Origin of the sequence: Hymenobacter frigidus (assembly GCF_014640435.1) — a bacterium.
Taxonomy (GTDB): Bacteria; Bacteroidota; Bacteroidia; order Cytophagales; family Hymenobacteraceae; genus Hymenobacter; species Hymenobacter frigidus.
The window spans coordinates 113,898-170,159 of the sequence record NZ_BMGY01000006.1 but is presented as its reverse complement, the minus strand read 5'-3'; the positions used below and the strand labels follow the sequence as shown (position 1 = coordinate 170,159).

General features: G+C 60.0%; 55 protein-coding genes, 1 tRNA gene and 1 other RNA gene (2 of these 57 running past the window's edge). 29 read left to right on the top strand and 28 right to left on the bottom strand.

The window, feature by feature from the left end; genetic code table 11:
• From IEW17_RS05175 to IEW17_RS05160, 4 genes are all read left to right on the top strand, one after another.
• Positions 1-434, top strand: partial view of a hypothetical protein gene (locus IEW17_RS05175; RefSeq protein WP_188560956.1) — the 3' portion only. 73 nt of this gene lie to the left of the window's left edge; 434 of the gene's 507 nt are visible here — the last part of the coding sequence; its start codon lies beyond the left edge, outside the window; the stop codon is at positions 432-434.
• 217 nt (positions 435-651) lie between these two features.
• Positions 652-1,107, top strand: an RNA gene (rnpB, locus tag IEW17_RS05170) — RNase P RNA component class A.
• A gap of 369 nt (positions 1,108-1,476) precedes the next feature.
• Complete coding sequence (locus IEW17_RS05165) at positions 1,477-4,104, top strand: T9SS type A sorting domain-containing protein (protein WP_188560955.1); 2,628 nt, start codon at positions 1,477-1,479, stop codon at positions 4,102-4,104.
• Positions 4,105-4,428: 324 nt separating this feature from the next.
• The gene (locus tag IEW17_RS05160) at positions 4,429-5,592 is read left to right on the top strand and encodes a sigma-54-dependent transcriptional regulator (protein WP_188560954.1); all 1,164 of its coding nucleotides are present in this window, start codon (positions 4,429-4,431) and stop codon (positions 5,590-5,592) included.
• Positions 5,593-5,796: 204 nt separating this feature from the next.
• Here the strand turns inward: IEW17_RS05160 and IEW17_RS05155 are convergent, their stop codons facing one another.
• A complete protein-coding gene (locus IEW17_RS05155) occupies positions 5,797-6,798 on the bottom strand; it encodes an acyl transferase (protein ID WP_188560953.1) in 1,002 nt (333 codons plus the stop codon).
• 118 nt (positions 6,799-6,916) lie between these two features.
• On the opposite strand from IEW17_RS05155, the gene IEW17_RS05150 reads away from it, so the two are divergent.
• Positions 6,917-7,456 (top strand): hypothetical protein, encoded by a 540-nt coding sequence (locus IEW17_RS05150; protein WP_188560952.1) that lies wholly within the window; start codon positions 6,917-6,919, stop codon positions 7,454-7,456.
• Between the two features lie 6 nt (positions 7,457-7,462).
• On the opposite strand, the gene IEW17_RS05145 is transcribed toward IEW17_RS05150, so the two are convergent.
• The gene (locus tag IEW17_RS05145) at positions 7,463-9,883 is read right to left on the bottom strand and encodes an alpha-ketoacid dehydrogenase subunit alpha/beta (RefSeq protein WP_188560951.1); all 2,421 of its coding nucleotides are present in this window, start codon (positions 9,881-9,883) and stop codon (positions 7,463-7,465) included.
• Between the two features lie 242 nt (positions 9,884-10,125).
• On the opposite strand from IEW17_RS05145, the gene IEW17_RS05140 reads away from it, so the two are divergent.
• From IEW17_RS05140 to IEW17_RS05125, 4 genes are all read left to right on the top strand, one after another.
• Entirely contained in the window at positions 10,126-10,896 is a 771-nt protein-coding gene (locus IEW17_RS05140; RefSeq protein WP_188560950.1) for a DUF1573 domain-containing protein, read from the top strand.
• A 153-nt stretch (positions 10,897-11,049) separates the two neighbouring features.
• Entirely contained in the window at positions 11,050-11,574 is a 525-nt protein-coding gene (locus tag IEW17_RS05135; RefSeq protein ID WP_229748820.1) for a VOC family protein, read from the top strand.
• A gap of 108 nt (positions 11,575-11,682) precedes the next feature.
• On the top strand, positions 11,683-12,810 hold the full coding sequence (gene ald, locus IEW17_RS05130) for an alanine dehydrogenase (RefSeq protein ID WP_188560949.1): 1,128 nt from the start codon (positions 11,683-11,685) through the stop codon (positions 12,808-12,810).
• A gap of 110 nt (positions 12,811-12,920) precedes the next feature.
• Positions 12,921-14,828 (top strand): LTA synthase family protein, encoded by a 1,908-nt coding sequence (locus IEW17_RS05125; RefSeq protein WP_188560948.1) that lies wholly within the window; start codon positions 12,921-12,923, stop codon positions 14,826-14,828.
• A gap of 76 nt (positions 14,829-14,904) precedes the next feature.
• Here IEW17_RS05125 and IEW17_RS05120 read toward each other — a convergent pair whose 3' ends face one another.
• Together IEW17_RS05120 and IEW17_RS05115 are read right to left on the bottom strand one after the other, a co-directional pair.
• On the bottom strand, positions 14,905-15,150 hold the full coding sequence (locus IEW17_RS05120; RefSeq protein WP_188560947.1) for a hypothetical protein: 246 nt from the start codon (positions 15,148-15,150) through the stop codon (positions 14,905-14,907).
• A 205-nt stretch (positions 15,151-15,355) separates the two neighbouring features.
• The gene (locus IEW17_RS05115) at positions 15,356-15,817 is read right to left on the bottom strand and encodes a type I restriction enzyme HsdR N-terminal domain-containing protein (RefSeq protein ID WP_188560968.1); all 462 of its coding nucleotides are present in this window, start codon (positions 15,815-15,817) and stop codon (positions 15,356-15,358) included.
• Between the two features lie 118 nt (positions 15,818-15,935).
• Here IEW17_RS05115 and IEW17_RS05110 point away from each other — a divergent pair, with 118 nt between their 5' ends.
• Together IEW17_RS05110 and IEW17_RS05105 are read left to right on the top strand one after the other, a co-directional pair.
• Entirely contained in the window at positions 15,936-16,706 is a 771-nt protein-coding gene (locus tag IEW17_RS05110; protein WP_188560946.1) for an AMP nucleosidase, read from the top strand.
• Positions 16,707-16,944: 238 nt separating this feature from the next.
• Positions 16,945-18,612: an amidohydrolase gene (locus IEW17_RS05105; RefSeq protein WP_188560945.1), complete on the top strand. Its 1,668-nt coding sequence runs from the start codon at positions 16,945-16,947 to the stop codon at positions 18,610-18,612.
• Positions 18,613-18,827: 215 nt separating this feature from the next.
• On the opposite strand, the gene IEW17_RS05100 is transcribed toward IEW17_RS05105, so the two are convergent.
• Together IEW17_RS05100 and IEW17_RS05095 are read right to left on the bottom strand one after the other, a co-directional pair.
• Positions 18,828-19,346 carry a DinB family protein gene (locus IEW17_RS05100; RefSeq protein WP_188560944.1) on the bottom strand — a complete coding sequence of 173 codons (519 nt, stop codon included), beginning with the start codon at positions 19,344-19,346 and terminating at the stop codon, positions 18,828-18,830.
• Between the two features lie 75 nt (positions 19,347-19,421).
• A complete protein-coding gene (locus IEW17_RS05095; RefSeq protein WP_188560943.1) occupies positions 19,422-20,858 on the bottom strand; it encodes an MFS transporter in 1,437 nt (478 codons plus the stop codon).
• Between the two features lie 136 nt (positions 20,859-20,994).
• Here IEW17_RS05095 and IEW17_RS05090 point away from each other — a divergent pair, with 136 nt between their 5' ends.
• The 3 genes from IEW17_RS05090 (at position 20,995) to IEW17_RS05080 (ending at position 23,426) form a co-directional block, all read left to right on the top strand.
• Positions 20,995-22,356 (top strand): AAA family ATPase, encoded by a 1,362-nt coding sequence (locus tag IEW17_RS05090; RefSeq protein ID WP_188560942.1) that lies wholly within the window; start codon positions 20,995-20,997, stop codon positions 22,354-22,356.
• Between the two features lie 3 nt (positions 22,357-22,359).
• Positions 22,360-22,854, top strand: coding sequence for a PIN domain-containing protein (locus tag IEW17_RS05085; protein WP_188560941.1), 495 nt, complete (start codon positions 22,360-22,362; stop codon positions 22,852-22,854).
• Between the two features lie 137 nt (positions 22,855-22,991).
• Positions 22,992-23,426: a hypothetical protein gene (locus IEW17_RS05080; RefSeq protein ID WP_188560940.1), complete on the top strand. Its 435-nt coding sequence runs from the start codon at positions 22,992-22,994 to the stop codon at positions 23,424-23,426.
• A 63-nt stretch (positions 23,427-23,489) separates the two neighbouring features.
• Here the strand turns inward: IEW17_RS05080 and IEW17_RS05075 are convergent.
• Together IEW17_RS05075 and IEW17_RS05070 are read right to left on the bottom strand one after the other, a co-directional pair.
• Positions 23,490-23,577, bottom strand: a tRNA-Ser gene (locus IEW17_RS05075).
• 127 nt (positions 23,578-23,704) lie between these two features.
• Positions 23,705-24,790, bottom strand: coding sequence for an asparaginase (locus IEW17_RS05070; RefSeq protein ID WP_188560939.1), 1,086 nt, complete (start codon positions 24,788-24,790; stop codon positions 23,705-23,707).
• A 131-nt stretch (positions 24,791-24,921) separates the two neighbouring features.
• Here IEW17_RS05070 and IEW17_RS05065 point away from each other — a divergent pair, with 131 nt between their 5' ends.
• The 4 genes from IEW17_RS05065 to IEW17_RS05050 all read left to right on the top strand — a co-directional run bounded on the left by IEW17_RS05065 (position 24,922) and on the right by IEW17_RS05050 (position 28,566).
• On the top strand, positions 24,922-26,427 hold the full coding sequence (locus IEW17_RS05065; RefSeq protein ID WP_188560938.1) for a malate:quinone oxidoreductase: 1,506 nt from the start codon (positions 24,922-24,924) through the stop codon (positions 26,425-26,427).
• A gap of 168 nt (positions 26,428-26,595) precedes the next feature.
• Positions 26,596-27,027, top strand: a complete 432-nt coding sequence (locus IEW17_RS05060) for an organic hydroperoxide resistance protein (RefSeq protein ID WP_188560937.1) — start codon at positions 26,596-26,598, stop codon at positions 27,025-27,027.
• A 180-nt stretch (positions 27,028-27,207) separates the two neighbouring features.
• Complete coding sequence (locus IEW17_RS05055; protein ID WP_188560936.1) at positions 27,208-27,759, top strand: GNAT family N-acetyltransferase; 552 nt, start codon at positions 27,208-27,210, stop codon at positions 27,757-27,759.
• A gap of 57 nt (positions 27,760-27,816) precedes the next feature.
• On the top strand, positions 27,817-28,566 hold the full coding sequence (locus tag IEW17_RS05050; RefSeq protein WP_188560935.1) for a hypothetical protein: 750 nt from the start codon (positions 27,817-27,819) through the stop codon (positions 28,564-28,566).
• A gap of 32 nt (positions 28,567-28,598) precedes the next feature.
• On the opposite strand, the gene IEW17_RS05045 is transcribed toward IEW17_RS05050, so the two are convergent.
• Complete coding sequence (locus IEW17_RS05045) at positions 28,599-29,468, bottom strand: SDR family oxidoreductase (RefSeq protein ID WP_188560934.1); 870 nt, start codon at positions 29,466-29,468, stop codon at positions 28,599-28,601.
• Between the two features lie 256 nt (positions 29,469-29,724).
• Here IEW17_RS05045 and pncA point away from each other — a divergent pair, with 256 nt between their 5' ends.
• A complete protein-coding gene (gene pncA / locus IEW17_RS05040) occupies positions 29,725-30,351 on the top strand; it encodes a bifunctional nicotinamidase/pyrazinamidase (protein WP_188560933.1) in 627 nt (208 codons plus the stop codon).
• On the opposite strand, the gene IEW17_RS05035 is transcribed toward pncA, so the two are convergent.
• The 3 genes from IEW17_RS05035 to IEW17_RS05025 all read right to left on the bottom strand — a co-directional run bounded on the left by IEW17_RS05035 (position 30,352) and on the right by IEW17_RS05025 (position 32,345).
• Positions 30,352-30,963, bottom strand: coding sequence for a peroxiredoxin-like family protein (locus tag IEW17_RS05035; protein ID WP_188560932.1), 612 nt, complete (start codon positions 30,961-30,963; stop codon positions 30,352-30,354).
• A 227-nt stretch (positions 30,964-31,190) separates the two neighbouring features.
• Positions 31,191-32,021, bottom strand: a complete 831-nt coding sequence (locus IEW17_RS05030; RefSeq protein ID WP_188560931.1) for a phosphatase PAP2 family protein — start codon at positions 32,019-32,021, stop codon at positions 31,191-31,193.
• Positions 32,022-32,108: 87 nt separating this feature from the next.
• The gene (locus tag IEW17_RS05025; RefSeq protein WP_188560930.1) at positions 32,109-32,345 is read right to left on the bottom strand and encodes a hypothetical protein; all 237 of its coding nucleotides are present in this window, start codon (positions 32,343-32,345) and stop codon (positions 32,109-32,111) included.
• 374 nt (positions 32,346-32,719) lie between these two features.
• Here IEW17_RS05025 and IEW17_RS05020 point away from each other — a divergent pair, with 374 nt between their 5' ends.
• Entirely contained in the window at positions 32,720-34,279 is a 1,560-nt protein-coding gene (locus IEW17_RS05020) for a flavin-containing monooxygenase (RefSeq protein WP_188560929.1), read from the top strand.
• Between the two features lie 499 nt (positions 34,280-34,778).
• Here IEW17_RS05020 and IEW17_RS05015 read toward each other — a convergent pair whose 3' ends face one another.
• The 7 genes from IEW17_RS05015 to IEW17_RS04990 all read right to left on the bottom strand — a co-directional run bounded on the left by IEW17_RS05015 (position 34,779) and on the right by IEW17_RS04990 (position 39,596).
• Positions 34,779-35,213, bottom strand: a complete 435-nt coding sequence (locus tag IEW17_RS05015) for a hypothetical protein (protein ID WP_188560928.1) — start codon at positions 35,211-35,213, stop codon at positions 34,779-34,781.
• A gap of 43 nt (positions 35,214-35,256) precedes the next feature.
• Entirely contained in the window at positions 35,257-36,198 is a 942-nt protein-coding gene (locus IEW17_RS05010) for a phosphatase PAP2 family protein (RefSeq protein WP_188560927.1), read from the bottom strand.
• A 485-nt stretch (positions 36,199-36,683) separates the two neighbouring features.
• The gene (locus IEW17_RS05005) at positions 36,684-37,502 is read right to left on the bottom strand and encodes an NADPH-dependent F420 reductase (RefSeq protein ID WP_505668788.1); all 819 of its coding nucleotides are present in this window, start codon (positions 37,500-37,502) and stop codon (positions 36,684-36,686) included.
• A gap of 214 nt (positions 37,503-37,716) precedes the next feature.
• Positions 37,717-38,193 carry a hypothetical protein gene (locus tag IEW17_RS05000; protein WP_188560925.1) on the bottom strand — a complete coding sequence of 159 codons (477 nt, stop codon included), beginning with the start codon at positions 38,191-38,193 and terminating at the stop codon, positions 37,717-37,719.
• Positions 38,194-38,341: 148 nt separating this feature from the next.
• The gene (locus IEW17_RS04995) at positions 38,342-38,614 is read right to left on the bottom strand and encodes a hypothetical protein (protein ID WP_188560924.1); all 273 of its coding nucleotides are present in this window, start codon (positions 38,612-38,614) and stop codon (positions 38,342-38,344) included.
• A gap of 6 nt (positions 38,615-38,620) precedes the next feature.
• Positions 38,621-38,755 carry a hypothetical protein gene (locus IEW17_RS21225; RefSeq protein ID WP_262891822.1) on the bottom strand — a complete coding sequence of 45 codons (135 nt, stop codon included), beginning with the start codon at positions 38,753-38,755 and terminating at the stop codon, positions 38,621-38,623.
• Positions 38,756-38,804: 49 nt separating this feature from the next.
• Positions 38,805-39,596 (bottom strand): DUF2490 domain-containing protein, encoded by a 792-nt coding sequence (locus tag IEW17_RS04990; RefSeq protein ID WP_188560923.1) that lies wholly within the window; start codon positions 39,594-39,596, stop codon positions 38,805-38,807.
• Between the two features lie 125 nt (positions 39,597-39,721).
• On the opposite strand from IEW17_RS04990, the gene IEW17_RS04985 reads away from it, so the two are divergent.
• The 4 genes from IEW17_RS04985 (at position 39,722) to IEW17_RS04970 (ending at position 41,957) form a co-directional block, all read left to right on the top strand.
• Positions 39,722-39,994 (top strand): hypothetical protein, encoded by a 273-nt coding sequence (locus IEW17_RS04985; RefSeq protein WP_188560922.1) that lies wholly within the window; start codon positions 39,722-39,724, stop codon positions 39,992-39,994.
• 384 nt (positions 39,995-40,378) lie between these two features.
• Positions 40,379-40,801, top strand: coding sequence for a globin family protein (locus IEW17_RS04980; protein ID WP_188560921.1), 423 nt, complete (start codon positions 40,379-40,381; stop codon positions 40,799-40,801).
• Positions 40,802-40,869: 68 nt separating this feature from the next.
• On the top strand, positions 40,870-41,091 hold the full coding sequence (locus IEW17_RS04975; RefSeq protein ID WP_188560920.1) for a hypothetical protein: 222 nt from the start codon (positions 40,870-40,872) through the stop codon (positions 41,089-41,091).
• A 44-nt stretch (positions 41,092-41,135) separates the two neighbouring features.
• Positions 41,136-41,957, top strand: coding sequence for a universal stress protein (locus IEW17_RS04970; protein WP_188560919.1), 822 nt, complete (start codon positions 41,136-41,138; stop codon positions 41,955-41,957).
• Positions 41,958-41,985: 28 nt separating this feature from the next.
• Here the strand turns inward: IEW17_RS04970 and IEW17_RS04965 are convergent, their stop codons facing one another.
• Genes IEW17_RS04965 through IEW17_RS04950 form a run of 4 tightly spaced genes read right to left on the bottom strand, consistent with a single transcriptional unit; the run spans position 41,986 to position 46,111 of the window.
• Complete coding sequence (locus tag IEW17_RS04965) at positions 41,986-42,984, bottom strand: MlaD family protein (protein WP_188560918.1); 999 nt, start codon at positions 42,982-42,984, stop codon at positions 41,986-41,988.
• Positions 42,985-43,035: 51 nt separating this feature from the next.
• Positions 43,036-43,824 carry an ABC transporter ATP-binding protein gene (locus tag IEW17_RS04960; RefSeq protein ID WP_188560917.1) on the bottom strand — a complete coding sequence of 263 codons (789 nt, stop codon included), beginning with the start codon at positions 43,822-43,824 and terminating at the stop codon, positions 43,036-43,038.
• Positions 43,825-43,835: 11 nt separating this feature from the next.
• Entirely contained in the window at positions 43,836-44,594 is a 759-nt protein-coding gene (locus IEW17_RS04955) for an MlaE family ABC transporter permease (protein WP_188560916.1), read from the bottom strand.
• 47 nt (positions 44,595-44,641) lie between these two features.
• Complete coding sequence (locus IEW17_RS04950; protein ID WP_188560915.1) at positions 44,642-46,111, bottom strand: BON domain-containing protein; 1,470 nt, start codon at positions 46,109-46,111, stop codon at positions 44,642-44,644.
• Positions 46,112-46,510: 399 nt separating this feature from the next.
• Between IEW17_RS04950 and IEW17_RS04945 the strand changes: the two genes are divergently transcribed.
• Entirely contained in the window at positions 46,511-47,485 is a 975-nt protein-coding gene (locus IEW17_RS04945; RefSeq protein ID WP_188560914.1) for an MBL fold metallo-hydrolase, read from the top strand.
• A gap of 97 nt (positions 47,486-47,582) precedes the next feature.
• Here IEW17_RS04945 and IEW17_RS04940 read toward each other — a convergent pair whose 3' ends face one another.
• On the bottom strand, positions 47,583-47,897 hold the full coding sequence (locus tag IEW17_RS04940) for an arginase family protein (protein WP_188560913.1): 315 nt from the start codon (positions 47,895-47,897) through the stop codon (positions 47,583-47,585).
• A gap of 177 nt (positions 47,898-48,074) precedes the next feature.
• Between IEW17_RS04940 and IEW17_RS04935 the strand changes: the two genes are divergently transcribed.
• From IEW17_RS04935 to IEW17_RS04920, 4 genes are all read left to right on the top strand, one after another.
• The gene (locus IEW17_RS04935) at positions 48,075-48,566 is read left to right on the top strand and encodes a hypothetical protein (RefSeq protein ID WP_188560912.1); all 492 of its coding nucleotides are present in this window, start codon (positions 48,075-48,077) and stop codon (positions 48,564-48,566) included.
• Positions 48,567-48,692: 126 nt separating this feature from the next.
• Positions 48,693-49,427, top strand: a complete 735-nt coding sequence (locus tag IEW17_RS04930; RefSeq protein WP_188560911.1) for a YebC/PmpR family DNA-binding transcriptional regulator — start codon at positions 48,693-48,695, stop codon at positions 49,425-49,427.
• A 186-nt stretch (positions 49,428-49,613) separates the two neighbouring features.
• Positions 49,614-50,690: an acyltransferase family protein gene (locus IEW17_RS04925; RefSeq protein WP_188560910.1), complete on the top strand. Its 1,077-nt coding sequence runs from the start codon at positions 49,614-49,616 to the stop codon at positions 50,688-50,690.
• Positions 50,691-50,856: 166 nt separating this feature from the next.
• Positions 50,857-51,489 carry a hypothetical protein gene (locus IEW17_RS04920; RefSeq protein WP_188560909.1) on the top strand — a complete coding sequence of 211 codons (633 nt, stop codon included), beginning with the start codon at positions 50,857-50,859 and terminating at the stop codon, positions 51,487-51,489.
• Between the two features lie 279 nt (positions 51,490-51,768).
• On the opposite strand, the gene ftsZ is transcribed toward IEW17_RS04920, so the two are convergent.
• The 4 genes from ftsZ to murC form a co-directional block, all read right to left on the bottom strand.
• The gene (gene ftsZ, locus IEW17_RS04915) at positions 51,769-53,256 is read right to left on the bottom strand and encodes a cell division protein FtsZ (RefSeq protein WP_188560908.1); all 1,488 of its coding nucleotides are present in this window, start codon (positions 53,254-53,256) and stop codon (positions 51,769-51,771) included.
• 104 nt (positions 53,257-53,360) lie between these two features.
• Positions 53,361-54,767, bottom strand: coding sequence for a cell division protein FtsA (gene ftsA, locus IEW17_RS04910; protein ID WP_188560907.1), 1,407 nt, complete (start codon positions 54,765-54,767; stop codon positions 53,361-53,363).
• 84 nt (positions 54,768-54,851) lie between these two features.
• Positions 54,852-55,610 carry a cell division protein FtsQ/DivIB gene (locus IEW17_RS04905; RefSeq protein ID WP_188560906.1) on the bottom strand — a complete coding sequence of 253 codons (759 nt, stop codon included), beginning with the start codon at positions 55,608-55,610 and terminating at the stop codon, positions 54,852-54,854.
• 242 nt (positions 55,611-55,852) lie between these two features.
• Positions 55,853-56,262 carry the end of a UDP-N-acetylmuramate--L-alanine ligase gene (gene murC / locus IEW17_RS04900; RefSeq protein WP_188560905.1) on the bottom strand. It continues 988 nt past the right edge of the window, so the window shows 410 of its 1,398 coding nt (coding positions 989-1,398); its start codon lies beyond the right edge, outside the window; its stop codon occupies positions 55,853-55,855.

Below are 56,262 nucleotides of genomic sequence, written 5' to 3'. Positions count from 1 at the left end.
AGAATGTAGCGCCTGCGCCCGCCTTGACCGCAAACTCTGCGGATGCAGTTACCCCTACCTACTTGCAGGAAGGCGCCATTATAACTACGTTTGGTTATGGCGACGGCATGTTCGGGTTCTTCCCCACGACAGACCCCTCCACGTTAATTATGCGGGTCACTAATGTAATTCCCGCTGGCGCCAAAAAGGTTATCTATCAGCTCCGTAGTGTGGCCCCGCTTACCGCCTCTAACTTTGTCCTCCCCATTTTAGATGCCAATGGCGGGTTTATTTCGCAATATGGCGGCGGTGCACCGTCATGGCCTTACCGCTTTGAAAATGCCTCAACCACCTTCGGCTCTGTGCCCGAACTTGTTGGCTACAACATTGAATCGGATTTCAAAGTGGACATTGACGGAAACGCCTTCCTGAAAATCACCGCCACTAAGATTTAGTAATACACTGGATAATGTAATTACAGTTCAGCTGTTTGCATTGCCCACGCAGTATTGAGTTGGTTGTTTCCGGATAAATCCGGTAGCTGCTAGCTTGTAGTTAAAAAGCCCCTTGTTATGTACAAGGGGCTTTTTTATGCCTTGAATGAAGGCAGAAATGGGCGACATGGCTTAGAAGAGGGTGCGCTTTGAACAACTCCTTTTACCTTTGCCCGCAGTGATGGGTCGCCCCACCGCGGCGCTTTCGGGCGACGAGGAAAGTCCGGGCAACGCAGAGCACCTTGCTTCCTAACGGGAAGGACTGGCGCGCATAACGCAACCCAGGACAGCAAGTGCCACAGAAAATTACCGCCAGACGGTGACTGAGCGAAAGAGTAACTGAGTGAACAGAATCACTCCGGCACTCAGCCACTCAGTCGCAGTAGGTAAGGGTGAAAAGGTGCGGTAAGAGCGCACCAGCGGGCGGGTGACCGTTCCGGCTGGGTAAACCTCAGGGGTTGAAAGACCAAATAAGCTGGTACGCCGGCGCTTCTTCGGAAGCATCGGCTCCGGGCGGCTCGTCCGGCGCCAGCGGGTAGGTTGATGGAGCCTTTCGGCAACGACTGGCCTAGATAAATGGTGGGGCAGCTGCCTCGGCAGCGGACAAAACCCGGCTTACAGACCCATCACCCAATATAAAGAGGCCGCCCTGGCAACAGGGCGGCCTCTTTTTGTGGTTGAATTCGCCGGAAAAGTTGCGCAGGCAATAAAGCCCTGCCAACTGCCCGCGCCAGGGCTGGCCCCAATGGCTGCACTACCGCAATTAGGGGAGGTTTTTTGAAGAAAGCTGGGGCAGGAAGGAAATAATTTTGTGTTTCCATTTGTACGACCGGCATTCTTTCAATTGATGGAATTGGTCACCACCTGGTTAGAAACTTCTCTCCCGAAGCCCTTCGATTGCCATTCAGTAGAAAGTTTCAGGAGCGGCAAAAACCACAATTCTACGGTTCTACAACCACTACATTCCACCAGCTTATAAGCCAACCACTTATATATCAAAATCATGAATAAAATCTACTTATTCGCGCGTTCCCGCCCGTTTCCGGGCGTGTATCTGCTCATGCTGCTGCTAAGTGTACTGGCGCCGGCGGCGTTGCGGGCCCAGTCCATCACGCTGCAGCCAGCACCCAACAACACCTTGCCATTGAAGGATTTCGGCACGGTGCCCGTGGGCCGTACGTCAGCTCTGCAAACCTTCCTGGTGAGCGGGACCGGCTTGAGCGGCAACATCACGGTGACAGCCCCTGCGGGTTTTGAAATCCGAACGGGGACCGCTGCGTTCTCCACTCAGGCCGTTGACCTGCCTTCGAGCGCGGTCAATGTTGGCCCCGTAGCGGTTGATGTTCGGTTTGCCCCCGTGGCAAACACCGGCTCGTACGCCGACGATGTGCAGGTTTCGAACCCGGGCGCAACTACGCAAAGGGCGGCCGTGACCGGCACCGCCCCCGCCGGACCATATGTATTTGTTGACCCTACCACCCTACCGTTCGGAGCCGTTTCGCAAACCGGCTCGGGCCAGACGAAAACCTTCGTGGTGGGCGGCGATAATCTAGTCACCCTCCTCACGCTGACCACGGCGCTCACGGGCGGCACGGCGTCGGGGGCCATTCAGGTGCGCAATCCGGCGGTGTCCAACAGTGCATTTGCGACTTCACTCACCATTGCACCAGTCAACGGCAAAGTCCCCGCAACCACCATCGAGGCCCGTATCGTGGGCCCGATTCCCAGCCAAAGCAATTTCACGGGCACCATCACCGCAACCAGCGGCACAGCCATAGCAGCCCCCGATAACGTGGTGCAAGTGACCGGCAACAACCCCTTCACCGGTACCAATACCTCTTCCACTTTCACTGTGAGCACCAGCGGCGGCCAGCCCCTGATGCCCTTCAGCACAGTGCCGGAAAAAGCCTCTGCCAACCAGACCTTAATTGTGAGCGGCAGCTTTCTCGTGAATGGCATCACGGTGCGCGCGCCCAATAATTTTCAGGTTTCGCTGGATGCGGCCTTCGGCGGCCTGGGCAACGGCACGCCCGGTAGCACTACCGGCAACACCATTACGATTCCGGCCATGGACGGCACCGTAAACAACACGACGGTGTACGTGCGCTACGTACCCCTGGTGGCCGGCACCGAAAGCGGAACCGGCGTGACCTTCGACAGCGAGCCCGCCACGTCGAGGGCCGCTATCGTGCAGGCCAATAGCATTGGCAGCATCGAGTCGCGCACCATTTATACCAAGCCCGCTCCGCTCGTTATCGGGTCAAGTGTGCAGTCCACTTCGCAGCTGATTCGCATTCATGCCGAGCTGGTGCGCAACCCCGTCCGCATCTCGGTTTCGGGCGAGTCGATGGGCGCGCTGGGCAACCCCGACGGCTACGCCCAGTTTCGAATTTCGACCGATGGCGTGACGTACACCGACCCGGCGGTGCCGGGCTCCAGCTACATCGAGCTCAACCCGGACCCCATGACTAACATTATCGACCGGGATATTTACGTGATTTACGCGCCCAACCGGGTGGGAGCCGCCCAGGCGGTGCTGCAGTACCTCACGCCCGACGTGACGGCCGCCCCGGCCAATACGGTGACGCCCATCGTGAGCATGTTCTCAAGCACGGACGCCAACAAGCTGCGCGGCACGGCCATCGACGTGGAGCCGACCCGCGACACACCCTTCACCTCCACCCGCAGCAAGGGCGACGCTTCGGCTTCCATCGCCTTCACGCCCGACGCCGCGCTTTCGGGCTACGGCGAGTTTCACCTCGTGCTCATCAGCACCAGCGCCACGCTCAGCGTGCCCGATGTAATGCCGAGCGACGGCACCGACTACAACTCCAGCGGCGGCACTTTCCAAGGCAGCGGGCAGAGCACGCTGCAGGACAGCCAGGGCCGCGTTTACTACGTGGTATTCACGGGCGGTGCCCCTGCGGCAACCGTTACCGGCCTGAATTCCAACACCAACTACTACGCCTACGTTTTTGATTACAACAGCACCAACCCAGGCGCATCGACCTTTATCAACAACGCGGAGAACTATAAAGGCCCGGCGCAATCACTTGTAATTGGGGCCTTGCTCGAAGGCAACGCCCCGCTGCCCGTGCAGCTGCACGAGTTCACGGCCCGCGCCGAAGGCCCGGCCGCCGTGCGCCTGGCCTGGGCTACGGCTACGGAGCTTAATAACGCCGGCTTCACGCTGGAGCGGAGCACCGACGGCCGCGGCTTCGCGAATGTGGGCACCGTGGACGGCGCGGGCACCAGCAACACCGCCCACTCGTACACCTTCCTCGACGGCAAGCTGCCGGCCGGCGCCAACCTGCTCTACTACCGCCTGCGCCAGACCGACACCAACGGCACGGCCGCCTACTCGCCGGTGCGGACCGTGGCGCTAAACGGGGCGGCTAATGCGGCGCAGCTGCAGGTGTACCCCAACCCCGCGCATGGCACGGTGTGGGCGCGGGTGCTCGGGCCGGCCCCCACGGCCCCGCTTCAACTTTTTGATTCCGTTGGCCGGCTGGTTCGCACCCAGTCTGCCTCGGCTACCGATAATGAAACCCTTGTGTCGCTCACAGGCCTCCCGGCCGGGCTCTATGTGCTGCGCTGCGGCCCGCTGAGCCAGCGACTGAAGGTAGACTAAGAACCGGCGCATGGCTGTGTTCCAGTTGAAAGGGGTTGGCCATTGGTCAGCCCTTTTTTGTGGCTACCAGTGGCCGCTGGAAACGCGGCCAGCTCAAAAGTCGGCCAGTGGAAACGACTATTTTCGTAACCAGATAGCCATTTTTTATATTTATGAGCGTAGGTGCGGTGCTAAGTCTACGAAGTATTTTCTCCATGACGCACGATAATTTCTGCTCCTGTACGAGGCTTCGCAAATACCGCATGGCAGCAGCACCCGCAACCCGCTGTGATAGTCCGCCGGGCCTTTCGTTACTTTGACCCCCTACTCACCCGATTCATTTCCATGCCCCGCATTCTCATCATCGACGACGAAAAAGCCATCCGCAACACGCTGAAGGAGATTCTGGAATTTGAAAACTATAAGGTTGACCAGGCCGAGGACGGCCCGGCCGGCCTCGACATGCTCATTCAACAGAAGTACGACGTGGTGCTCTGCGACATCAAAATGCCCAAGATGGACGGTCTCGAAGTCCTGACCCGTGCCCAGGCCATGGGCACCGACGCCGCCTTCATCATGGTATCGGCCCACGGCAGCATCGACACGGCCGTGGAAGCCACCAAGAAAGGCGCGTACGACTTCCTGTCCAAGCCCCCCGACCTCAACCGCCTCCTCGTCACCGTCCGTAATGCCCTGGACCGCACCAAGCTGGTGAGCGAAACCAAGACGCTGAAAAAGAAGCTTTCCGTCTCGAAAGGCTCGGAAATGGTGGGGTCTTCGGCCGCCCTTGGGGCTGTGCGCAAAGCCATTGAAAAAGTAGCCCCCACCGATGCCCGCGTCCTGATTACCGGCCCCAACGGGGCCGGCAAGGAAATGGTGGCCCGCCAGCTGCACGAGCTCAGCCAACGCGCCCAAGGCCCCATGGTGGAAGTAAACTGCGCCGCCATCCCGTCGGAGTTGATTGAAAGCGAGCTATTCGGCCACGAGAAAGGCTCCTTCACCTCGGCTATAAAGCAGCGCATCGGCAAGTTTGAGCAGGCCGATGGCGGCACGCTTTTCCTGGACGAAATCGGCGATATGAGCCTGTCGGCCCAGGCCAAGGTGCTGCGGGCGTTGCAGGAAAGCAAAATCACCCGTGTAGGTGGCGAAAAGGAAATTTCGGTGAACGTGCGCGTCCTCGCCGCCACCAATAAAAACCTGATGCAGGAAATCGCCGACCGCAATTTTCGCGAAGACCTGTACCACCGCCTCTCAGTCATTCTAATCCAAGTACCGGCTCTGAACGACCGGCGCGATGATATTCCGGAGTTGATTCAGAAGTTCCTCAACGACATCGCGGCCGACTACGGCAACAAACCCAAGAAAATCGACGCCGCCGCGCTCGAATACCTCAAGGGACTGGACTGGCGCGGCAATATCCGCGAGCTGCGCAATGTGGTGGAACGGCTCGTGATTATGAGCGACGACACGATTTCAGAAGGCGACGCGCAGGCATTTGCCGGGAAGTAGGTTCCACGCCCTGTTATTACGAGCGGAACGAAGTGGAGCGCGGCAATCCATCCTGTAAAAATCAGACGCTTTTTACAAACAAAAAGTCCCGACACTGCACAGTGCCGGGACTTTTTGTTGAAGCGGAGAAAAGGTTTGTCACATCAGCAAGTGACTGGCACTGTCAGGACGGATTGCTTCGGCTCCGCCTCGCTATGACAGGCATTACACCAGCTGATTACACCCGCGTACGTCCGAATTATCCATTCTTCCCAGCACTTCAAACGACCCATCCGGATGCATTCGCGCCAGGTCTTTGGTCTCAATAAAGCCGCAGGAATCCACGTTGGCCAAGTCAATCACATTGATGGCGCCATCCGGCCGGAACTCGGCCACCGAAAATGGGTCCGAAGGCTCACGCAGCAGCACCCGCAGCGGCGCTGGGCAATGGAAACGGCCGTTGCCCAGCGAGTAGGCCTGGCTGAGCAATTCCGTCATGCCGTACTCGGAGTGAATGCCCGCTGGCCCGAAGACCTGCTGCAGTTCCTGGTGCAGCTCCTCGCGAATCATCTCGCGGCGGCGGCCCTTCATGCCCCCGGTTTCGAGCACGGTGAGCCCTTGCAGCTCGGGCGCGGGGCCGGCTTCGGCGACAAAATCGAGCAGGGCGTAGCTCACGCCGAGGAGCATGACGCGGCGACCGGGCTCTTGTTTGGCCTGGGCCAGTGCGGCGCGTAGGGCCGCGTGGTCGCGCAGGAAAAACGCAGGCTGCGCCTGACGCGATTGCTGAGCAAAATAGTCGACCATTGCCACCAGCGACGACTGACCCTGCTCCAGATACGACGGCAGCAGCGCCAGAAACGTCCAGCCGGGGAGCGGGCCGTAGTATTGTTCAAAGATGCGGGCCGCGTTTTCGCGGTACAGCGCCGGCTCGCGCACCTGGTGGCGGCTACGCTGCTGCAGCGTAGTGCCGCTGCTTAGGAACTCCTCCTGGGGCGTCCATTCGGCGGGCGCGGTACGCACGTCATGGGTCTTAAAAAACTCGATGGGCAGAAACGGAATATCCGTTAACCGGCTGATTGTATCAGGCTTACGTTGTAGCTGAGCCAGGTACTCGGTATAGGGCGGACAATGCGCGGCCTGGTACCGGAACAAGGCCAGCGCAGCCGCTTCAAACGTGGCCGCCGTGACCTGGGGCAGGTGCCGCAAAAAATCAGAACGAAAACTCATGACCTGAACCAACGGTTAACCGGGGAGCACGAACCAACGTGCCGCCTCATTCGTTGAGAAAAACGTACTTTGGAGCCACTTCGGCCGTTGTATTCCTGACTCTTCACTTTCTGTACTTATGAACTTGTTTCGTACCCTGCGCGGCATCGCCTTGTTTAGCCTGGCGGCAGTAAGCATCAGCAGCTGCATCAATCCACCCAATTTTCCCGACAAGCCGAAAATTGAATTAGAGGGCGTGACGGTAATCCGGCTGGGCGGCAACTTCGGCCTGCGCGACTCCATCGAAATTGCCCTGAAATTTCAGGACGGCGACGGCAACCTCGGCCTCGATAATACGGACAACACCGGCCCGTTCGCCTACAACAACAAACAGAACCGCTACTACGAGAACTATTTCCTGCAGTCTTTCTATAAAAACCGGCGGGGCATCTTTGTGCCGTTGACTCCGCTGGGCAAAGACAACGGGCGTTTCATCCGACTGACCAAACCCGATGCCAAAGCCGGCCCCCTGGAAGGAATCCTCCGGCGCAGCCTCGTGTTTCCGCTCGATACGGCTTTTGCCTACCGCCCCGGCACTGAGTACAAGTTCGAGGTAAATATCGCCGACCGCTCGCTCAACGAAAGCAACGTGGTGACGACCAACACGGTGCGGCTGTAAGCTGACCTAGTAGATTTCCGGAAACCGCTCCGGCACCACTTCGCTCATCAATTCATACACGGTGTCGAACACGTCTTCGGCGTTGGGCTTGCTGAAGTAGTCGCCATCGGAGCTGTAGGCCGGGCGATGGGGCTGCGCGGCCAGGCAGCGCGGCTGCGAATCGAGGAAGCGGTAGGCCTGCTGCTCATCCAGCACGTGCTGCAGCATGAAGGCGGTGCCGCCGCCGGGCACGTCCTCGTCGGCGAATATCACGCGGTTGGTTTTTTGCAGGCTGTCGGCAATCAGGTGGTCGGTATCGAAGGGCAGTAAGGTCTGCACGTCGATTACTTCCACCGAAATGCCCACGTCGGCCAGCTGCTTGGCGGCTTCCATCACGATGCGGCACATCGAGCCGTAGGTCACCACCGTTACGTCGGTGCCGGCCAGCAGCACCTCGGGGCGGCCCAGCGGCAGCGTAAACTCGCCGATGTTGCTCGGCGTGGTTTCCTTCAAACGGTAGCCGTTCAGGCACTCAATCACCAAGGCGGGCTCGTCGCTGCGCAGCAGCGTGTTGTAGAACCCAGCGGCCTGCACCATGTTGCGCGGCACGCACACGTGGATGCCCCGGATGCTGCCCAGAATCATTTGCATGGGCGAGCCGGAGTGCCACACGCCTTCCAGCCGGTGCCCGCGGGTCCGCACGATGAGCGGTGCCTTCTGGCCGCCCTTGGTACGGTACTGCAGGCAAGCCAGGTCGTCGCTCAGAATCTGGATGGCGTAGAGCAAATAGTCGAGGTACTGAATTTCGGTGATGGGCCGCAGACCGCGCAGCGCCGCGCCAATCCCTTGCCCGATAATCGTGCACTCGCGGATACCCGTATCGGTCACGCGCAGCTCACCAAACTTGTCCTGCAAACCGGCAAAGGCCTGGTTCACGTCACCGATTTTGCCCACGTCCTCGCCGATGGCGAAAATTTTAGGGTCGCGCAGAAAATTGGCGTTGAAACAAGCCTGCAGCACTTCGCGGCCATCTACCTGCGGCGCGTTGGGCGCGTAGGTGGCGGGTACTTCTTCGATGTTACCCACGGCCAGCTCGCTCTGGCTGAATAGGTTGGAGTTGTAGCGGTCGGCGTTTTCGGCCAGCAGCTGTTCCAGGTGGCGCTGCACGCTGCGGCGGCCGAAGCTCTTCTTCTCGTTGCGCACCTGGCGCAGGGCGCGGCGCAGCGTCCGCACAATATCGGCCCGGATGGGCGTGGGGTTCACTTTCAGCTGCTCCACCAGCTCGTGCATGGTGTTTTCAGTGCCGGTGTCGGCCACCAGCTTGTCCAACAAAGCCACGGCCTCGTCGCGCTCCGCCTTGATGGGGTCGAAGAACGCGGCCCAAGCCGCCGTGCGGGCCGCTTTAATGGTAGCGGCGGCGCTTTTCTCAATTTCGTCGAGCTCCATCTCGGTGGCGTGGCCCTCGGCCAGGAGCCACTCGCGCAGCTTGTGCAGGCAGTCGTGGGCTTCTTCCCAGCCCAGGCGGTCCTTGCTCTTGTAGCGCTCGTGCGAGCCGCTGGTGCTGTGGCCCTGCGGCTGCGTGAGCTCCGTGACGTGGATGAGCACGGGCACGTGCTGCTCGCGGCACACGGCGGCGGCGCGCTGGTACGTATCCACCAAACCGGCGTAATCCCAGCCGCGCACCACGTAAATCTCAAAGCCCGACTGGCCTTCGCCATCGCGCTGCAGACCCATCATGATATCGGAAATGCTCTGCTTGGTGGTCTGGTACTCGGCGGGCACCGAGATGCCATAATGGTCGTCCCACACGCTCACCAGCATGGGCACCTGCAGCACGCCGGCCGCGTTCAGGGCCTCAAAAAACATGCCCTCCGAGGTACTGGCGTTGCCAATCGTGCCGAAGGCTACTTCGTTGCCGTTGGTCGAAAGCGTATCGAACTGGTGCAGCTCGGGGTTTTGCCGAAACAGCTTGGAGGCGTAGGCCATGCCCAGCAAGCGCGGCATCTGACTGGCAGTGGGCGAGATATCGGCCGAGGAATTTTTGGTGTGGGCGAGGTCGGTCAGGTTGCCGTCCTCATCCAGCATGCGGGTGGCGAAGTGGCCATTCATGGCGCGGCCGGCCGTGGCGGGCTCGGCTTCCACATCGGGGTTGGCGTAGAGCTGGGCGAAGTACTGCTCCCAGGTGAGCTGGCCGATGGCGGCCATAAAGGTCTGGTCGCGGTAGTAGCCGGCGCGGAAGTCGCCGTTTTGGAAGGCGCGGGCCATGGCCAGCTGCGGCACTTCCTTGCCATCGCCGAAGATACCAAACTTGGCTTTGCCCATAAACACTTCCTTGCGGCCGGCCAGCGAGGCGTGGCGGCTTTCCCAAGCCAGGCGATAATCGGTCAGGAAGTCGGCCTTGGTGAGGGAGGTGGTTAGCGCGGGAAGAACGATTTCGGCGGTGGACATAAAGAACTAGTCGGAGGGGTGGGAATACAATTGGGAGGACGAAACGGCCGGAGCCGTGCCGCAAAAATACGGTATAGCGGCCGGGTAGGTGGCACCCGCGCCAAAGCCGTATATTTGAGCTGCAAACGGCAAACCCGGCTTTGTGTTTAAACCGAACCAGCGTGGTCGTCATTCGTTCTCGTCATCATTTAACTGAGCTGCGCGGCACCGGCGTGTAGCTTAAGGATTTAGTTTTTTTCGACATGAAACAGCTTCTTACCCTTTGCCTGCTGGCTTTTGCCTTCACGGCCCGCGCCCAGGCCGTGATGCAGTTCGAAACCGACAGCCACGATTTCGGCAACGTGGCCGAAGGCACCATGGCATCGTATTCCTTCAAATTCAAGAACACCGGGAACCAGCCCGTGGTCATTGCCAACGTGCAGGCCAGCTGCGGCTGCACCACGCCCGACTGGACCAAAACCCCGGTGCTGCCCGGCAAAACCGGCATCATCAAGGCCATGTACAGCAGCGCCGGCCGCCCCGGCGTATTCAACAAAACTGTGACCGTGACCAGCAACGCCACTGAGGCCAGCAAAGTCCTCAGCATTAAGGGCGCGGTGCTCACCAAAGATGAAATCAAGCCGACGCTGACGGCGGCGCAGCTGGCTAAGTCGCCGCATTTGGTGCTCGATAAAACCAGCCACGACTTCGGCAAGATGGAAGCCGGCCAGCAGCCCACGGCGCGCTTCGTGGTGAAGAACACCGGCAAAACGGAGCTGGTACTCGGCGCCCTCACTGCCGGTTGCTACTGCGTAGGCTACAAAACGTCCCCCGCACCTATTGCCCCCGGCCAGAGCTCAATAGTGGAGCTGATTTACAGCCAGCGCCAGCTCGGCCAGGTAAGCGACGCCGTAACCATTACCTCGAATGATGTGAGCGGCGACGCCAAAATCACGCTCCGCGCCACCATCGTGCGCGACCTCAGCGGCAACAGCATGGTGAAGGAAAGCGGCACGGCGGTACCGTTCAAGTAAAGACCACGGATTACGCAGATTTGATGATTTAGCAAGATTGGAATTGCGGCGGCTATTACTTGAGGAGCCCTACCAGTTTGGCAGGGCTTCTTTTTTGAATTGATTTTAGATTAATGTTGGTACATTAATATTTTCTTGAACATCAGTTCAATTATGGAAAACGCAACTGTTGGTGCCATTCCTGGTATGGGTGGCGCTTATGAGGTCCCGGCCCAGACGCGCATTGGCCACGTCCACTTACAGGTCACGGACATTGATAAAGCCCTCGGATTTTACCGCGATATTCTGGGGTTCAAGGTTATGCAGCGGTTTGGCAATCAGGCGGCGTTTATTTCGGCGGGCGGCTACCACCACCACATCGGGCTCAATACCTGGAACAGCCTGGGTGGCCCGCCCGCCCGCAAGCAGGGCGCGGGGCTCTACCACACCGCTATTTTGTACGCCACGCGGGCGGAGCTGGCGAGGGCGCTGCGCCAGCTGGCGGCGGCGAATTACCCCATCACCGGCTCGGCCGACCACGGCGTATCGGAAGCTATTTACCTGGATGACCCCGACGGCAACGGCGTGGAACTGTACTGGGACCGCCCGCAGGCCCAGTGGCCCCTGGCCCCCGACGGCAGCCTGCAGATGTATACCCGCGCCCTGGACCTGAACGCACTACTGGCGGAGTACGCATAAACATACGCGTGAACCAAATCTTAACGCCACCGGTACTAGCCCCGCGCCCTATCTTTGCGGCTCGAAACAGTAGCTCCTTTATTAACCTCCATTCCCACCCCTTCGCTCATGATTATCGGCGTTCCTAAGGAAATTAAAAACAACGAAAACCGCGTGGGCCTCACGCCCGCCGGCGTAGCCGAGCTGCGCAAGCACGGCCACACTGTGCTGGTGCAAAGCACCGCCGGCGAAGGCAGCGGCTTTTCGGACGAAGAGTACCAGACGGCCGGGGCCACCATGCTCGGCACCATTGCCGACGTGTACGGGCAGGCCGAGATGATTATCAAAGTAAAGGAGCCCATTGCGGAGGAGTATCCGCTCATCAAGGAGAACCAACTGCTGTTCACCTACTTCCACTTCGCCAGCGGCGAGGAGCTGACCCACGCCATGATAGCACGCAAGGCCGTGTGCCTGGCCTACGAGACGGTGGAGCTCAGCAACCGCGCCCTGCCCCTGCTCATCCCGATGAGCGAAGTGGCCGGCCGCATGGCCCCGCAGGAAGGCGCGAAGTACCTGGAGAAACCGCTGAAAGGCCGCGGCATTCTGCTCGGCGGCGTGCCCGGCGTGAAGCCCGCCAACGTACTGGTGCTGGGTGGCGGCGTGGTAGGCACGCAGGCCGCGAAAGTAGCGGCCGGCCTGGGCGCGCAAGTAACCATCATGGATGTGAGCCTCACCCGCCTGCGCGAGCTCGATGACTTTATGCCGAAGAACGTGGTGACGCAGTACTCGAACGAGTACAACATCCGCGAAGCCATCAAAACCTCCGACCTGATTGTGGGCGCGGTACTCATTCCCGGAGCCAAGGCGCCGCACCTCATCACCCGCGACATGCTCAAGACCATGCGTCCCGGCACCGTGGTGGTGGACGTGGCCGTGGACCAGGGCGGCTGCATCGAAACCTGCCACCCCACCACCCACGAAAACCCGACTTTCATCATTGATGACGTGGTGCATTACTGCGTGGCCAACATGCCGGGTGCCGTGCCCTACACCAGCACCCTGGCTCTGACCAACGCCACCCTGCCCTACGCCGTGAAACTGGCCAACCAAGGCTGGCAGGAAGCTTGCCGCCGCGACGAGGCTCTGCGCCTCGGCCTGAACGTGGTGCACGGCGAGGTAGTCTACAAAGGCGTAGCCGATGCGTGGGGCCTGCCCCTGGTGAACGTAGAAACCGTACTGGAACTGGCGGCGGTTTAAACTAAAATTGAGAGTTAAAATTTAAGAAGCCTTCCCGACAATGCGTCGGGGGGGCTTTTTAATGACTGTAGACGACCATTTTTTAATTTTTAATTCTCATTTTTTAATTAATGTTTCCATCGCCTGCCATCCGCCTGTTGTTGCGCCGCTTTGCATTGCTGATGGCCGCGTACACGCTGTTGCGGCTGGGCTTTTACCTATTCAACTTCGCTACGTTCCGGGCCATCGATACAGCCACGGTACTGCTGGCATTTGGGCACGGGCTGCGGTTTGATGTGTCGGCACTGCTCTGGCTGAACCTGCCGCTGGTGCTGCTCTCGCTGCTGGTGCCGGTAACGACGCGGCGCGGACAGCAGTGGCTGCGCGCATTGTTTGTGGCGCTCAACGTATCCGGCTTGCTGCTCAACGTTATTGACTGGGAGTACTTTAAATTTATTGGGCGGCGGTTGAGCAACGAGTGGAACACGATTGGCGATGACATTGCGCGACAGGCCGGGCAAATTGGCACGCATTACTGGTACCTCGCCGTGCCACTACTGGGCCTGATTTACCTGCTGTGGCGGCTGTGCCCCATGCCCCGCCCTGCGGAACTGACCAGTGGTCTGGCCCGGCGCCCGTGGCTGCAGCGCGGGCTGGAGTTTGTGGTGGCCGTGGGCCTGGTGGTGCTGGGCCTGCGCGGCGGCTGGCAGCTCAAGCCGCTGCGCACCGGCACGGCCTTCGAGCAGCAGCCCGCCGTGCTGGGCCACTTAGCCCTGAATAGCACATTCACCGTGCTCAAATCGTTTGATGAGGTGCCGGTGGAGCGCGCCAGCTATTTCGCCGCCAATGTGGCATTGCGCCCGGTCCTGGGCCAGGTGTCGTTGCCCGTGCGCCCTGCGCCGGCCGCGCCGGCCAACGTGGTGCTGCTGCTGCTGGAAAGCTTTAGCTCCGAATACACGGGCGTGGAAAACGGCGGCCAGGGCGGCTATACCCCGTTTTTCGACTCGCTGGCGGTGACCTCCGGCGCCCGGCTGCTGCGCGAGAACTACGCCAACGGGCGCCGCTCCATTGAGGCGCTGCCAGCCGTGTTCGCGGGCCTGCCTTCGCTGATGGATGAGCCCTTCATTACCTCCAGCTTTCAGACGGCGGAGCTGCACGGGCTGGGCGAAATCCTGGGCCGCCACGGCTACGCCACGGCCATGTACCACGGCGGCACCAATGGCACCATGGGCTTCGATATGTTCAGCGGCATTGCGGGCATGCAGCACTATTATGGCCTCAATGAATACCCCGGCGGAGCTAGTAGCCCCGACTACGACGGCCACTGGGGCATTTCCGATGAGCCCTACCTGCAGTATTTCAACCGCCAGCTGAGCGCCACGCGGCAGCCGTTCCTGGCCACGCTGTTCACGCTCAGCGCGCACGACCCGTTCACAGTTCCGGTCAAGTACAAGGGACGGTTTCCGGCGGGCACGCAGCCCATCCACCCCACCATTGCCTACGCCGATTTAGCACTACGGGAGTTTTTCCGGGCGGCGCGAAAGCAGCCCTGGTACGCCAACACGCTGTTTATCCTGACCGCCGACCACACTTCCCAAACCGACCGGCCCAACTACCAGAACCCACTGGGGTACCACAAAACACCGCTGCTATTTTTCAGCCCCGGGCCGGCCCTGCCACCGGCCAATCCGCGCCGCATCACGCAGCAAGCCGATGTACCGGCTTCGGTGCTCGACGTGCTGAGACTGCGCCAGGAGCACAAGGCGCTGCTGCCGTTTGGCGCTTCGGTATTTGACTCGGCCAGTACCGGCCGGGCTATTTTCCGCGACGGGGAATCGTATTATCTGGTGCACGCTGACTTCGTGACTGAGCTCACCAATAACAATAAAGTAAACCTCTACCCTTACCAAACGCACTTCATTCCCACGCAGCCCTTGGCCAACCCCGACCCGGCGCTGGTGAAAAAATACGGCGACGAACTGCGCGCCAACGTGCAATTCTACGTGAACGGACTGCTGGACAATCGACTGTACAAATAACACATTCTGGTGTTGTATGTAATTGGTTTAAGGTTTGGTATTTCCACGGTTTTACTGAACAGGTGCAGGAGACGGTTTAGAGGTCGTAGGTCACTTGGGTGACGGTATCATGGTCCAGAAACACCCGCACATCGTCGGGCGCCAAGAGCCCCATGTCGTAGTGCAAGACCTGCAGGGGGGACCCTTCTTCCCAAACGTAGGTCGTATCCGGCGGGCCTAGCAGCGCGCGCACCTCGTTGCTTGACATGCCCACCTTGACGTGGGGCAACTGGGAGTACACCGCGTCCCCATGGTCGAAGGCCCAGGCGTACAGCCCATACAAGAGCCCCAGTACCAGCAGAACGGACACCGCTTTTTTCATTTGATGCGCAAAATATGGCTCCTTTCAGCAAACTCCTAAACGAAGGTAATCGCATGTCTTTCGCAGGGCAGCAATCGCCTTCCGCCGGTCGCTTCGAGTTTGTGAAACTGGTCTACCAATCAAAGTTTAGTAAACACCTCTCGCAGTTGAGTTAAGTAAACCGACATTACAGCCTCACCGCCGCCGCAAATGCCGGAATTTCATCCAGCCGCTCGTTGGTGCGCGTGGCAAAATTAACGCGCCAGCAGTAGTGCACCAGGCCGTTGGTGAGCAGCAGCAGCGGCGCACCGATGGTTTGATTATACGTAGTGGCTTGCCGGGCCACGGCCGCGTCGATGGCCACGGCAGGCGCTTTGCACTCCACCAGCAGCAGGGGCTGGCCTTCCGAATTCAGCGCCAACAGGTCGGTGCGCTTCTGGCGCTGGTTGTAGCGCAGGCCGCGCTCCAGGGCCAGCAGGCCGCGCGGATAGCCCAGGTGCGTAATTAGGTAGTGCACCACGTGCTGCCGCACCCACTCCTCGGGCGTGAGCACCACGTGCTTGCGCCGCAGCCCGTCCCAGATGAGGGGCTGATTCGTGGCCGATTGCGTAAGTTTGGCGTCGAAAGGCGGCAGGTCCAGAGCTTGCATCACCTCCAAAGGTATGGGCTTTGCCGAGTAACTGAGTGCCTGAGCGACTGAGTGACTTGGTGTGGTTCCACTGGCTTTCATCCTCCACTCAGTCACTCAGGCATTCAGTTACTCTCTTATGAAGACCAAAGAAGAAATCGTTAATAACTGGCTGCCGCGCTACACCGGCGTGCCGCTGGACGAGTTTGGGCAGTACATCCTGCTTACCAACTTCAGCAATTACGTGTATATGTTTGCCGAGCAGTTCGACTGTGAGGTGCGGGGCAAAGACAAGCCCATGCAAACGGCCACGGCCAACGGTATCACCATCATCAATTTCGGCATGGGCTCGCCCATGGCAGCTACGGTCATGGATTTGCTCTCGGCCGTCAAGCCCAAGGCGGCGCTGTTTCTGGGCAAGTGCGGCGGCCTGAAAAAGACCAAGCTCGGCGATTTGGTGCTGCCTATCGCGGCCATTCGCGGCGAGGGAACCTCCGACGACTACCTGCCCAAGGAAGTGCCGGCGCTCCCCTCCTTCCGGTTGCAGCGCGCCGTGAGCAGCATGATTAAAAAGCACGAGCTCGACTACTTCACCGGCACGGTGTACACCACCAACCGCCGCGTGTGGGAGCACGATGCTGAGTTTAAGGACTACCTGCGCCGGGTGCGCGCCATGGCGGTAGACATGGAAACGGCCACCATTTTCGTAGTTGGTTTCATGAACGACATCCCCCACGGAGCCCTGCTGCTGGTGAGCGACAACCCCATGACCCCGGAGGGCGTGAAAACGTCCGAATCGGACTCGAAAGTGACCACCGATTTCGTAAAGCGCCACCTGCAAATCGGCATCGAGTCGCTACAGGAGCTGCAGAATTCGGGCGAGTCGGTGAAGCACATGCGATTTGAGTAGGGACCGCAGATTCAATAGGGAACGTCATGCCGAGCGCAGCCGAGGCATCTCGCGTGTGGCAGTAATTCAATCGTGGGCTGCGCCGGCCTTTGGTCGCAAACGATTTGGTTACTGCCGCACGCGAGATGCCTCGACTATGCTCAACATGACGTTTTTTTGAGTCGAGTTACTATTGCACGCGAGATGCCTCGGCTACGCTCGGCATGACATTCTTTTTGTTCGCTTCCTCTTCATTCGCATGACCCAATTCTCCTCTGCTCTTTTCCAGAAACTCACCGCCCCACTCCTGGCGTTTGGCCTGCTGGCCAGCTGCCAGCCCAAGCGCGAAGCTGTGGACCTGCTGGTAACCAACGCCACCGTCTACACCGTCGATTCGACCTTTTCCAAGGCCGAATCTTTTGCCGTGAAAGATGGCAGGTTTGTGGCCGTGGGCTCCGCCGCCGACCTCAAGGCGCGCTTCACCGCGACGCAGGAGGTGGATGCTGATGGCAAGTTCGTTTACCCGGGCTTCTACGACGCGCACTGCCACTTCTTCCGCTACGCCCTGGCCCTGCCCAGCGCCGATTTGGTGGGCACCACTTCCTGGAAAGAAGTTATTCAACGGCTGCAGGAAAACCGCCGAAAGTACCCGCAGGCCGCCTGGCTCACCGGCCGCGGCTGGGACCAGAACGACTGGCCCACCAAGCAGTTTCCCACCAAGGACACGCTCGACCAGCTGTTTCCCGACGTGCCGGTGCTCCTCACCCGCGTGGACGGCCACGCCGCGGTGGTCAACCAGAAGGCGCTTGATTTGGCTGGGGTCACGGTGAGCACGCCCATCAGCGGCGGCACCATCACGCGCAACGCGCAGGGCCGCCTCACCGGCCTGCTCGTGGACAATGCCACCCGCCTGGTGAGCAGCAAAATCCCCGAGGCCACACCCGCCGAAACCGCCCGCCTGCTGCTGCAAGCCCAGCAGTTGTGCCTGGCCGTGGGCCTCACCAGCCTCGCCGATGCCGGTCTCGACAAAGCCGACATCGACCAGATGGCCGCTTTGCAGCAGCAGGGCGAGCTCAAGCTGCGCCTCTACGCCATGCTAAACCCCACGGCCAGCAACCGCGCCTTCTACCTAAAGAACGGCCCGATTCTGACCGACCAGCTCACTGTCAGCTCCTTCAAAGTGTACGCCGATGGCGCGCTGGGCTCGCGCGGGGCCTGCCTGGTGCGGCCGTATGCTGATAAGCCGAAGGAAACCGGCTTCCTGCTTTCAACTGCGAAGGAATACCGCGCCCTGGCCAAGGAGCTGGCCGCATCGAAATTCCAGATGAATACCCACGCCATCGGCGACTCGGCCAATCGCATCATCCTCAACATTTATGGCGAGGCGCTGAAAGGCCAGAAGGACCGCCGCTGGCGCATTGAGCACGCCCAGGTCGTGACGCCGGCCGACATGCCCAAGTTCGGGCAGTTCGGCATCGTGCCTTCGGTGCAGCCCACCCACGCCACGTCGGACATGTACTGGGCCGGCGAGCGGCTAGGGGCTGAGCGGCTGAAAACGGCCTATGCCTACGCCGAGCTGTTGAAACAATACGGCCAGCTGGCGCTGGGCTCCGACTTTCCGGTGGAAGACATCAACCCGCTGTTCGGCTTCCACTCGGCCGTGGCCCGGCAGGATGCCAAGAATTTTCCGAAAAACGGATTTCAAATGGAAAACGCCATCTCGCGGCCCGACGCCCTGCGCGGCATGACCACCTGGGCCGCCCACGCCGGCTTCGAGGAAAAGCGTAAGGGCCAAATAAAGCCCGGCATGCTGGCCGATTTTGTGGTAATGGGCACCGATTTGCTCAATGCGCCCAATGAGCAACTACGCAACGCCCCCGTGCTGCAAACCTGGATTGCCGGCAAGCTGGTGTTTAAAGCCAAGTAGCATCGCCGGTCAGTACGAGTGGAGCGCGGCATAGCGCGGCAATCCGTCCTCTCACTGCGCCCCACTCTAAGACATAAAAAACCCCGGCACTACTTTGTGTCGGGGTTTTTCGCTTTTTAAAACAGGTTTGTCACAACTCAGGGCTGGTCATTGCGAGAGAACGGATTGTTTCGCTGCGCTCGCAATGACAGACTCGGGTTCGAGAAACGGAACCCTTAAAATCCGCCGGGCTCATCGGCGCTATGGCCATAGATGCCGGGAACCGGCACATCAAGCAAGCGCAAATACACCGTGAGCTGGCCGCGGTGATGGATGCTGTGGTTCAGGCCCATGATGCGCAGAGCAGCGGCTTTGGGGCGGTCCATGAGCACCTGCTCGCCGCGGGTCAGTTGGAAGCTATGGGTGAGCTTTTCGTCGTCGCTTTCCTGCAGGGCTTTGCGCAGGGTGGCGCTGTAGGCATCAAACCGTTCCAGCAGCTCCTGGCTGCTGGTGGGCGTGGGACCGGGCTTGGGCGCACTCTGGTCGAGAAAATCGCGGGAATCAGCCTGCACAAACAGCGTTTTGAAAGCCAGCAGGTTCACGATGTGGGCGGCCAGCGTGGCCAGCTTCATGCTCTTGGGGTGCGGCTGGTAGTCGGCGTGCTCGTAGGGCACGCGCTCCAGCACTTTGCGGGTGATGGCCAGCTCGTGGTCGAGCTCAGCGAGAATGTTTTGCTGAAGGGAAGATGTGTGCATCGGATGGGTTTGATAAAGTAGTATCCTACGCTTTTGCGGAGGCAATGCAGAGTGGGAGACGCACGCCGGCCCGGGTTACTTTCTCGTGGACGGCGTGCTAACCGTCGCCGATGCTGCGGGCGGGCCGGGCAGCACCGCCGGGGCCACGTCTTCGCGCAGCTTGCGGCCGCGCAGCTGCAGCAGGAAATACAGCCCCAGGATGAAGAATACAATCAGCGAGAGAATGCTATTTCGCATCGAACCCGTAACCTGAGCAATGACGCCGAACACGGCCGTGCCAATCACAATACTCAGCTTCTCCGTCACATCAAAAAAGCTAAAGAACGCGGCCGAGTTAGGCGTATTCTCCGGAATAATCTTGGAATAGGTGCTGCGCGAAAGGCTTTGCACCGCGCCCATGGTGAGGCCAATGACGGCGGCCAGGGCATAAAAGCTCCACCCGGCCTGCACGAAGTAGCCGGCCACGCATATCAGCATCCAGATGAGTACCGCGTAGCTCAGCGCCCGCGTATTACCGATGCGCTCCGAGAGCTTGGCAAACAGGTACGCGCCCAGAATACCCACAATTTGCAGCAGCAAAATGGTGATGATGAGGGCGGTGCTTTCCAGCTTCAGCACCTTGTCGCCGAAGATGGTGGCCACGTACATCACCGTCTGCACGCCCATGTTGTAGGTGAAGTAGGCCAGCAGAAAACGCTTGAGGTTGGGCAGGCCTTCGAGCTGGTTCCAGACCTTGCCCAACTCGCGGAAGCCATTGAGCACCCAACCGTCGTTGTTGGTGGGGGCATCGGCGGGGCGGCCGGCATCGGCGGGCAGCGTGAAGAAGGGAATCTGGGCAAAGCCCACCCACCAGATGCCCGTGAGCAAAAAGCTGAACCGGGTGGCTTCCCCCGTCGTCATGCCGAACAGGGCCACGCCCTTCGGCCCGCCCATAATTTCGGGGCCCTGAATAATGCCCAGGCAGATAACCAGCAGCAGCACCGAGCCGATGTAGCCCATCGAAAAGCCCCGCGCCGAAAGCGAGTCAAACTTCTCCTCGCTGCTGATTTCGGGCAGGTAGGAATTGTAGAACACAATGCTGCCGCTGAAGCCCACCGTAGCCGCGATGAAGATGAACGTGGACATGGTAAGCGTGTCCTTGGTGAAGAAATACAGCCCCGCGCAGCTGGCGGCCCCGAGGTAGCAGAAAATTTGCAGAAACAGCTTCTTGCGTCCCGAATAGTCAGCCAGCGACGTCAGAAACGGGCTCACCAGCGCAATGAGGAGGAAAGCCGCCGAAATAGCGTAGGTCAGCAGCGACGAGCCCGGCACCTGAAAGCCGAGAAAATCCACCATGTCGGTGGGGTTGATGTCCTTGGTGACGCTGCCCCAGTAAATCGGGAAAATGCTGCTCGTAATCACCAGCGGGTACACCGAGTTTGCCCAGTCGTAAAACGTCCAGCCGGTGGTGATGCGCTTGTTGTCTTTTTCCACGGCCCCGGCGGCGGGGGGAAGCGTCGATGATGGGGTCATAAGGAATGGGATGTGGGCTGAAGGGTTGTGCCGGGGAAGGTAACGGGTTTTTAGGGTTCAGGTTGGGCAAGGGGACCGATTGCAGGCGTTGTTATGGCGCGGCGGGGTTGTCCGGCTTCTGTGTTTCCTTTGCCCCATGTTAGAAAAGCTGCGCATCCAAAACTTCAAGTCCTGGCAGGACACCGGCGACATTGCCTTCGGCAGCCTCACTGGCTTCTTCGGCACCAACTCGTCGGGCAAATCCAGCATCCTACAATTCCTGCTGATGCTGAAGCAGACAGTGGAATCGTCGGATAGGTCGCGGGTACTGCATTTGGGGGATGATAAGTCGTATGTGGACCTGGGGACGATGTATGATATTTTGCATCAACACACAGAACCCGGTCAACTTAGCTTTGAGCTTGATTGGAGGCACCAAAACTTACTTTACGACATACAACCAGGTGTATTCATAGAAAATAAATGGAATTATGTGCAGTTCACAGCGGAAGTAGTTTGGGCTTATGACAGAGTACAGTTAGTAGATTTTAAGTATGAAGAAGAAGGGTCAATACTGGGGGTCCGGTATTCTCATGAATCTCTTCAAGGAACTCCAGTCTATAAAGCATATGCTGTAAAAGGCGAACAAAACTTCAAATCAGACATACTAACAACTCCAAGCAAGTTCTATGTCCTACCTCATGATGTGCCTTATCAGATGGTCCCAGATAGAGGAAGAGATTGGGTTTATGAACTGGAAGATTTATTCACTGAAATCTTCTATCTAGGTCCGCTTCGTGAATATCCAAGTCGCCTTTACACTTGGGCTGGCGAACAAACTCAAGGTGTGGGCAACCGGGGCGAACGCGCTGTAGCCGCCCTCCTGTCCTCACGCAACGACGGCCCCACCATCGATATGGGCTCCAACCAGCCCAAGCGCACCGTCGAAGAACACGTTGCGCACTGGCTAAAAGAGTTGGGCCTAATCTATTCCTTCAAAGTGCAGCCCATTGCGCCAAATCGCAAGGAATACGAAGTGCGGATTCAGCGGACGGCCGAATCGGCGAGCGTGTTTCTGACGGATGTAGGCTTTGGCGTGTCGCAGATTTTACCGGTGCTGGTGCTGCTGTTTTATGTGCCGGAGGGCAGCACGGTAATTCTGGAGCAGCCCGAAATTCATTTGCATCCTGCAGTTCAGGCGGGTTTGGCCGATGTGTTCATTGATGCTATCAAGCGGCGCAAGGTTCAGATTGTGCTCGAAAGCCACAGCGAGCACCTATTGCAGCGCCTGCAACGGCGCATGGCCGAGTTCACATTGAATCCCGAAAAATCAATTGACCCCGAAACCATCAAGCTCTATTTCACTTCCATCAAGGCAGGCCGCTCAGAGCTAACCACACTGGAGCTGGATGAGTACGGCAACATTGGCAACTGGCCGGCGGGCTTTTTCGGCAACGCCTTTGAGGAAGCGGCAGCCAAAATGAAAGCCGAGATGAAGCGCAAAATGCAGCAGCAGTAAGCCATGCGCTACCTCATCGATACCAACGTGGCCATAGTGGCCAATGGCAAGTCGGATGCTAGCCCCGCCTGCGTAGTGGCCGCTATCGAGCGCCTCGAACGACTCATTGCGGGTGAAATACTGGTCTTGGATGATGCCGAGCACATCCTCACCGAGTACCGCCGCCACCTGAGCCCCCACGGGCAACCCGGCACAGGCGACCAGTTTTTCCGCTGGATTTGGGAGCAGGCAGCCTACAACCCGCAGCATTGCGAGCAGGTCACGCTGGTACTAGATGCCGATGGCAGCTTCGCGGCTTATCCCAAAGCCTCAGAATTGGCCGATTTTGACCTGTCTGACCGCAAATTTGTTGCAGCCGCTCTCACGCATCCGGCCAAGCCGCCAGTGGTGAACGCCACCGATACCGACTGGCATCACCACCATGCCGCACTCAGTCGCCAAGGCGTACAGGTCGAATTTCTGTGCCCCGCCGAGATGACACGTTTGCGCAGAAATTAGTAGTCACGCAGTCGTTCTTTAATTGTTGGCTAAGCTGCTTCGACTTGGTGAGATACGACAAAGGAATACACAAGAAGTTTTGCAACGAAGTAGCGGCCTTATCTTAGCGGAGTGAAATTTTCTATTTCTTTCCGCCTATGACCCGATTATTGTTGGCCCTCACGGCCGCCACCTTTGCTACTTTGCCCGCCGCCGCTCAAACCGGAATTGCCACCATCGACAGCCCCGCTGCTTACCGCCAGGCCGGTTTGCGCGGCCCCGAACACGCCCGCCTGGTGCGTGAGCTGCTGCGCTACGAGCTGCGCAACATGCGGAGCCTGATTGTCCCCCAGATAGCACTACGCCCCAGCAGCTACAGTTTTATTCTCACCAACCGCGCCACCGTAGCCGAAGTCATTGGCGGCGCTTACACCGTGACGTACTACAACGCTCAGGGCCAGGCCCTGGACACCACTACCGGCCGGTTTGGCGGCATGGCCCCCGGAGCTAGCCGCAACCAGACCGTCACTTTTGCGCGCCCCGCCGATGCCATCCGCGCCCAGCTGACCGTAGCAGAAGTGACGGCTGAATAACCACGCTTACACACCCATTAATCAATAAAAAAGCCCGTTTCCATGATGGAAACGGGCTTTTTGTTGAGGGGGTGGGATTCGAACCCACGATAACCTTTTGGGCTATACACACTTTCCAGGCGTGCTCCTTCGACCACTCGGACACCCCTCAAGGATGGTGGTTGGTGGGGCAAAGATAGGGCGGGAAGAGGAGTTATGGGTTATGAGTTAAAAGTTATGAGTTGAAAAAAGTGAGCGAGCGTAATTTATAACCCCTAACTTTTAACTCATAACTCTTTTCACGGCGTGATTTCGCCGCGCAGGTCCTGGCTCAGCAGCTCGCGGGTGCGGGCCTCATCCAGCCCGAGGCCCAGCACGAACATGAGCTTGGTCACGGCCGCCTCGGTGGTGATGTCGTCGCCGCCCACAATGCCCAGCTCGGCAAGGTGAGCGCTGGTTTCGTACTTGCCCTGCACCACGCGGCCTTCCTCGCACTGGCTCACGTTGAGGAGCCACACGCCGCGCTGGCGGGCCTCGGCCAGGCAGTCGAGGAACCAGGGCGCGGTGGGCGCGTTGCCTGAGCCGTAGGTTTCGAGTACGCAGCCCCGCAGGCCCGGTATGCCCAGAATGGCACTCACCACGGCCGGCGTAATGCCGGGAAACAGGCGCAGCACGGCCACACCGGTTTCGAGGTGAGTGTGCACCTTGAGGTGGGCACCGGGCAGCAGCCGGATGCTTTTATCGGCGAATTCCAGACTGATGCCGGCACGGGCCAGCGGCGGGTAGTTCTCGCTTTTAAAGGCGGCAAACTGCTGGCTTTCCACCTTTTTGGCCCGGGTGCCCCGGATGAGCACATCGTTGAAAAACACGCATACTTCGGGTACACGCACGGTGCGGGTCCGGGGGTAGCGCGCCGCCGCGATTTCGAGGGCCGTGACGAGGTTGCGCTGGGCATCGGAGCGGCTGGCTCCTACCGGCACCTGCGCCCCGGTAAAGACCACGGGCTTGCCCAAATGCTCCAGCACGTAGCTCAGGGCGGCAGCTGAGTAGGCCATGGTGTCGGTGCCGTGCAGCACCACAAATCCATCAAAATCAGCGTAATGCTTCTCGATGAGGCGGGCCAGGTACAGCCAGTCGGCGGGCGTCACGTTGCTGCTGTCGATGAGGGCCGGCAAACTCAACAGCTCCAGCCGGAACGGCAGGCGGGCCAGCTCCGGCATCTTGCGGTCGAGCCGGCCAAACTGCATGGGCACCAGCCCGCCGCTGCGGTTCACGGCCATGCCCACCGTGCCGCCGGTGTAAATGATGAGCAGCCGGGCGGCCGTGGCATCGGCCGGGTCGGCGCGGGTGGGCAGGGGCAGCAAGGGCAGCGCGAGGTCAGGCATGGAGTGGGATTGCGGCGAGTGGGAAGCGAGTAGGAAGCGGAAGGAGGCGCAAGGTAGGCCGGCTTTTTTTCGTCCAACAAACAGCCCCCGGTACCTGTGGGCCGTACTGCTCGCTAGCAATTCATCCCTTTATGACTCCGACTGACTCCTCCCCCGCCAAACCTGTTGCCGACGTCATCCTCATCGGAGCCGGCATCATGAGCGCCACGCTGGGCGTGCTGCTCAAGGCGCTGGACCCTACCCTCACCATTGCCGGCTACGAGCGCCTCGACGCTGTGGCCGCCGAAAGCTCCGATGCCTGGAATAACGCCGGCACCGGCCACTCGGCCTTCTGCGAGCTGAACTACACGCCCGAGCGCCCCGACGGCTCAATTGATATTTCCAAAGCCGACAAGATTGCCGAGCAATTCGAGCTGAGCAAGCAGTTCTGGGCCTCGCTGGTGCAGGAAAGGCTGTTGCCTGACCCCACGGCCTTCATTCACACCATCCCGCACATGAGCTTTGTGTGGGGCGCGGCCAACGTGGAGTACCTGCGCAAGCGCCACGCCGCGCTGCTGCACTCGCCGCTGTTCAAAGGCATGGAATTCAGCACTGACCCGGCCCGGATTGCGCAGTGGATTCCGCTGGTGATGACCGGGCGCGACCCCGCCGAGCCGGTGGCCGCCACCTACATGCCCATTGGCACCGATGTCAACTTCGGCAACCTGACCCGGGCCTTGTTCGACCAGCTGAAGACGACGCCGGACGTTCATTTTCAGCTGGGCCAGGAAGTGGAGGATTTCCGGCAGAAAGAGGACGGCATCTGGCGGCTGAAAGTGCAGGATTTGGCCTCGGGCGAAACCCGCATTGTGCGGGGCCGCTTCGTGTTCATCGGGGCGGGCGGTGGGTCGCTGCCGCTGCTCGAAAAGTCCGGCATTCCGGAAGCCAACGGCTTTGGCGGCTTCCCCGTGAGCGGGCAGTGGCTGAAGTGCCAGAACCCGGCCGTGATTGCCCGGCACGAGGCCAAGGTGTACGGCAAGCCGGCCGTGGGCTCGCCGCCCATGTCGATGCCCCACCTCGACACCCGCCAGATAAACGGGCGCAAAGAGCTGCTATTTGGTCCCTACGCCGGTTTCAGCACCAAATTTCTGAAGCAGGGCTCGTACACTGACTTGTTCCGGTCCATCGAGCTGGGCAACATCCGGCCGCTGCTCTATGCCGGGGCTCGCAACCTGAGCCTGACGCGCTATCTCATCAGGCAGGTGCTGCAATCGCCGCAGGAGCGCACCGCCGCCCTGCGCGAATATTACCCCGAAGCCGACCCCGCCGACTGGCAGCTCGAAATGGCCGGCCAGCGCGTGCAGGTCATTAAAAAAGACAAGAAGCAGGGCGGCGTACTGGAATTTGGCACCGAGATGGTGACGGCCGCCGATGGCACCATTGCCGCATTGCTGGGAGCCTCGCCGGGGGCCAGCACGGCCGTGGCCATCATGCTGGAACTGGTGCAGAAGTGCTTTCCCGAACGCGCCGCCTCGCCCGAGTGGCAGGCCCGGCTGCGGGAGCTGGTGCCTTCGTTCGGACAACAGCTGGCCCAAAATGCGGCCCTTACGACGGCCGTGCGCGAACGTAGTCGGCGAATTCTGCGGCTGGATACCTGAGCGCGCTGGGCTTTTCTGAATGAGTAAGCGGCTGCACACAAAAAATTTATACTTGATAATCAACTGTTTATTTGTGTTGTGCTTGCTTAATTGTGCACAATTAAACATTGCGCAATTAATCCTGGTTTGCTATTCCGAAACAGCCAATAACCCTTAATTCTTAACACGATGAGCATCGAACGCTTGTACACGGCTAAGGCCACAGCCACCGGTGGCCGCGACGGCCGCGCCATTTCTTCCGACAACGTTATCGACCTGCCCCTGAGCACGCCCAAGGAAATGGGCGGCCCCGGCAAAGCCGATACCACCAACCCCGAGCAGCTCTTCGCCGCCGGCTATTCGGCCTGCTTTGATGGCGCGCTGAACCTGGTGGCCCGCCTGAGCAAAACCCCCATTTCCGGCAGCACGGTGGAAGCCGACGTGAGCTTCGGCAAAGACGGCGAGCACTACGGCATCGAGGTGGACCTGCGCGTAAACATTCCAAACATCGACCAGAAGCAAGCCGAGGAGTTGGTGGCCAAAGCCCACCAGGTATGCCCCTACTCGCGGGCCACGCGCGGCAACATCGAAGTGAACCTGAGCACGACGACCAACGCCTAAGCCAGCCGCTGGCAAATTATTGAGGCCAGCTTCCACCTCAAAGTGCCCGCTGGAACCCAGCGGGTATTTTGAGGCGGTTTTTTGGCTATGGCCGCCAGAACAAGCCCGGCCATACGGCCGCTTACCTGTTAACTTGCGGGCTTATTCACCACCATTTATAAAGTTAACCTTGCCGCGCTGATGATTAAACTAGAACCCTTCACCACCGCCGATTTTACGCAACTAATGGAATGGGTTGACGATGAGCGGCTCATGAAAGAGTGGAGCGGCTCCATGTTTTCGTACCCGCTGAGCGAGGCCGGGCTGACGTGGTACGTGGAAGGCTCCAACAACCTCAACGACCCGGACGTATTCATTTACAAAGCGGTAGATTCAAAAACGAGCGTCACCGTGGGCCACATTTCGCTGGGCGGCATCAGCCAGCGCGACCGGGCCGGGCGCATTACGCGGGTGCTGGTGGGCAACACCACCGAGCGCCGGCGCGGCATCTGCCAGGGCATGGTGAAGGCCCTGCTCCGCATCGGGTTCGAGGACTTGAAGCTGCACCGCATCAGCTTAGGCGTGTACGATTTCAACCACCCGGCCATCAACTGCTACCTCAAGTGCGGGTTTCAGCAGGAAGGCCTGATGCGCGACGTGGTGCGCCACGGCGACGGCTATTGGTCGCTCATCGAAATGGGTATTCTGGAGGATGAGTGGCGGGCGCTGAATCCCGCCGTGCCTGCTGCTTAACGGCGTAGGCCAATGGTGCCGCCGGTGTATATTAGCCGGCCATTCTACCTCATTGCCATGCGCTGTCCCTACGTTTCCCCTGTCTTTTTCCTACTGGCTCTGCTTCTCACCGGGGCCCGGGCGCGGGCCCAGTCCGCAGCCACTGGCCAGGAGGGGGCGGCCGGCATTTCCAACCTGCGCGACCTAACCAGTGGTATGCCCGCTGTGTTACCCCACGGCCTCGGCGAAGGCACAGTGGGCTCGCCTTACGCCGATACGCGCTGGCTGCCGGCCCAGCTTCGCCTGACCAACAACCTACTGTTGGTTCCGATTGCCCTTAAATACGACGTACTGGGCCACCGCTTGCTGATGCGCTCCCCGGGCCGGGCCACCGATTCGCTGCAGCTAGACGATGCCCGGGTGACCGGCTTTGTGCTCACGGAGCCGGCCTCGGGCCTGGCCCCGGCCCGGCTTCGCCAGTTCCGCCGCTTCGTGGAAGCGCCCCTGGACCGAGAGCGCCCCGACTATGTGGAGGTGCTGCACGCCGGCCGCTATACCTTACTCAAGCACTACACCAAAATCCTGAAGGTGGCGGGCCAACCGGAGGCTTACAGCACCGGCCCGCGTTCCGACGTGATTGAGGACTACTTGGACTATTACCTGCGCACACCCGAGGCCAAGCTGCTACCGGTTAAACTCAGCCTCAGGGCGTTGCAGGCGGCAGCCCCGGCCCTGGCCGGCCTCCTGAAAAGCGCTGCCCACAACCCTAAAACCGAGGCCGACTGGGTGGCCGTGCTAAACGCCGTGGACCCCGAACCCAGTAAATAGAGGCGGCCAAAAACCGGCTTGCTCCAGTAGCCCTAGCTCAGAAAGCGGGTCTCCGTGAGCGCCTCGCTCATTTCCCACAGTTGCCGGGCATGCGCGGGGGTGTTGAAGGCGTGCTTCACCGGCTCGGGCTTTTTCTTGGCGAAATAGCCGCCGCTGGTGCTGCCCACCTCGGGTGCGGATGCCAGGAAAATGCTGGTTTCCGCCCCTTTCTCCACCGAAATCATGAAGGGACGGGCGAGCTGGGTGAGCTTGCTGAGCCAGCCGCCGGCACTATCGCCGAAATTGCTGGCCACGGCCCCGGGGTGTACCGCGTTCGTCGTGACGTTGGCAATGCCGTGGGCGCGCAGGCGGCGGGCCAGCTCCTGGGTAAACATGATGTTGTAGAGCTTGGTGTTGCCGTATACGCGCAGGGCGTTGTAGTCACGCTCCGATTGAAAGTCGCCCAACTGGGGCTTGGCAAACTGGTACGCCGCCGAGGCCAGATTGACGATACGGGCCGCTGGACTGGCCCGCAGCTGCTCAAACAACAGCGCCGTGAGTAGGAACGGGCCAAGGTGATTGGTGGCCACCCCCATCTCGTTGCCTTGGGCAGACACTTGGCGCTCAGACCCAAAAATGAGCCCGGCGTTGTTCACCAGCACATCAAGGCGGGCGTGGCGGGTGGCAAACTCGGCAGCGGCCCGGCGCACCTGGTTCAGGTTGGAAAGGTCGGCGAGCAGGATTTCGACCCGGTCGTGGCCAGCAGCCGCCCTTATTTCGCGCCGGGTGGCTTCGGCTTTTTCGGGATTGCGGGCCAATAGCACAACGTGCGCGCCCATTTTAGCCAGCTCGGTGGCGGTTACTTTGCCAATGCCGGAGGTGGCACCGGTCACGAGAACAACTTGATTCTGAAGGTTGGGCATGAGTACGTAGCGAAAAGTTTGTAGCTGCGTAAACGTAACCACCCGGTCAATGCTTGGTTTTAGCTGTTAAAGCTGTTCAGGAATTCAAAAAAACTAAGTGACCGTCATGCTGAGCGCAGCCGAGGCATCTCGCTCGCCTCGTTGAGCGACCCGGACGGCCCGAGCGAGATGCCTCGACAAGCTCAGCATGACGTGCTTTATACTGTTCGCCTCCTTTTTATTTCCTCCCACTGCGTCCTCCCACCTTTCCCTCCCTATGAAAGCGCTTTTGCTCATCGATATTCAGAATGACTTCTTGCCCGGTGGCCGGCTGGCCGTGCCCGATGGCAACGCCGTTATCCCGCTGGTGAATTCACTTCAACCGTTGTTTGACCTGGTAGTGGCTACCCAGGACTGGCACCCAATTGGTCACCAGAGCTTTGCCAGCAGCCACGCGGGCCGAACGCAGTTTGAGCAGATTGACCTGCACGGCTTGCCCCAGGTACTTTGGCCCGACCACTGCACCCAGGCCAGCCCTGGGGCCGAGCTGGCGGGCGCCCTGCACACCGAGCGCGTAGAAGCCATTTTTCGCAAAGGCACCAATCCCGAAATCGACAGCTACAGCGCGTTTTTTGACAACGGCCACCGCAAAAGCACCGCCCTGGCCGATTACCTGCGCGGCCGGCAGATAACCGACGTGTACGTGGCCGGCCTGGCCGGCGACTACTGCGTGTACTACTCCGCGCTGGATGCGCTGGCAGCCGGCTTCACCACGTTCGTTATCACCGATGCCACCCGCGCCATCAGCGCCGAAGGATTTACAGCCGCCTTGGCCGACCTGAAAGCCAAAGGGGCTCACCTGGTGGCGAGCCCCTCGTTGCTAAATACCGAATTCAGCGCCTGATTAGAGCGCGGCAGCTACGGCTTTCACACTCACGCGACGGCGGTAGTCGGGGTTGAAGTACACGTACTTTATTTTGCCGTTTTGGCCCACAATGTAAGTGGCGGGCACGGGCAGCACGGCGGCATCGGCCCCGTTGGCGGCCAGCAAATCCACGCCGAAACCCTTGTACTTGGTCACCACGTCGGGCTGCACGGTGAAGGCCGTACGGTAGGCTTTCATGATGGCAAAATCCTGGTCGTGCACAATGGGGAAGCTGGCCTTGGTCTTAGTCACGGTTTTGCCGATGTTGTCCTGCGTTTCGGGCGATATCACCACCACTTGCGCCCCTTTAGCGGTGAGCTGCTGCAGCGAATCCTGCAGCTGACTGAGCTGCTTGTTGCAGAACGGGCACCACTGCCCCCGGTAGAAATACAGCACCACCGGCCCTTTTTTCAGCAGCTGCTGGAGGTTGACTTCGCGGCCGGCCGCGTCCTTGGCCCGGAACAAGGGCGCAGTTTCGCCGACGGCCAGCCCCGTAGCCGCAAAGGCAGGAGGTGGGGTTTGGGCGTGCAGTAGCGGGGCAACGGCAGTCAGCAGGCTACCGAGAATGACGGCACGGAATACGTTTTTCATAAGTTAAGGCAATGTTTTGTTGAACCCTGGGGCTGACGCACCCACCGGCTGGCCCTTACAATCAGGATTGGCAGGCAGGGTTTAAGCAATGCCGCAACCACCTTCAGCCTAGCTTGTGACAGGAAAAAACGTTTTCTTTTTCCCCTACCCAGCACGTTGCTGGGATTGGGACTGGGCAGCTGCTAAAGCACGTCCTCAGCTGAAGCGTCAAACAGGCATTGCCTAGCTCACAGCCGCTTAGTGAGCAGCAGGCCGGAATAGGCGAACCCGTTCACGTTCTGGCCCTGCATGGGCATCAGCGATAGGCCCCGACCGGAAGTTTTCTTGTGCAGCTGGGGCACCACAATGCCCATGGTAGCGCCCAGGGCATACCCGACGATGTTATCGGAAAGGAAATGCTTGCCCGCCTCCATGCGGTAGTAGGCCACGGCGGCGGGCAACACGGCCGCCGCGCCCCAGATAAATGGCTCGGCCGACGAACCGGGGTTGAAGTCATGAAAGACCTTGGCCACGAAGAAAGTAGCCGTTGCGGTATGCGCCGTATGGCCCGCAAAAAACGAGTTGGTGGCAATCTTACCGGAGCGCCCATTGCCGCCCTCCGTGCCGTAGAGGTAGGGCCGGCTGCGGTACACGTTGCCTACCGTGGTGGTAAAAATGGCATCGGTCGCCAGCATGGTTTCCAGGTAGAGGGCGGCCACCTGGCCGTAACGACTGCGAATGGCCGGGTTCAGGGCCAGCAGGCCGGGGGCTATGACCAGCGTGGGGTAGCACAGCAAGTCGCTGGTGGTCTGGGCCGTTTCGCTGTATTTGCCCGCGGCGAAACGGTCGTAGCTCGGTATGTCGTTTTTATTGAGAGCAGCCAGCTCAATGTTGCTGAGGCCACTTTTTTGCTGCACCCGGTACAAGCCGAAAACGCTCACCGCTCCCAGGCCCAATGCGATGGGTCCATCAACGGCGAAGCGGGTATGATAGGGCGAAGGAGCCTGCTGCGCGATTGCCGCCGGACCCGACGTCAGGAGCAACGCCCCGGACAGAATGAGTAAGGAAATTAACTTCATGAAATAATCAGTGGTGGGAATAAAACTGAAACGGCAGACAGCAAACCAGGGTTTGTGCCGGGCTGACCGGGCCCTTCCGCGCTCAACTCACCCCTTCACGGTGGCACCGTGCACGGCCAGCACCTCGCCCGGTAGCCACCGGCGCACCAGCACGTCATCGACCGATACTTTGCCCACCACCCGGTAGTTCGACACCAGGGCTTCGCTGATGTCGGCGGCTTTGCGCACCACCGCCCCGAGGCCCACGTAGGATGAATGCACCAGCTGCACGGCCCCGCCCTCGCGCACCCGCAGAAACGCTACGTGGAAACCGAGCCTCAGCACGTAGAAGCCCGGCCCCAACGCCCGCACCCGCCGCCCGAATTCAGCCGGTATGAGAAATCACCCGATTGTTTGGCACGTCGGCCCATCCCTTAAGACCTGGGTTAAGTGAACCAAGCGTTTAGCCTTCTATTAAGAGTATACCAATAATTTCGCACTCTTCAAAACAGCCTTTTGAGGAGCAATGCATTAGCTGTACCGTTGGGTTTATCAAAGCTACAGTCAGGATAATATTGTAAAATATTAAGTATATTTAATATTAAATGTTAAGTGTCTTATTTCCGCAGCTACTTGAAGCTGATTATCGGGTTTGTGCTGCCGCGCTCGTATCGGGATGTCGCGAGGTCTATTACTTCACAACTTAAGTATCTATAGTCATGGAAAAAATGACGGTTGCCATCATCGGGGCCGGGCCGGCCGGGCTGGCCGCGGCCAAATCATTGCTGGAGGACGGGCAAACTCCAGTTGTTATCGAGCAAAGCAGCGGCCTTGGGGGGCAGTGGAACCAAGGCGCGGCGCACAGCGGCGTCTGGCCCGAAATGCACGCCAAATCCTGCCACGTCGAGATGTCATTTTCGGATTTTGACTATCCGGCTGGCACGCAGATGTTTCCGACCAACCAGGAAGTGCTGGCCTACCTTACGGCCTACGCGCAACACTTTGGCCTGGAGCCCTACCTGCGCCTGAACACCCGCGTGGAGCAAATCAAGCGGGGGCCGGCAAAGTGCTACACTGTGGTGAGCACCGACGCGGCCGGGAAGCAGCATACGGAAGAGTTTTCGCACGTTATCGTGGCCTCGGGGCGCTACAACAAGCCCCGTTTTCCGAATACGCCGGGGCTCGACCAGTTTGAGGGCAAAGTGGTGCACTCATTCGCGTACCGGGGCCGCCAGGACTTTCGCGGGCAGCGGGTGCTGGTGGTGGGCAACAGCATCAGCGGCCTCGAAATTGCCAGCGACCTGGCCCGCAACACCGATACCACCGTGATTTCGTCCTGCCGCAAGCCGCGCTACATCATCCGCAAGCTGCTGAAGGGCATGCCCGTGGAGCAGTCGGTGTTCACGCGCTTCGCGGCCTACCTCAACCAGGCGCTGCCGCCCGAGCAGGCGGCGGCGGGCCTGAAGCAGTTCATTCTGGAGAGCTTTGGCAACCCGGCCGACTTTGGGGGCCTGCGCCCATCCGACGACCTGCTGGAAGCTGGCGTGGCGCAGTGCCAGGATTACCTCGACGACCTGGCCATCGGCCACATCCGGGCCGTGCCCGGCGTGCGCACCTTCACCACGAACGGGGCCGTGCTCACCGACGGCCAGAAGGTGCCCGCCGACAGCCTTGTCCTGGCCACGGGCTACGACCTGAACCTGCCCTTTCTGAGCGAAGATATCCGGCAGGCCGTACACGCCGACCGCCAGCACCTCGATTTGCACCATTTCACCTTCCACCCGGCGCTGCCCAATTTTGCTTTTATGGGCTTGTTTGCGCAGATAGGCTCCTATTTCCCCACCGTGGAGCTGCAGGCCCGCTGGATTGCGGACTGCTGGAGCGGCCACCACGCCCTGCCCTCACTGGCCGAAATGCGCCGGGGCCTGGACGAATACGAGGAATCTAAGCAGTACCGGGAGGAAACCACGAGCCAGGAAACGCTGGAAATGTTCTCGCACGACCTTGACGTTTCCCCCAGCCTTGATAAGTACCCTTACCTGGCCTGGGAGCTATTTTTTGGGCTCCTGGTCCCGGCGCAATTTCGCATCGAAGGCCACGGCAGCCGCCCCGATGCGCTGGCCCGCTTCGTGGCCGCCAGCCGCTACTACAACGGCGGCCAGCCCACCCCGCTCAACGAGCGGCAGCTGGGCGGCTTGCAGATGCTGGCCCGCGCCTTGCCCAGGAATCAGCAGCTGCAGGGCATCGTGCACAAGCTGCAGTCGGAGGTAATGGCTTAGTTAGAAATATTTTGTGAACGGTGTACCAATTGGTGTAGCGACGCGACCCTTCGTGCCCCGGCGTTCGCGTCGTCAACACCCCAAACCGTTCAACGCCGAGACGCGAAGGGTCGCGTCTCTACCCCGTTCATTATTCGTGAAACTGGGCTAGGCCAATTTGCGGAGCATAAATCACCCGCCCCAGCGGGGGCGTACCCGGTAGGGCGACACCCGTCCAACAACGGCCGCCCCAACGCGGAACTCTGCCGGCACTGCGACGAGAAGCTGTAGGTGGTGGCCGGGCGGCTGCTCAACCGCACAGCCCCGGCCAGGGCTAGCGTAGGGCGGAGCTTCCTGGGGCGAAGGCCGAGCCAAAACAGCGTGTTTGGGTTCGCGCATTGTGTTTTAGCAGAAACAAGGCCCATTAGCCAATTTGTGCCCCCCGAACGGGTTTGCGGGATGCATGAGCCGATTTGCGGGGCCAATGCGCGGGTTGGCGGGGCTACCCGTGTGGTCGGAGCTACTCAACCCGCAGCCAGGACCGGAGTGCCTGCACCAACTCCGGGTCGGAAAACTGGAAATCGACCTGGCCCGAGCTCACCTGAATAGTAGTGGAATAATAAGTTGTCCAGAGAATTTTACGGGTGCGGATGGGCGCGAGGGCCTGCCACGGAATCAGCAGGGGCGGGTGGCCCACCTGAAACAGCCAGGCGACCCGCAACGCCAGCCCCTGCGGCAAGGCCCCGGCCTTAATCACCCCATTATAAGAAACCACCCCGAGCTTGGCCCTGGCTATTCGGAATTGCACCGGCAGGCCCGCTGGGTCGGAGGCCAGGTATTCGCCGGCCAGACGCCCCCACGCCAGCAAGGACAGCACCTTGATGATGAAGCACCAGAAAGTGCCGAATCCGACGAAAAAGGCCGGTATCATCCACAACAAGTTCAGCTTATTCATGCTGCGAAATAACGCATTGACGAAGCTAGCCACCGTGGCCGGTCTACAGCGCCCTGGTAAAACGCACGCCGCCGTAGGCGTAGCCGTTCACGTTTGCTCCCTGCACCGGCCCCAGCGACACGCCCGTGCCGTGCAGCCGCTTGTAGAAATGCAGCGCCACCAAGCCCACCGCCGCCCCTACCCCCACGCCCACCGCCGAATCGCGGAAGCGCTGCGGGGGCACGAGGGCGGGGTCGAACACGGTGTCGTTGCGGTGCAGGCGCGGCACCAGCACGCCCACGGTAGCCCCCACGGCATAGCCCACCAGGTTATCAGACAGGAAATGCTTGCCGGCCCGCACGCGGAAGTAGGCCACCACGGCGGGCACGGCGGCGGCCACGCCCCACACGTAAGGCTGCGCTTTGGAGCCGGGGTTGAAATCGTGAAAAACCTGGGCGGCGAAGAACGTGGCCGTGGCGGTGTGGGCGGTGTGTCCGCCGAAGAACGAGTCGGTGGCCACGGGGCCGTGGCGCAGCTCGCCGCCCTCGGGGCCGTAGAGGTAGGGCCGGTAGCGGTACACGGTGCCCACGGTGAGGGTGAAAAGGGCGGCCGTGCTGCTCATGGTTTCGAGGTAGAGACCAGCCACCTGCCCGTAGCGGCCGTGCACGTTGGACTGGAAGGCCAGCAGGGCGGGCACCAGCGCCAGAGTGCCGTAGCAAAAACCGTCGCTCACGAGCTGGGCGCGCGGACTGAACCGGCCCGCCGAAAACCGGTCGAGGGCCGGGATATTGGCGCGGTCAAGAGCGGCCAGGTCAGCATCGGTGGCGGTGCGCTTGTGCTGCACCAGCAGCAGGCCAGTGGCGCTAAGGCCCAGCAGCCCGGCCGTGATGGGGGCCTCGACGGAGAAGCGAGTGGTGTAGGGCGAGGGGGCCTGCTGGGCGCGGGCGGCGGGGCCGGTGCTCAGCCATAAAGCCCCGGCGAGGAGTAGCGTAGGGCAATGCTTCATAAATTGGTGCAATCAACCAGTTACCAAACCAGCCTCAGCAAGATACGCGGCCGTCGGGTGGGCTAGCTGTTCAGTGGCGCCGCTACTTCCTGTTTCAGCGGCGGCAGGTGGCGCACCACAATGCCCAAGACCATTGCATCCGAAAGGGTGTAATTCAAAACTACGCGGCTCTTCTTCAAGCAGGAAAATCGAACCTGTGTCTGATGCCCTCAGCTATGCGTAGAGGCCAGTACCGATGACCGATGAAAAGGGCAGCGCGTAGTTTTGAATTACACCCGAGTGACTGAAAAGCTGGCAGGGGCAGCAAAACGCTGCTTCTGCCAGCTTCTGAGGTTACCGCATTAGGCACAAAAAACACCATGCCGAGCGTAGCCAAGGCATTTCGCGGGCTGCAACTATTCCAAACGATTGGATTAGCTGGGCCCGCGAACTGCTTTGATGGCGCGCGACATGGCGTTTTGGTTAGCCGGTTATTCGGCAGCTGGCTACTTCAGCTGGATGCCTTGCGCCGCCATTGCCTCTTCCGTCTTGGCATGGTTGGCCAAGTACTCGGCGTGCTGGGCCTCGGTGCGCTGGGTGCCGAGGCTGACGAAGTGCTCCCGCAGCTTGTCGGCGGGCAGGTCGGCCCCGTAGGACGGAGTGCCGGGTTGCTGCCGCCACGACTCGTGCAGGCTGCCGTCGTCCACGGCGTCGAAGCCCAACTCCTCGACCAGGGCCATTACTTTCTGCTTGGCGGCGGCATCATCGCCGGCCACGGGTAGGGAAATGCGGCCGGGCGTGCCGGCGGGCAGGCCCTTGTTTTGGAGGTGGTCGGCGTAGATGTTGTTGAACACCTTCACCACCGGGCGGCCCAGGTGCTGCTGCACCCACTCGCTTTCGGTGAGGTCGCCGGTTTCCAGCTCCGGCATGTGGCCGTCGCGCAGCATGGGGTAGTAGTTGCTCGTGTCGATGACGGGCACGTCGGCGGCCACGCCCGCGAACAGGTCTTTGGGCAGGTCAGGAATGTTTTTCAGCGGGATGGTGACCACGATGATTTCGCCGTGGCGAGCCGCTTCCTGGGCCGTAACGGGGGTAGCTCCGGTTTTCTGGGCCACGTCTTTCAGCGTTTCGGGACCGCGGGAGTTAGCGATATAAACCGAATGGCCGAAGCTGACGAGCCGCACGGCGAGGGCGCTGCCGATGTGGCCGGCCCCGATGATTCCAATGTTCATAATGCGAAATTTTGAGTGGTTTGCCCGGCAGCGAACTGCTGCCGCAAGTAAGTGAACAGCCGCGCCGGTAACTTGCTTTTTCTTGGCGAACAGCGGCTAAATCGAGCGGCAGCCAAAGACCCGCCGTCAACCGCTGCCGGCAAAGCTGTTGCTATCGCGCGGCACTGGCAGGGGCCGTAGAGCGCCACTGCCAGCAGGCGGCCCTCGGAAAACGAAGCCCAAGGTGCCGTATACCGGCAGGCCTTTGGCGTAAAACGGCAGGCGCATTACTTCACCAGGGCGGTCGCTTGCGGGCTTGGCGGCTTCTCTACTTCGCGGAATAGGTGCGGATTACCACCCGCTTGGTTCCGTCGGGCTCAATGGTCGTGTCTGAATAGGACAACGTGGTTGCCGTCAGGGTCAGAATCTGGGTGGGTTTAGCTCCGGGTTGGCCGGGGTTGAAAACAAACTCCGTTTCGTCTGAGGCAAACGCCCAGGTAGCGCCGCTCGGGTAAGTGATGCTGCACTTTACCGGCACCTCGTCGATGGTAAAAGTCCGGTCGGCATTAAAATGGTTGAGGTCATCGGAAAAGCACGGGTCAAAGAGAGGCAGAAAATCGGTGCTGGTGACCACGCCAGCAGGAGTGGTCATGACCTCGATGTAACCCTTGATATTCCAGCCGGGGGTTGTTAAAAATACTTCCCGTTCCGGAAGCTTTGCCGGTGCGGGCTCACTCGCCTTGCGGCACTCGGTGAGAACAAGCGTGCTGACAGTGAGCAGGGCCAAGGTCAGTAAACGTGCCATGAGAATTGAGGGTAAAATTGCGCAGAAACAGCCGAAGGAAACGCACCATTATCAGAACGACAACCGTGGCAAATAATTGCGGCATCGGGCCAATGTGTATGCAGGTTCTTCGGTGGCTCCTGCAGCTCGCAGCCTTTCACCGGGCAATTCAACCCTGTGCAGCACCACGCGACTGGGGCTTGTCAACCGTGCTCAAAGGAACCAAAGGAACACGGCAACAAGCGAAGCACTTCTGCCTATCCTTTGGCCGGCAATTTTCGCGCAAAGAGGTAAACCCCCCACAACAATCAGCGGAAACATCGATAAAAATGCGACCGTGTTCCAGGGTGGCGGCGGGGTCGAGGTTATTTTCCAGCATCCGCAGGGCGGCTTCGGCTTCCCAGATTTTGCAGCGCAGCTTCGCGCCGTGCTGGGCCTTCACGGTCTCCTAAGGCTTGAATTCGTAGAACATCAGGCGCTGGCCGTAGGGCTTTTGCGGGACCGCGCCGAGCGTCATGGAGAAGGAATTGGCTTCGAGGTTGAGCTCAAGCTTAGCGGTTTCGGAGGGCACGAAAGAGGACATGAAAATGGGGCGGGTTGGGTGGGGCAGCAATATATAAAAAGCGCAGAATTTACTTACGCGCTTTCATCAGCGGCAGGTTGTAGTTCACATTCAGCCGGAAGCCGTGGTTAAATTCAAACACCGGCAGGCCCGTAATTAACTCAGGGTCGGCGTGCTGCGTGATTTGGTTGAGGTACAGCACTGCTACCTGAAAGTCGTCGGTGAACTGATAACCTACGCCGCCCGCCACCCGGTTCTGGTTGAACACGTTGGCTCCCACCCGGCGGCCGAAGCTCAGAAACACCTCGTCGAAACCCGTCAGGTACCACTCCCGGTTGTCGAGCCGAGGCCCCTGCAGCGGCAGCGTGGCACTGAGCTGGTAACGGATGCGGTTTTGGTATTCCCAGGCCTGCACCACCCGGCCTTTGCCTTCGGCCAGCTGGCCCTGCCAGCGCTGCTCCAGCCGCAGACGGTGCTCCAGGACCACGCGGCCCAGCGTGTCGCGGAGCTGCACGTCCTGGTAGAAGCGGTGCTCGGGAAAGGGCACGCCCGTGTCGGCGGTGGGGTAGTCGCCGTAGGGGTGCGTAATCAGCGAAGTGTAGCCGCCGCCCACGCTCACGCGCGGGGCCAGCTGAAACGCGCCGCCCAGCCGGGCCAGGGACTGCTGCGCATCCCGAATGAAGTACACGCGGCGCCACTGGTACTCGGTGTGCAGCGTCCAGCGGCGGCCCAGGCGGTGGTCACCTTCGTACACAAACCAGCCAATTTGGTTGGTATCACGTACCCGCGCTGCTTGGCCGGAAGCGGCCTGCCCGCAACCCAGAACCAGACTTATCGAAACCAAACCCGTAAACTGCCGCATGCCCGGTAAGACGTCCGTCAGCGGCCTGGGGTTGTCGCGTTCTGCGCGGCGCACCTTACCCAACTCCTTAATTCACTGCGCGACCGGTAGCGCCCAACTTCACGTTCTTTTTCGTCGCCCAGCTCATGAATACCGACTATCAGCCCATCGACTGCCATTTCTACGACGAACTGGAAGCCGCCGCGACTCAGCGCCGCCGGGTAGACCTGCAGTACTTCAACGACCTGCGCCAACTCTGCCTGGACTCGGGCGTGATTGACACCTTCTTCATCCACGATAAGGTGGAGTTTATGCGCTTGAAATCGGGCGAAGAAATCCGGCTTGACCATATCATCCGGCTCGATGACAAAGCCGCCCCGGCCTACGCTGATTACCCCGATTTTAGCTGTGGCTGCTGAGTAGCTACCGGCCCGGGTGAAGCACAACGGCTGCTGAACGATGGACTGGCGTATCACGCCAACAAACCAAAAATTCCAGGGTTGGCCCGCAAATCAGGGCCATGACCAAAATCATTAAGTCAGTTGATGGTCGTTACTGTTTACGAAATTACATCTATTTATATTTATATTGTTATCTTTCCAATAAGAAAGCACCTCCCTACCCTACTAATCCAACGCTCTTGAGCACGCCGGCCGTTGGGTCTTTGCAACTGGTGCTAGGCTTGGCGGCTCTTTTCTGGCACTGGTTGCGGACGTGGTCGCCGCGTGCTAAGGTCGCCGCACCGCCCGTTCCTCTTTAGCGCTTCGGCTCACCAATTTCGCATCTATTACTGCTACCGCGTTATGCTAGTCCGTGCCCTGTCTCCGCTCGAAACCCCGGCGCATCGCCGGCAGTTCGCCAGCCTCTTCACCGCGCAGATTGCCGCCGATGACGTGCTGGGACCCGCCTTTGCGGTCAGCCGAATAGCTTCCCGCCACGCCACGGCCACGGAGCAGGCCTGGTGGGAGCAGGCCCTGACCGGCACCTGCTACTTCGGCCAGCCGCCCCACCGGAAACGCCTCCCGCCAGCAGTCGCTTCGCATTTTGAGCGCTGGTGCACGCTTTTACGGCACACCTTCAGCGAATACTTCAAGGGGGCGGGAGCGGCCGAGGCCCAGGGGCACGTGCTCAACCGGGCCGCCATGCTGGCCCACTGGCAGCTGGCCCGGCCCCGCCGGCCAGTGCGCACGCACCGCAACGAAGCGGAGCTGCTGCTGGCGGCCTAGCTGACCATGCTGACCACAACCGGCGCGGTGGCTTAGCTGGTCCTTGTTGCTCACCGATTTTTATTCCCATGAAACAGCAAACCAGACGGCACGCAAAATCCGCATTTTCACGGGTCACCCCAGACTTAGAAGGTGGCGACTTCAACGCTAACTCACCGTTTTCGCCGCCGCCGCAGGGTCCGGGCTTTCGGCGGCCCCGGGAGTATCATCCGCTCAACGACACCGTGACGGAAGCGGCCGGGCTGGCCCGCAACGGCGCAGCGGCAGCCCCCTACGCCGGTGCCTGCTGAGACTATTTGCTGCAACTGCATTTTTCACTTCTTGCCTGACCGCCATGACCGCTGCTATCGTTGTGCTCACCGATTTTCTGGCCGTTTCCAACCGGGCGCTGGCGTATGCGGCGGCGCTGGCCGTGCCACTTGAAGCCCACCTGGTGCTGCTGCACGTGCGCCACGATGGGCTGCTAGCGCCTCAGGAATATGCCCACCGGCACGCCGGACGCAACCTGCGCTCCACCCAGCAGGCCCTGCACACGCTGGCCGAGAGTCAGCCCGTACCCACCCAAATCGAAATATCCGAATCGTTTTTGCCCGATGCCGTGGCCGAGGCCGTGCGCCACCACCAACCCCTGCTGCTGGTACTGGGACGCCCCGGCACGGCCACCGCACCCGCCGAAGTAGTGACCAGCGCCGCCATGGACCTGCTGCGCCAGGCTCCCTGCCCCCTGCTCATCGTGCCCACCGTGGGCTGGGATGCCGTTGCGCCGCGCCGCTTGGTGCTGGCCGTTGATGGTGAGCCCTTCGCCCTGTGCGACAATCATTTGCTAGTACTGCGAATGCTAGAGAAGTTGAACGGCCTGCTGGAAGTTGTACACGTAACCGATAAACGCACCCCCAAACACGGGGCCGCGCACATCCTCTACACGGTGCAGGCCGGGGGGCTGGCCGGACACCTTTCCCCCAACCAGGTCAGCATTGTGCATGGCCTGCAGCCCGTGGCGGGCATTCTGCAAGCGGCCTCCGATTTTCATGCCGACCTGATTGTGCTGGTAGCCCGGCGGCACAACCTGCTCAGCAGCCTGTTTCATCGGAGCGTGACGGCCCAGCTGCTGAGCGACAGCCCCGTACCGGTGCTGCTGCTGCCTTCGCTGGATTAGTTTCGGCGCCGCCAGCCAAGCACCCGGCTTAGCGTGCTGCGCTGCTGTCCCCGCCCTGTTCGAGGGCGGCCCGGGCCTGCTTTTTCTGCTGCCGCCGAAAGTACCCACGCAGTAGAAAGTTGTGCTTTAGCGCCTCCATATTTTGGCTGAAGCCGCGAGTACCCTCGTTCACGTTCTGCATGGTTTGGCGCATGTTCCGGCCAAAGGCCGTGTCCACCAGCAGGGTGTTGAGCGGACCCGCTTCGGTGCGCAGCTGCTGCTTGAGGGTGCCAATGGTAGCGGCGAGGGTGTCGGAAGTGCCGGCCAGCTGGCGGGCAGCGTGGCCCAACCGGCCGCCAAAGGCCGTGTCGGTGAACAGATAGCCGGCTGGGCCTTTGCCGCGGCGCACGCCGCGCGTCAGGGCCAGCACATCGCGCGAAGCCGCATCAAGGTGCGCGGTGGCCGTTTCTACGTTGCGCAGGCTATGGCGCACGTTAATAGGCAGCTGCTCGTCGTTGAGCAGCTGCCAGACCGAGGTGCTACCGTTAAGCTTGCCCGTGATTTCGCGCAGGTTGTGCGTGATGCCCACCAGGTTTCTGTTGGAAATATCGAGCGTGCCCAGAATGGCCTCGATGCCCACCGGCACCTTGGTGCGCAGCACATCGCCGGCCTGCACCGCGGGGGCCGGGCCGGGACTGGCCACCAGGTTGATAATGGTGTTGCCAACCAAGCCATCGGTGCCGATGGTGGCCACGGCGTTTTTGCGCACAAAGGGCTGCACATCACGATTCAGGTTCATGGCCACGCGCACGGTGGTGTCGTTCAGGATTTGAATCTTGCGCACGGTGCCCACGGGAATGCCGCCCAGGCGCACATTGTTGCCGGTGAGCAGGCCCGACACGCTCCGAAAATCAGCCTGCACCACCAAGCTGCGACTAAACAGATTCTGCTGGCGGCCCAGCAAAAACAGGGTAACGAGCAAAATGGCTACGCCCACCAGCACAAACAGGCCCAGGCGAACGTGATTACTGGCAGCGCGTTGGGGCATGACGGGGGAAGATTAAAGCGGATGAAAGGCCTGGCGCAAACGCGCCCGGTCTTAGGCAAAAAACTCGTGCACCCGGGGGTCGTCGCGGCTTTGCAGCTCGGCATACGTGCCCACCGCGTAGCAGCGCCCGTCCACGAGCAGGGCCACGCGGTCGGCGGTGAGGCGCACGCAATTCATGTCGTGCGAAATGATGAGGGCCGTGGTGCCGTACTTCTGCTGCACCTCCCGAATGAGGTGGTCGATTTCGCGGGCCGTTACGGGGTCCAGGCCCGTGGTGGGCTCGTCGTAGAGAATAATATCGGGCCGCAGGATGAGCGTGCGCGCCAGGGCAATGCGCTTGCGCATGCCGCCCGACAGCTCGGCTGGCATCATGGCGGCGGTGTGGCCCAGGCCCACGTCCTCCAGGGCCTGGGTCACCAACTCGTCTTCTTGCGTGGGGGGGTGGTCGAGCCAGTGGCGACGCAGCGGAAACAGCAGATTTTCGCGCACCGTCATCGAGTCGTAGAGGGCATTGCTTTGGAATAGAAAGCCCACGCGGGCCCGCAGCCGGTCCATGGCCTCGTGGTCGAGGGTGGCCACGTCAAGGCCCAGCACGGTGATGGTGCCGGCATCGGGCGGCAGCAGGCCGATGATGCACTTGACGAGCACCGACTTGCCGGAGCCCGACTTGCCCAGCACCACCACGTTTTCGCCTTTGTGCAGGGCCAGCGAGAAATCCTGGAGCACGTGGTTTTCGCCGAAGGACTTGCTCACGTGCTCCACCGCCAGCACCACTTCGGTGGCGGGCCCGGCGGCTGGCGGGGCTGCTTGGGGGGCGATAATGGGTGGAGTAAGGCTCATAAGTAGGCGGGTTAGTTGAAGCCCAGCAGGCCCGTAATCTGCACGGCCAGCAGGTCGAGCACGAAAATCAGGAGCGACGACACCACCACGGCGGAGTTGGCGGCCTGCCCCACGCCTTCGGTGCCCTTGTTAGAATGATACCCTTTGTAGCAGCCGATTATACCCACGGCAAAGCCAAAAAAGAAGGTTTTGATAACCGCCGGCAGTACATCGCCGAAGGTCAGGCTCGAAAAAATATTATTCACAAACAGAGCCAGCGTGGTCACGCCCTTCAGGTTGATGCCGAGGTAAGAGGCGTACAGGCCAATGACATCGGCCAGGATGGTGAGCACCGGCAGCATGAGCGTGGTGGCCAGCACCCTCGTCACCACCAGGTACTTGAACGGGTTGGTGCCCGATACTTCCATGGCGTCAATCTGCTCGGTCACGCGCATCGAGCCCAGCTCGGCCCCAATGCTGGAGCCAATCTTACCCGCGAAAATCAGGCCCGTGATGATGGGACCCATCTCCCGAATGATGGTGAGCCCCACCATGGTTGGAATCCAGGACTCGGCCCCGAACTGGGCCATGGTGGGCCGGCTTTGCAGCGTGAGCACCATGCCCATGATAAACCCCGTAATGCCCACCATCGGCAGCGACTGGTAGCCCACCACGTAGCACTGGTGCAGAAATTCGGCCACCTCATAGCGCGGCCGGAAGCCCTCGCGGAAAAACCGCCCGGCAAATTGAGCGGTGGCCCCGGTTTCGTCAAGGAGTGAGTTTTCGAACATGGAAGGCGCAATGAGTGGGTCGGCAAGGGCGGCCAGACCGGTGGGGCCTAGCCCTCCGGCCCGTAGCGCACGCGCAGCTGGTTATCCACGGCGTAGGCCCCGCCTTCGAAGGCAAAGTGGGCGGCGTGCTGGCGGTCCTGCGGCGTGTGCACGGTGCCGGTGAGCGTGGCCCGGCCATCGGCCACGTGCACCTCAATTTCCTGCCCGCTCAGGGCCGGCGACCAGAACAGCAGCTGCCGGATATTGCGCGTGAGGGCATCGCTGTCGGGCATTTTGCCAGCGGCCGGCTCGGCGTGGCTCACGTAGCAGGCAAAGTAGTCGCCGCCCGTAGTGGCGTGCCAGTTGGGTACCACCAGCCGGTTCTCGACGGCAACAACGCCGGTGACGCCGGCAGCCACGTCCTCGGCCTGCAGCTTGTCGAACTGGCAGTCCGTGGTGCCGTACAGGCTCACTTTGCCGTTATACACCACCACTTCCACGGCGTAGCGCAGCAGGTAGGGGTCGCGCAGCAGGGCGGCCTGCACGTGGCGCTGAATGTCGTGGTCGGCCACGTTGCGACGGGGGCGCACGCGCAAGTAGTTGTCTACCAGCCACACGCCTACTACGCCCAGCGCATCCTGCTCGGCGGTGCGCTGGGCCTTGAGGTTGCTCACGGTGCCGCGCAGCAGCACGCGGCCGGCGTGTACTTCCACCTCGGGAGTGCCGGCGCGCACGCGCGGGTCGTAGCGAAAGCAGTCCTGAATGGCCTTGAGAATTTCTTCGTCGGAGCGCGGCCGGTATTTTTCGCCGCGCAACTCCTGGTGGAGCGCGCCGGGCACCACGGTGAACTCATCGGCCAGCACCTGGGTGGCACCCGCGCGCCAGGCGGCGGCAATGGTCTGGCTGCGCGCGGCGGCGCTGCCCACCACGCCGCTCAGCACCACCGTGCCGCTGGGTTGGGTGCCCACGTGTACCTGGGCTCCGTCGATGCGAATATCCCAGTCAATCATTTCCTGAATGGCGGCAATCAGCTCGGCTTCCGACCTATTGCCGAGCTGTTCCCGCTCCACGTGGCATACCACCAGGCGGTCGGCCACGGTGCGCACGCCGCGCACGCTTTTCACCACGCGCAAAATCAGCTGTTTTTCGGACCACGAAGGCACTTCGCCCAGCAGCAGCACCTCCCCTTCGCAGACCGTGCAGCCAATGGTAAACTCGCAGGCCACGGCATCCTGCAAGAGGGCTTCCTCCACATCGCGGCGCAGGGTAGCGTCGGGCAGGTCGATGCCACGCACCCCAATTTTGTTGATGACGCCACGTACGCCACGCACGGCTTTGGCAATCTCCTCGGCCCGCTCGCGGGCCAGCAGGTTATCGGAGTAGCCGCTGAGCGTGACAATCCCCTGGGTGGCCGTCACGTCGATGAGGTGAGCAGCCACCCCTTTTTTAATGGTAAATAACCGCTCCACCGCCGCCGTGATGTCGTGGTCGGCTAACTCTTTTTCTTCCGTATTCGAAATTATTTCCAGCGTTTTCATGGCAATATGCATCTGAAACCGGGCCTTGCTAGCCGCTTGAGAAGCGGCCCCATCCGTCTGGCAAAATTGGAAAATCGCCCCGCCTCCAGGAATGACTATTGACACAGACGGAGATGATTTTTATCAGCCTTCTCAACGGTTACGCACTTAGCCATCAGCCCACACTGTGCTGCCGAACAGCAACAACGCAGAAAAACGCACTTTCATAAGAAAGAACAAAAAGGATTGGGGAATTAGTAAAAGCCAGCTGCGGGACTCGCCCACCGGATTGCCGGCGTAAAGAGTCCCGGCCTTTGCTCGATTCGTTACCGGCCATCCTAAAAAAAAATTCAGCACCCGCAGGCGCGTTTCTCGTATTCCCAACTGCCGCTTCCTTCTCGCACCAAACCCCTTTTGCTCATGGATACTCTAGCCGCTGGCGTCACCCAGCTTCGCATTCAGCGCTTTGTCAACGTTTATTTCGTCGAAACCGGCACGCCCGGCGAATGGGTGCTCATTGACACCGGCCTGCCCGGTAGCGCCAAAACCATCATCGCCGCCGCCAACAAGCTCTTCTATCCCGGCACTCGCCCCGAGGCCATCCTGCTCACCCACGGCCACCTCGACCACCTGGGCTCGGCCCGGCAGCTGGCCGACCATTGGCAGGTGCCCGTCATCGCGCACCCGCTGGAAATGCCCTACCTCACCGGCCAGGCCCTGTACCCGCCGCGCGACCCCACCGTGGGCGGCTCGCTGGCGTTCATGAGCCGGTTTTTCCCGGCGCAGCTGCCCAACCTGGGCAAGCGAGTGCAGGCCCTGAACACCGATGAGCCGGCCGCGCCCTACCTCATGAACTGGCGCTGGCTGCACGTGCCGGGCCACGCGCCGGGCCAGCTGGCCTTCTTCCGCGAAGCCGACCGCGTGCTGATTGGGGCCGATGCCTTCGCTACCTGCCACCACGATTCGGTGCCCGCCGTTTTGCTGAGCCGGCCCAAAATCAGCCGGGCAGGCACGCCGTTCAACTACGATTGGGCAGCCTCGCGCCAGTCCGTGCAAACCCTGGCGGCGCTGGAGCCCCAAGCCATTGGCTGCGGCCACGGCCCGGTTATCACGGGTCCAACAGCGGCCGCCGACCTGCACCAGCTAGCCGATAATTACCCCGTGCCCGCTCACGGCCGCTACGTACACGAGCCCGCCCACACCGATGCCAATGGCGTAGCGCACCTACCACCAGCCCCCAAAGACAAGCTACCCATGCAGGCGGCCGTATTGGGGGCCAGCATCCTAGCCGCCGGGGCCGCTTGGTTGCTGATTGGCGGCCGGCGGCGCGGCCGAAAGCCGGCGACTACGCAGCCAAAGCAGCAGTACGCTTCCCGAGCCACCTTTAGCAGCTAAAATAGCTCGGGAGGCCCGCAAATCTGACCAGAGCGAGTACCCCGAATTGAAAATCCGGGGTACTCGCTCTACTCGCTCCAGCGGCTTCTGGTGCTACTTAAAAGCTGTTTGAGTTAGCTAAATTGCGGGCATGGTCGGAATGGCGCAGGGCCAGGTTGCCGGCATCGGCAATGCGCAGGCCGGTTAGACTGATGTCGTGCTCCAGGTTGTAGGTTTTGTGGTAGCGGTGCAGCTCGCGCCGGATGGCATCGGGAGCGTGCGCGGCCCCGGCGCGGCCCCGGCGCGGCCCCGGCGCGGCCCCGGCGCGGCCGCCTTTCAGCACCGTACCAAAGTCGAGGGGCAGGCCCACGAGGCACACATTCGCTTCGGGCAGCTCGGCGGCGGGGCGGATGAGGTCACGCAGGAAATCCACGGATTGTAGCGGGGTTTTTAACTTTTAGGAGCGCAGGGTTCTGTTGAAAAACGGTCAGGTGTTGGCTGTGCATAGCCTGAATGCACAATTATCAACAAACGTCAAACTAGCCGCAAAGGTGGTATGGTTTTACCTTGTGCGGCGGGTAGCCCAACCGGCTACCCGCTTGTCATGATTATGCTTAAGATATTTCGCTTCCAATTGCTGCTGTCAATCGGTCTGCTGCCCGTGGCCGCCCGCGCCCAGGTTTCTTCGCCTCCAGCATTCTACACCACCTATAATTACACGGCCTACACTGTGTTTGATACCACCAGCCCCGACTCCACTGTTGTGCGGGGCGTGGGCGGCTCGCTCCTGCTTCGGCCCGATGGCACCTATGAGAAGCACCTGAGCATCGTGGTCCCCGGCCGGCCATATTACTTCAACCAAACCGGCACTTTCACCCTGACCGGCGACAGCATCCGCTTCGCCTTCACCGACCTGAAAGGCGCGGATGTACAGCGCGGCACGTTTCGGTTCGACCCCACCAGCCGGCACCTCACCCTCACCATCCTCGGCTATCCTACCGGCAACAAAGGGGTGTACGAGTTGGTGGCGGCCGAAGCAGCGACTGTTGCGCCCACTTCGGAGCCACCGCGGGCCAAACCAGGCAAAAAGCGCCGCCGCTAATTCAGGCAGTTGGGCCAGCCGTTGCCCCCTCCGTCCCTTCTGGCTAACTTGCGGCCCGTTTCAGAAAGCGCCACCAAACAGGCCAGGGGAACGGGATTGTTAACTGCTAATTGTAAATTGAGCTAAATGGGACGCGCATTCGAATTTCGCAAAGGCCGCAAAATGAAGCGGTGGGATAAAATGTCGAAAGACTTTACCCGCATCGGCAAAGAAATCGTGATGGCCGTGAAGGAAAACGGCCCCAACCCCGACTCGAACGCCCGCCTGCGCGCCGCCATGCAAAACGCCAAAGGCGTGAACATGCCCAAAGACCGGGTGGAAGCCGCCATCAAGCGCGCGCACAGCAAGGAGGAAAAAGACTACCAGGAAGTGGTGTACGAAGGCTACCTGCCCCACGGCGTGGCCATCGTCATCGAAACCGCGACCGACAACCCCACCCGCACCGTTTCCAACGTGCGCCTCATCTTCAACCGCAACGACGGCACCTTGGGCACCGCCGGCTCTTCCGACTACACCTTCACCCGCAAAGGCGTATTTAAACTGGCCGCCGCTGGCCTCGACCGCGACGAAATGGAGCTGGAGCTCATCGACTTCGGAGCCGAAGATGTGTACGAAACCACCGAGGAAGACGAGCACGGGGCCGAGCACAAGTACATCGTGGTCGAAACCGCTTTCACCGACTTCGGCCAGATGCAGAAGGCCCTCGAAGCCCAGGGCCGCCACGTAGTGAGCGTGAACCTGCAGCGCGTGCCCAACACCACCGTCGCCCTCACCGACGAGCAGTTGGAAGAAGTAATGACCATCATCGAGAAATTCGAGGACGACGAGGACGTGCAGGCCGTGTACCACACCCTCGGCTAGGGTTTAGCGGCATCGCTATACTCAACAGAACGTCATGCTCATCTGGCGTCCGCGTAGCCGAAGCATCTCGCGTGCAGCAGTAAACCCATTCGGTTGGATTTTACTACCACGCGCCCGATGCTTCGGCTACGCGGACACCAGATGAGCATGACGTTCTTTTTTCATACATCCCCGCTCCGTCCTGTCATGTTGCCTCCCATATCGCCCATTGCCTATCGCCCCGCCCTCACCGGCTTGCGGGCCGTTGCCGTGTGGCTGGTGGTGCTGGCGCACTGGACCCGGGCCCCGTTTCCGGTGGGGGAAATTGGCCGCATTACCTTCTTCGTCCTCAGCGGCTACCTAATTTCCGGTATTATCTGGAAGCAACAGCTCCACCCCGGCGCACCGGCTGGGTGGGGCCGGCGGCTCGTCACCTTCTACCAGCGGCGGGGACTACGCATTTTGCCACCGTATTACCTGGCCTTGCTGCTGGGGGCGCTACTGCCCCTGGCTACCCTGCGCGAGTACCCCGGCTGGTTTATCCTGCCGGTTTCCAACCTGCTATTCTACCGCCTCCACCACTGGGGCGAGGGCGTGGGGCACTACTGGACCATGGCCGTCGACGAACAGTTTTACCTGGTTTGGCCCTTCTTACTGGGTTTAATGGGGCGGCGCATCGGTCCGCTTTTGGCCGTAGCCGGCAGTGCCCTGCTATTTCGCATCCTGTGGAGCACTTGGGTTTCGCCCGATTTCGTGCTCGTGCTGCTGCCTTCGTGTCTCGATATGTTTGCCATCGGCGCAGTGCTGCGCATCGTGGAGCATTCGCCACGCGTGCAAGCACTGGCGCAAGGGCGCTGGGTGGTGCTGGCCTGGGCGGCCTGGGCCGGGCTCTGGCTGGCCACGCATGCCACCAATGCGCACGCGCTCTGGCTATTCGTCTATACCACGGTGGGCAGCGGTGCGGCATTTCTCACCTTGAGTTGGGTGCTGCACCGGCCGGCGGTGGGCCAGGCACACGGCACCAATTTCCTGCTGTCGCCGGTGTTGCAATGGGTAGGCCAGCGCAGCTACGGCTGCTACCTCTACCACCTACTGCTGCCGGTACTTTACCAGCGGGTTGTGTTTCGAATTTTCCCCACCGCCGAAACCCGCCAGTTCTGGCTCAGCCCGCTGCCCACGGTGCTGCTGTTGCTGCCGGTGCTGCTACTGCTGGCCGCCACCTCCTGGCACTGGCTGGAGGCCCCGCTAAATAAGTGGAAGAACCGGCTGGCGTATGCGGAGTAGCCAGGGCTTGGGTACGTGTTGCGTAATCCCAGCCAAGTCGACTAGCTTTACGCAATCAACTTGCGGACTAAGGACGGATTGCAGCAACTTGCAACGCTGCGAGTTGCTGCAATCCGAGTGTTGGCTGCTATTACAGGGACGACCTCAAAATTTACAATTACATAAAATGACAAGAAATAGAATAGCTAAATATTTTATTCTCCTTTCGACAATTGTATTTACAAGTTGCAAAGGACAAACTCAAAAAACTAATGAAAAGCAAGAAGTAAAAGACCCAGTTGCCGTTATTCAGGAAAACGAAAAGAAAGCGACTGAAAAGAAGAGTGAAGATATTGGAGAGTTAATTTATGCAATTTCATTTAAGGTGAAAACTGACAATAAAAAAGATTATGGGGATGGATTTATTCCGTGGGCAAGTATTGAGAATGCAAAACAGGACATACCAAACTTATACAAGAGTGACGAAATCGTTATTAAGGAGAATACGTTGAAAATTATTATTGATTACCCTCTTACAAATCAATATGAATTTACAATAACATCAAAAAATGGTTTTTCAAGAAAACAATTATTATCAGAAATAAATTTACATTATTTTAAATTATACGAGGAAGAAGAAAAGAGTGCAACTGTTAAGACAATCCCGATTGATAAGCGAACAAGAATGTATAATAGAAATCAAACGAACGGAAAATATGGAATTTGGGGACACGACATAGCGGATTTAGTTTTATCTGAAATTGAAGTTTATAAAACATCAACAGGACGAATTGTTCTTATTTTGGGAATTGAATCATAGAAAGTATAACAGCAGCCAACATGAGTATTGCTGCAAGTATGGCTAGACGTTGTAATCTTCGGCTTTAGTTCGCTACCAGCAGCGGTTTCAGCGGACGGAATTCTATTAGGCTTTTAGTTTTTACCTTGTACTTTTAATATTTATTGGGCAGCAGTTCCGGGCAGGACAAGTAATGAATTCCACATCTGCAGCAATACCTATTCGTTACCTACAAAAAACTGCCGTTGCTGAGAGTCTCAGCAACGGCAGTTTTTTTGTGACCGGTAATCAATAAACTACCTAATCCACATTGTCATGCAGAAACCGGTTGTCACCGAGTAATTCGTTATCATCCGATAGATTAAACCGGGAGATATTCTGCGCGGAGCTAGGCTCTACATTCTCCAATTTCACCTGACGACGCAGATAAGCAGGCGTGTCGTATTGGCTCACCGCCTCGGGGGGCAGACCGTTGCTGAGCTCCTGCAAGCGGCGGCGGCGCTCCTGGGCCTGGACATCGAGGGCGGGGCGGGGGCGCGTTGCTTCCGGGGTGGCCGTAGGAGCGCTGGAAGTAAGCACCGGCTCGGTGGGTGCGGCAGCCGGCACACCGGCCAGCGGGGGCGTGTTATGCGCCGTGGGGCCATTCAGGTCAAACGTAACCCGGGCGGGTTCCGGCGCGGCATTGCTAAAGCTGGGCACGAATGACGCAGCACCAGCTGCGGGAGCAGCTTCCTGACGTTCAGTTGCGGGAGACACATGCGGTGCGGCAGCTACACTTGGCTCGGTAGCACCGCCCATGCCGGGCGTGGTGATGGAATGCGCGTCGCGGGCAAAACCCGTGGCAATTACCGTCACGCGAATGTTCTGACCCAGCGTCTCATCAATGCCGTGGCCGAAAATCATTTCCGCGTCCTGCCCGGCTTTCTCCTGGATATATTCGGTGATTTCCGTCAGCTCGTCCATCTCCAACTCGTGCTCCGCGCCCGACATGATGGAAAGCAGGATTTTCTGCGCGCCGTGGATGTCGGTGTTGTTGAGCAGCGGCGAGTTCAGGGCCTCCTCGGCGGCGCGACGGGCGCGGTTTTCACCTTCGGTGATGCTGCTGCCCATTACAGCGGCCCCCGACTCCTTCATCGTCGTTTTCACGTCTTCAAAGTCGACGTTTACATCACTGGTCACCGTGATGATTTCGGCAATGGACTTGGCCGCCGTGGTCAGCACCGTATCAGCCTTGGCGAAGGCGGCGCTCATGGTCAGGTTGCCGTAAATCTGCGGCAGCTTGTCGTTGAGAATGACCAGAATGGTATCGCAATGCTCGCTCAGCTCCTTGATACCCAGCTCAGCCTGCAGGCGCTTCTTCTTGCCCTCAAACATGAACGGAGCCGTGACAATACCCACCGTGAGAATACCAAGCTCCTGCGCCACCTGCGCAATCACCGGAGCTGCCCCCGTGCCCGTACCACCGCCCATACCGGCCGTGATAAACAGCATTTTGGTGCCGTGGTTCAGCAGCTCGCGGATTTGTTCCTTGCTTTCAAGTGCCGCTTGCCGGCCGCGCTCGGGCTTGGCCCCCGCGCCGAGACCTTCCGTCAAGTCAACGCCAATCTGGAGCTTGTTGGGCACCGTGGAGCTTTGCAGCGCCTGGTGGTCCGTGTTGCAGATGATAAACTCTACATCCTTGATGCCCTGCTTATACATGTGCTTCACGGCATTGGAGCCACCGCCACCCACCCCAATCACCTTGATGATGGACTTGCTCTGCGCGGGAATATCGAATTTGTAATTCATATTTTTTAATTATGCATTATGAATTGTGAATTATGAATTTACTGAACAGACTAACTTTTCAGCTGTCAATTCATCACTCATAATTCACAACTCATAATTTACACCTAGTAGGATTTATCGTCGTAATCGTCAATCAGCAGCCCCTTGGTGCGGCTGATAATGTCTTTGAAGAAGCGGCTGGCGGCGCCGGGCTCCTTGGGCTTAGCGGGCACGGCGGCCGGCGCGGCAGCCGCTACGGCGGGCACCACAGCACGCGTCTCCACATGCGCCGGGGCTACGGGAGCCGCCTGGGGCGCGTAGTACGCAGGGGCCAGCACTTGCGCTTCCTGCTCGTAAGGAGCCCGCGACTGGTTGCGTTCGTCGAGGGAATGGTACCCCGACAGCACGAGGCCTACCGTGGTCGCATACATCGGCGACTTCACCGCCTCGATGCGGCTTTTGCCGAGGTGCTGATTGGGGTAGCCAATGCGGGTATCCAGACCGGTGATGTACTCGGTGAGCTGCTCCAGGTTCTGGAGCTGTGAGCCGCCGCCGGTGAGCACGATGCCCGCCGACAGCTTGTCGTGCAGGCCCATGCGATAGATTTCAGCATACACCAACTCCATGATTTCCGACATGCGGGCCTCGATGATGTACGCCAGGTTTTTCAGCGAAACCTCCTTGGGCGGGCGGTTCGGCAGGCCGGGAATGCTCACGATTTCGTAATCGGAGGCTTCTTCGGCAATGGCTTTGCCGAATTTTACCTTCAGCTGCTCAGCCTGGCCGGGGGCCACATTGCAGCCGGTCTTGATGTCCTGCGTGATAATGTTGCCGCCAAATGGCAGCACCGCCGCGTGGCGGATGATGCCGTCCTTGAACACCGCCAAATCGGTAGTACCGCCCCCGATGTCAATCAGGGCCACACCGGCCTCCTTCTCCTCCTCCGAGAGGATGGACATGGAACTGGCCAGGGGCTCAAGAATCAGGTCGGCGATTTCGAGGCCGGCCTTGGTCACGCACTTGTTGATGTTATTGATGGCCGTGCTTTGGGCCGTGATGATGTGGAAGTTGCCTTCCAGGCGCACGCCTTCGTAGCCCACGGGGTCGGCGATGCCTTCCTCGTAGTCCACTTTGTAGTCCTGCGGCATCACGTGGATGATTTGCGAGCCGGGCTGGGTCACGAGGCGGTACATGTCCTGCGTGAGGCGGTTCACGTCGTCGGGCCCGATGGTATCGTGCGAGTTGCGCGTGATGCTGCCGTTGTGCTGCAGGCTTTTGATGTGCTGGCCGGCAATGCCCACGTTTACCACTCCAATGCTAATTCCGGACTGTTCCTCCGCCTGCCGGATAGCCCGTTTAATGGCGTCAACGGTCTTGTCAATATTCAGCACGATGCCCCGGGAAACTCCCTCCGACACGGCTTTGCCCATGCCCAGAATTTCGAGTTTGCCGAATTCGTTTTTGCGGCCCACCAAGGCGCAGATTTTAGTGGTACCAATGTCGAGCCCGACGACGATTTTGTCTTGTTGCATAGATGCGGTGCTGGCGAGCAGTGAAGAAAGCGTGGGTTGGGAATGGAAAACTTGCGGCCTAACAGCCTATGATTCAGCGAATTTCTATTCGCAAATGATTTGATTTTGGTATTCTACGTTTACGCGGTGGTAGGTATCCCACCCCAAAACTGACGGAATCTGACGGTAAAATACCATGAGCTTTGCGAATTTTTCAGAAATATTTTCGGGCAGCCCAAATTCTATGCGCTGGTCGCCCACTTGCTGGGTAAACGACAGCTTGCCACCGGGCTCGATGAACACCTCCGAAACCTGGGCTTTCCAGAACTCGTGCTCGTCGACGTACCGCAGGAACTCGAGGTAGCGCCGACCGGTGCTGTCCTGGAAAAATGCACTTGGCAGGTTGGCTCCGCCGGGCCGCGCCACCGTGGCCACCCGGGCCGTAAACAAGGGTGAGAGCGGCAGGCTGCGGCCTTCGGCGTCCACGTAAGTGTCGAGGCGGGTGTCGGGGTGCGTGAGGCGGGCAATGGGGCGATTCTGGCGGACGTCGGCGTGCAGGTTGCCCGCCAGGTCACGGTACACCTGGGCATCACGCACGAAGGCGTGGGCCTTTAAACGGACTTCCAACTCGCGCAGGCGCGGCCCTTCGGGCTGGGTGCCCAGCACGGGCTCTTTGCCACCCTTGGTGAGCAGGGCCGTGACGCCGCGCTCGCTGATGAAGTAGTTATCGAACTCGTTGGCGATATTGACCACGACGGTATCGACGGGCCGGGCCGCCTGGCGCAGGGCCGCAAATACGCCCAGTCCGCCCAGCACCAGCAGGCAGACGGCGGCAACAATTAAGTTTCTAACGGTGCGTTCCAAATTTATGATTATCTGATTTGATGATGTGCTGGTGCGGTGATGAAGCTGTTTAGGAATTCAAAAAAACTAAGTGACTGTCATGCCGAGCGCAGCCGAGGCATCTCGCCCGCCTCGTTGAACGGCCCGAACGGCCCGAGCGAGATGCCTCGACTACGCTCGGCATGACCGCCTGATAAATTACTAAAAAGCTTCATTGTGTTAATTCAGCCCAATACAATGTTTGGGCTGGTTCACTAAATTATTTATTTCCAGCGCTCCGTCAGCAGCAATTTTAATTGCGGTACCAGCGTGTCGATATCCCCCGCTCCTACCGTGGCCAGAATGTCGAATGAGTTATCGGTTTGAGCAGCACTCAGAATTTCCGCTTTGGTACAAATAGCTTTGGTAGGCGCAGTGATGTCGGCCAGTAGAATTTCGGAGGTGATGCCCGGCAGCGGCTGCTCACGGGCGGGGTAAATATCCAATAAAAATACCTCATCTGCAATACTTAAACTCTTGGAAAAGCCTGCCGCGAAGTCCCGAGTGCGGGTGAACAGATGGGGCTGGAAAATAACCCGCAGCCGCTTACCCGGATACAGCGCCCGTACCGAACGCAGGAAGGCCTCGATTTCGCGTGGGTGATGAGCGTAATCGTCCAGATAAACGTGTTCGG

Coding starts and splice junctions, on each gene's coding strand:
- IEW17_RS05165 (WP_188560955.1), top strand. CDS start 1,477: ATGAATAAAATCTACTTATTCGCGCGTTCCCGCCCGTTTCCGGGCGTG.
- IEW17_RS05160 (WP_188560954.1), top strand. CDS start 4,429: ATGCCCCGCATTCTCATCATCGACGACGAAAAAGCCATCCGCAACACG.
- IEW17_RS05155 (WP_188560953.1), bottom strand. CDS start 6,798: ATGAGTTTTCGTTCTGATTTTTTGCGGCACCTGCCCCAGGTCACGGCG.
- IEW17_RS05150 (WP_188560952.1), top strand. CDS start 6,917: ATGAACTTGTTTCGTACCCTGCGCGGCATCGCCTTGTTTAGCCTGGCG.
- IEW17_RS05145 (WP_188560951.1), bottom strand. CDS start 9,883: ATGTCCACCGCCGAAATCGTTCTTCCCGCGCTAACCACCTCCCTCACC.
- IEW17_RS05140 (WP_188560950.1), top strand. CDS start 10,126: ATGAAACAGCTTCTTACCCTTTGCCTGCTGGCTTTTGCCTTCACGGCC.
- IEW17_RS05135 (WP_229748820.1), top strand. CDS start 11,050: ATGGAAAACGCAACTGTTGGTGCCATTCCTGGTATGGGTGGCGCTTAT.
- ald (WP_188560949.1), top strand. CDS start 11,683: ATGATTATCGGCGTTCCTAAGGAAATTAAAAACAACGAAAACCGCGTG.
- IEW17_RS05125 (WP_188560948.1), top strand. CDS start 12,921: ATGTTTCCATCGCCTGCCATCCGCCTGTTGTTGCGCCGCTTTGCATTG.
- IEW17_RS05115 (WP_188560968.1), bottom strand. CDS start 15,817: ATGCAAGCTCTGGACCTGCCGCCTTTCGACGCCAAACTTACGCAATCG.
- IEW17_RS05110 (WP_188560946.1), top strand. CDS start 15,936: ATGAAGACCAAAGAAGAAATCGTTAATAACTGGCTGCCGCGCTACACC.
- IEW17_RS05105 (WP_188560945.1), top strand. CDS start 16,945: ATGACCCAATTCTCCTCTGCTCTTTTCCAGAAACTCACCGCCCCACTC.
- IEW17_RS05100 (WP_188560944.1), bottom strand. CDS start 19,346: ATGCACACATCTTCCCTTCAGCAAAACATTCTCGCTGAGCTCGACCAC.
- IEW17_RS05095 (WP_188560943.1), bottom strand. CDS start 20,858: ATGACCCCATCATCGACGCTTCCCCCCGCCGCCGGGGCCGTGGAAAAA.
- IEW17_RS05090 (WP_188560942.1), top strand. CDS start 20,995: ATGTTAGAAAAGCTGCGCATCCAAAACTTCAAGTCCTGGCAGGACACC.
- IEW17_RS05085 (WP_188560941.1), top strand. CDS start 22,360: ATGCGCTACCTCATCGATACCAACGTGGCCATAGTGGCCAATGGCAAG.
- IEW17_RS05080 (WP_188560940.1), top strand. CDS start 22,992: ATGACCCGATTATTGTTGGCCCTCACGGCCGCCACCTTTGCTACTTTG.
- IEW17_RS05070 (WP_188560939.1), bottom strand. CDS start 24,790: ATGCCTGACCTCGCGCTGCCCTTGCTGCCCCTGCCCACCCGCGCCGAC.
- IEW17_RS05065 (WP_188560938.1), top strand. CDS start 24,922: ATGACTCCGACTGACTCCTCCCCCGCCAAACCTGTTGCCGACGTCATC.
- IEW17_RS05060 (WP_188560937.1), top strand. CDS start 26,596: ATGAGCATCGAACGCTTGTACACGGCTAAGGCCACAGCCACCGGTGGC.
- IEW17_RS05055 (WP_188560936.1), top strand. CDS start 27,208: ATGATTAAACTAGAACCCTTCACCACCGCCGATTTTACGCAACTAATG.
- IEW17_RS05050 (WP_188560935.1), top strand. CDS start 27,817: ATGCGCTGTCCCTACGTTTCCCCTGTCTTTTTCCTACTGGCTCTGCTT.
- IEW17_RS05045 (WP_188560934.1), bottom strand. CDS start 29,468: ATGCCCAACCTTCAGAATCAAGTTGTTCTCGTGACCGGTGCCACCTCC.
- pncA (WP_188560933.1), top strand. CDS start 29,725: ATGAAAGCGCTTTTGCTCATCGATATTCAGAATGACTTCTTGCCCGGT.
- IEW17_RS05035 (WP_188560932.1), bottom strand. CDS start 30,963: ATGAAAAACGTATTCCGTGCCGTCATTCTCGGTAGCCTGCTGACTGCC.
- IEW17_RS05030 (WP_188560931.1), bottom strand. CDS start 32,021: ATGAAGTTAATTTCCTTACTCATTCTGTCCGGGGCGTTGCTCCTGACG.
- IEW17_RS05020 (WP_188560929.1), top strand. CDS start 32,720: ATGGAAAAAATGACGGTTGCCATCATCGGGGCCGGGCCGGCCGGGCTG.
- IEW17_RS05015 (WP_188560928.1), bottom strand. CDS start 35,213: ATGAATAAGCTGAACTTGTTGTGGATGATACCGGCCTTTTTCGTCGGA.
- IEW17_RS05010 (WP_188560927.1), bottom strand. CDS start 36,198: ATGAAGCATTGCCCTACGCTACTCCTCGCCGGGGCTTTATGGCTGAGC.
- IEW17_RS05000 (WP_188560925.1), bottom strand. CDS start 38,193: ATGGCACGTTTACTGACCTTGGCCCTGCTCACTGTCAGCACGCTTGTT.
- IEW17_RS21225 (WP_262891822.1), bottom strand. CDS start 38,755: ATGTCCTCTTTCGTGCCCTCCGAAACCGCTAAGCTTGAGCTCAACCTC.
- IEW17_RS04990 (WP_188560923.1), bottom strand. CDS start 39,596: ATGCGGCAGTTTACGGGTTTGGTTTCGATAAGTCTGGTTCTGGGTTGC.
- IEW17_RS04985 (WP_188560922.1), top strand. CDS start 39,722: ATGAATACCGACTATCAGCCCATCGACTGCCATTTCTACGACGAACTG.
- IEW17_RS04980 (WP_188560921.1), top strand. CDS start 40,379: ATGCTAGTCCGTGCCCTGTCTCCGCTCGAAACCCCGGCGCATCGCCGG.
- IEW17_RS04975 (WP_188560920.1), top strand. CDS start 40,870: ATGAAACAGCAAACCAGACGGCACGCAAAATCCGCATTTTCACGGGTC.
- IEW17_RS04970 (WP_188560919.1), top strand. CDS start 41,136: ATGACCGCTGCTATCGTTGTGCTCACCGATTTTCTGGCCGTTTCCAAC.
- IEW17_RS04965 (WP_188560918.1), bottom strand. CDS start 42,984: ATGCCCCAACGCGCTGCCAGTAATCACGTTCGCCTGGGCCTGTTTGTG.
- IEW17_RS04960 (WP_188560917.1), bottom strand. CDS start 43,824: ATGAGCCTTACTCCACCCATTATCGCCCCCCAAGCAGCCCCGCCAGCC.
- IEW17_RS04955 (WP_188560916.1), bottom strand. CDS start 44,594: ATGTTCGAAAACTCACTCCTTGACGAAACCGGGGCCACCGCTCAATTT.
- IEW17_RS04950 (WP_188560915.1), bottom strand. CDS start 46,111: ATGAAAACGCTGGAAATAATTTCGAATACGGAAGAAAAAGAGTTAGCC.
- IEW17_RS04945 (WP_188560914.1), top strand. CDS start 46,511: ATGGATACTCTAGCCGCTGGCGTCACCCAGCTTCGCATTCAGCGCTTT.
- IEW17_RS04935 (WP_188560912.1), top strand. CDS start 48,075: ATGCTTAAGATATTTCGCTTCCAATTGCTGCTGTCAATCGGTCTGCTG.
- IEW17_RS04930 (WP_188560911.1), top strand. CDS start 48,693: ATGGGACGCGCATTCGAATTTCGCAAAGGCCGCAAAATGAAGCGGTGG.
- IEW17_RS04925 (WP_188560910.1), top strand. CDS start 49,614: ATGTTGCCTCCCATATCGCCCATTGCCTATCGCCCCGCCCTCACCGGC.
- IEW17_RS04920 (WP_188560909.1), top strand. CDS start 50,857: ATGACAAGAAATAGAATAGCTAAATATTTTATTCTCCTTTCGACAATT.
- ftsZ (WP_188560908.1), bottom strand. CDS start 53,256: ATGAATTACAAATTCGATATTCCCGCGCAGAGCAAGTCCATCATCAAG.
- ftsA (WP_188560907.1), bottom strand. CDS start 54,767: ATGCAACAAGACAAAATCGTCGTCGGGCTCGACATTGGTACCACTAAA.